The sequence below is a fragment of the Sphingomonas sp. G-3-2-10 genome (genome assembly GCF_012927115.1).
In the GTDB taxonomy this organism is placed as follows: Bacteria; Pseudomonadota; Alphaproteobacteria; order Sphingomonadales; family Sphingomonadaceae; genus Sphingomonas.
The window spans coordinates 1,859,736-1,915,759 of sequence record NZ_JABBFY010000001.1 but is presented as its reverse complement, the minus strand read 5'-3'; the positions used below and the strand labels follow the sequence as shown (position 1 = coordinate 1,915,759).

Here is a 56,024-nt window from a genome sequence, read left to right as displayed (position 1 = left end):
GGTCGACGAAGTTCGCCGTCGCGTAGTTCGAGTTGTTCTCGGGCGAGTCGCTGTAGCGCAGGCTCGTCTTCTGCTTGGGATTGTAGCGGCCCTGGATGTTGCCGCCGAGCAGCAGGCGGCCGCCGGCGAACTCGCCGCCATAGACCAGGCCGACGCTGGGCTTCAGTTCGCCATCGTCGAAGCGCAGACCGCCGAGGCGGACATAGCCGCCGTCGAGCTGGAAGCCGTCACGCAGGACGATGTTGAGCGTGCCCGCCATCGCATCGCCGGTGCGGCGCGCGGAGTTGGAGCGGACGATCTCGACGCGGCTGATCAGTTCGGCGGGGATGCGATCGAGGAAGAAGCTGCGATCGGCCTGCGAACCCGGAACGCGATCGCCGTTGATCAGGATCTGGGTATAGCCCGGATCCATGCCGCGCAGGCGGGCGCCGTCGCTCTCGATCACGTCCGAAAGGAAAGTGACCGAAGGTACGCGCTTGAGGGCGTCGCCTGCGGTCAGCGGTTCGAAGCGCTGGAAATAGTCGGTGTCATAGACAAGCGTCGGGACAGTCGTGTCCGAACGGTTGCGGAAGCCGATGCCGCCCTGGACGACGATGTCGCTGGAGGTCTGGATATCCTGATCGCCTTCGTCGGCGGCAGGCTGGTCGACCGGCGCCGGCTGCGCGGCGGCGGTGGTGGCAAGGCCCAGCGCGAGGCTGCCGATGCCGGCGGTGAGGAGAAGCTTCAAAGTCGTGGTCATAACGCCCCCGTTTCGTGGTTGAGGGGGCCTCTAGGAGCGGTTCCTGACAGTTGGATGCGAGTTCGATGACGTTATCGCGACACGAATATTACAGTTTTGCAGTGCGGCAAAAGTGTCGCGCCTTCACTGGGGCGATGCCTCTTCTTCCGGCGCCTGCGGATCGCTGTAAGCCTGCGCGAAACTGGCCTGGATGAAGCTGGAAATATCCATCGCCTGGCTGGAAACCAGGGCGGCTTCGCGTTCGACGGCGCTGGTGAAATCGTCGCCGGGTTCGATCGTGTCGGGCGATTCGGGGCCGGCGTCCGGTTCGGCGGCGGGCTCGGGCTGGGGATCGTCTTCGGTCATCATCGTCTCCACCGATCGTGTGAGGGACCATTTCATGCGGCAGCGGCCGGAGCGGGGCGGAACGCATGGAGCGAGATCGTGCCCGCCGCATCCACGGCGATCTGCGCGTCGCCGGTGTCAGATGTGATGTCGAACAGCGCCGATGCGCCATCCTGACCCAAGCGGCCGCTCCCGATATCGCCATTGCCGATGACGGCCTGGGCCTGCGCCATATAGGCGGCGATCAGCGCCGGGTCGTCCGCGCCGGGCTGCGCGCCGAAACCGGTGCTGGCGGCGATCTGCGCGGCGGCGAGAGACAGACGGGCGAAGCCGATCTGGCGGCCGCTCGCGTGCCATCCGCGGATCGCGGCGGTGATTTCCGCAGCCGGCTTGATGCCGCCGACGCTGGGACAATCGAGCGTGCCGAACAAATGCGGCAGGAGCCCGAGCAGCGCAGTGGCCAGCGCCTCGCCGGTCAGCGAAGGGGCGGCGGCACGGAGCGCGATGAAGGCGCGGAAATAGTCGGCGAATTCGAGCGGGGTCTTGGCCCATGAAAGCGCGAAGGCGCCGGCGTCCTTTGCCTCTGCTTCGCCGCCTGCCTCGTTTTCGAGCGCGACAAGCTCGATCCGGTCGGCCAGGGACAAGGCCTGGAAGAGCGGGGCATCCGCCACGCCGAGGCTGGCGAGCCAGGCATCGGCCGCTGCCAGATCGGCGGCGGTCGCGAGCTGCTGTGTGGCGAGCAGGGTCCGCAACTCGGCTTCGGGAGCATCGGCACCGCCTTCGGCAGCGGTAAGCAGGCTCAGATCGCTCGCGCTCAGCATGAACAGCCGCGCGGGGCTGGCAAGCAGGCCGAGTCCGGGCAGCAGCGTCAGCAGCGCGCCATGAAGCCCCTGCTGGACGCCGGTGAGCAGTGCAAGCTCGTCGGGAAAGGCATAGGGTGCGGGCGTGCTGACGGCATAGGCCAGCCATTCATTCCCGCCATCGATGAACCCCAGAACGAGTTGCGCCGTGGCGGACAAGTCCGCGGCGCCGGTCGTCTGCTTTCCGGCAATGGTGATCGTCATCCTGCTTCTCCTCGCGAGCCGGTCAGCCGGACGGGAATGCCTTGAGCGACTTTTCGGCGGCGGCGCAGATGGTGGCGTAATCCGCGGCAGCCTGGGTCACGATGGCCTGAGCATGGCGGAGCGCCTCGGCCGCGCCGGGTTCGCCGGCCAGCAATTGCGCCATCGCCGTGCCGACCGCAGTGGTGGCGATGCTCGACATGTTCCGCAGCATGTCGGTGGCGTCCTGCACCGCGAGCGCATTGGCCTGCGCGACCGCTTGATAGGCTTTGCCCGCGCCGCTGGTCAGCACCACCTGCGGGGCCATCGTGGCGAGCTGGGTCTGGTTGATCGTGTCGATGATCTGCGGATTGACCGTGGTGGGATCGGGCATCACGCGTCCTTCGCGGGCTGTTTCGCAGCCTTGGCCGGCGCGGACTTCGCGGCGGATTTCGTACGAGATTTCGCCGGGGCCTTCGCTGCGGGGCTCGCGTCCCGCGCGATGGTGGCCAGTGCGCTGACTGCTTCGGCCGCAGCCGGCGAGTCCGTCACGGCCTGCGCCTTGAGGATCGCGATCGCCGCTTCGGCCGCTGCCAGCGCACCACCGACGATGGTTGCGGACGGCTGGGGGATCGGTTCGATGCCGGGGATCGGCGGCAGGTGCGGAAGCGGATAGGCCGACGCAACCGCCGCGACCCGGGCGCAGGCCGCGGTGACCGCCGCCGACGCGATCGTCGCCGCCTGTTGCTGGCGATGGACCATGTCCTGCATCGCGGTGGCAAGCGTCTGGGTCAGCGCGAGATCGAGCATCGCGAACGATCCCGACGGCGCCTGAGCGGTCAGCAGGGTATTCAGGGTGGCGACCGCGTCGGTCGTCATGCTGTTGACGGTGCCCTCAGGCATGGTGTGCTCCTTCACATGCAGCGGGAAGCCGGCGGCCGAAGCCGCCGGACCCTGCGTCGACGAAGATCCGGACGGCGTCAGCTTTTCAGGGCGTCCGCCGAGCCGGAGGCGTCGACTGCGGTGTCGAGCGAATAGAGCGTGGTGACGCCCAGCGTCGTCGCGGCCTGCGTGATGACGTTGAGCTGCTGCTGGTTGCTGACCGCGTTCTGTGCGGCGATGGACAGCGCCTGTGCAGTCGCCTGATAGAGATTGCCCAGCGCGATCGCGGGGGCTTCGCCTAGCACCTTGGTATTGGCCTGACTGACGGCGTCGGTGATCTGGCTGTTTACTGCGGTAGGAAATGCCATGAGAGCCTCCTGTTCCTGAAACGGGCGTACGCTTCTCAGCGCTTGAGAAGGTCCGCGGCGTCGACCACGTCGACGGCGCCGATCAGCGAGTAGAGCGTCGAGACGCCGACCGTGGTCGCGGCCTGGGCGATGACGTAATTCTGCTGCTGGGCATTGGCGGCGTTGAGCGCGGCGTTGCTGAGCGCCTGCGACGTCGCCTGATAGAGATTGGCCAGGGCGAGCGCGGGCGCGCTGCCGGTGACCATCACGTTGGACTGGGTCACGCTGTCGGTGATCTGGTCGTTCACGGCTGTCGGAAATGCCATTCTATCCTCCCCAATGTATCGATTTCGCATTGGCAAAAAGGGCGGGCGGCCTCGGGCCACGACCGCAGTAATGCGGCAATGCAAAACCGGTGAAATATGGAAACCAGCTACGCTATTCTCGATAAATCAAGAACGCGACGAGAAGTATAGTTGGGCCGCTTATTTGCAAGATGGATTCAGGTTTGAGGCCATTATGGACCAGATAGTTTGGTTTTCGCCGAATGAACCTTGAGGACCTGTGTCGCGGACGGTGTCCGGGCAAAAGAAAAAGGGCGCCCGGATCGCTCCGGACGCCCCGTTCGGTTTCGGTGAGCCGGTGGCTCAGCCCGAATAGTACATGTCGTATTCGACCGGGCTCGGGGTCATCTCCCAGCGGGCGACGTCCTGATACTTGATCTCGATATAGCTCTCGATCTGGTCCTTGGTGAACACGTCGCCCTTGAGCAGGAAGTCCATGTCCTTCTCGAGCGATTCGAGAGCTTCGCGGAGCGAGGCGCAGACGGTGGGGACTTCGGCCAGCTCGGCCGGCGGCAGGTCGTACAGGTTCTTGTCCATCGGCTCGCCTGGATGGATGCGGTTCTGGATGCCGTCGAGGCCGGCCATCAGCAGCGCTGCATAGCAGAGATACGGATTGGCCAGCGCGTCCGGGAAACGGAACTCGACGCGCTTCGCCTTGGTGCCCGCGCCGTACGGAATGCGGCACGATGCCGAGCGGTTGCGCGCCGAATAGGCGAGCAGCACCGGCGCTTCGTAACCCGGGACCAGACGCTTGTAGCTGTTGGTCGACGGATTGGTGAAGGCGTTGAGCGCCTTGGCGTGCTTGATGACGCCGCCGATGAAGTAGAGGCACATGTCCGACAGGCCGGCATAGCCGTTGCCGGCGAAGAGCGGCGAACCCTTGTCCCAGATCGAGATGTGGGTGTGCATGCCCGAGCCGTTATCTTCCTTGATCGGCTTCGGCATGAAGGTCGCGGTCTTGCCATAGGCCTGTGCGACCTGATGCACGACATATTTGTAGATCTGCATGCGGTCGGCGGTCTGCACCAGCGTGCCGAAGGTCAGGCCCAGCTCGTGCTGCGCGGCGGCGACTTCGTGATGGTGCTTGTCGCAGGGCAGGCCCATTTCGAGCATGGTCGAGACCATCTCGCCGCGGATGTCGACGGCCGAGTCGACCGGCGCGACGGGGAAATAACCGCCCTTGGCGCGCGGACGATGGCCGAGGTTGCCGCCTTCATATTCCTTGCCGGTGTTGCCCGGCAGTTCGATGTCGTCGATCGCGTAATAGCTGGTCGAATAGCTGTTCTCGAAGCGGACGTCGTCGAACATGAAGAATTCGGCTTCGGGGCCGACATAGACGGTGTCGCCGATGCCGAGCGACTGGAGATAGGCTTCCGAGCGCTTTGCGGTCGAGCGCGGGTCGCGCGAATAGAGTTCGCCGGTCGAGGGCTCGACGATGTCGCACACCAGGATCAGCATCGGGGTGGCCGAGAACGGATCGATCCACACCGCGTCCAGATCCGGCTTCAGGATCATGTCGGACTCGTTGATCGCCTTCCAACCCTCGATCGACGAACCGTCGAACATCAGGCCGTCGGTGAGCTCATCCTCGCCCATCACCTTCGACACCATCGTGAGGTGCTGCCACTTGCCCTTGGGATCGGTGAAACGCAGATCGACCCACTCGATCTCGTTGTCCTTGATCATCTTGAGAATGTCGCTGGCCGAATTCGCCATTGGGAACCCCTTTCGCTCTCTTTCGTGAACCCGACGAATCGGGCAATAAAATTACGTTTGCGGCGCTACATCGTCGGGATGTTGCGCTGCGTCAATTGGATCAGATGGCGTTCTCGTTGCGCTCGCCGGTGCGGATGCGCAGGGCGGTTTCGACAGGCATGACGAAGATCTTGCCGTCGCCGATCCGGCCGGTCTGCGCGGCGGCGGCAACCGCCTCGACCACGCGTTCGGCAAGGGCGTCTTCGACCACCACTTCGAGCTTCACCTTGGGCAGGAAGTCGACGACATATTCGGCGCCGCGATAGAGTTCGGTATGGCCCTTCTGCCGGCCGAAGCCCTTCGCTTCGGTCACGGTGATCCCCGAAACGCCGACTTCGTGCAGCGCTTCCTTCACTTCATCGAGCTTGAACGGCTTGATGATCGCTTCGATCTTTTTCACGCCTGTTATCCTTCATGCGTTTCGGTGAGGATTCGCCTCATCTCCTGCCGCGCGTTTTGCATCAAGCGTGCCAATGCGGGTTTTACGGAAAAGCGTGGGTTGCGCGGGCTGCAATCGTTAAGAACTGCTTACTTATTGGGCAGTTGGTGGCAGTGTGCCCGATCGGGGGGCACGCCGCGCGCGAATCCGGCGCGCCGACGCCCGGCATATTTCAATCACGGACGGGGGAACGTGAATGCTTTCGATCAAGGACGGGGCGATCATGCTGGCGCTCGGCGGCGCGCCGCTCAAATTCGAGCCGGGGGACATCCTGGTCGGCGTCGTGCTGCCGCTGATCTTCTTCTGGGGGCAGGCGCGCGTGGCGCGGCGAACCGCGACCATCGAGTTGCTCAAGGATTTCCAGAGTTCCGACTTCTCGCAGGCACGCGGCGACGCGATGGATTTCATCCGGGCCCAGTTGCCCGACGAGAATGCAGCGCTGGATTCCAGTCCGAATCTGCCGCCGGAGATCAAGCAGGCGCGCCGGTCGGTCCATAGCGTGGCGCGCTTCTTCCTGCGGCTGAACGCGCTGCAAAGCGCCTGCCTGATCGATAATTTCAAGGCGTGGCAATTGTTCGGGCCGCACTTCGCCTATTGGTGGGGCTACACCTTCGAACATCAGAGCGTGGGACGCCGGGACTGGTCGTCGAAGAAGGAGATCGAGAAGCTTCACGACTGGTTCCTGCTCCGGCGCTGGCGCTGGTTCGGCCGCCGGAAACAATGGGACGAATGGCTGGAAGCCGGAAAGGCGCAGCGCCTCAAGGACGAGCGGGACTATGGCCAACGGCCCACCGCGGCGGTGGAATTGAACACCGATTAGCCTGAGCCCCGGTTCCGGTTGACCGGCCCGCACTCCGACGCTAACGCAGCTAATGCGAGTCACTCGCAATAATGCGAAGCCGGAGGCGTAACATGTATCGGTTCCTCGATCGGACCATCCTCGAACTCGCGCCCGGCGAGCAGATGATTGCATGGTCGATGCGCAGCTGGGTGGCGGCGATGGGGATGCAGCGTTGCCCCTGCGCGGCGCTGGGGCCGTCGTTCCAGCGCTGGCGGGTGCCCGAGCTGCTGCCCGATTTCAACATGGCGATGTTCCTGCTCAACAGCGAAGGCGAGGGGCCGTTGCGCTTCGGCTCGCCCGGTTGCGCGCGGATCCATGACGACGAGGCGATGCTGCTCGCCTTGTTCCACGCCGCCGCCGACAATGATTATCGCCTCGTCCAGCGCATGGCTTCGCAGATCGTGAAGCCCGATGCGCTTTCACCCTTCATCGTCGCGGTCGGCCAGTCGTCCGACGTGCTTCGCCGTACGCCCGTTCCGCGCGCGCCCAACTGAGAAGAGACAAATGACCCTCCACACGCGGCCGCCGGTGCTGCTTCCCGAACATGCGAGCTTCTTCACCAGCGGAGTGCGCTGGGTGAAGCATTGGAACGAGCATCTGTTCAGCTTCGCGATCGAGCGCCCCGCCAGTTTTCGCTTCCGCTCGGGCGAGTTCGTGATGATCGGGCTGATGGGCGACACCGGCAAGCCGTTGATGCGGGCCTATTCGATCGCAAGCCCGGCCTGGTCGGACGAGCTGGAATTCCTGTCGATCAAGGTGCCGGACGGTCCGCTCACGTCGAAGCTGCAGACGATCCGCGCGGACGACCAACTCTATCTGGGACGCAAGCCGACCGGCACTCTGGTGTCCGACGCGCTGCTGCCGGGCAAGCGGCTGTTCCTGCTGGGCACGGGCACGGGGCTGGCGCCTTTCCTGAGCGTGGCGCGCGATCCCGAAATCTATGACCGCTTCGCGCAGGTGGTGATGGTGCACAGCGTGCGCCGGGTGAGCGACCTGGCCTATGCCGACGAACTGACGGCGCAGCTGGCCAGCGATCCGCTGGTGCAGGAGCAGGCGCTGCTCCAGTTCCACTATGTCCCGACGGTCACGCGCGAGCCGTTCCGCACCTCGGGCCGGATCCAGGCGCTGGCGGAGGACGGGACGCTGTTCCGCTCGCCGGTGCTGGGTCCCGAGGATTTCGACGCCGAGCATGACCGGATCATGCTGTGCGGATCGATGGACATGATCCGCGACTTCGCCGCGCTGCTGGAAGGCAAGGGGTTCGTCGAGGGATCGAACGCCGCGCCCGGTCACTTCGTGATCGAGCGGGCCTTCGTCGGATAGCTCAGTAAGGGGGCTGGTGCAGGCCCTTGGGGCTGGCGGTGAAGATTTCGCAGCCATCTTCGGTAATGCCGATCGAATGTTCGAACTGCGCCGAGAGCGAGCGGTCCCGGGTGACCGCGGTCCAGCCGTCGTCGAGCAGCTTCACGTCGGGGCGGCCGATATTGATCATCGGCTCGATCGTGAAGAACATGCCGGGCTTGAGCATCGGGCCGGTCTTGGGGCGGCCGACATGGACGACTTCGGGCGCGTCGTGGAACACCTGGCCGAGGCCATGCCCGCAGAAATCGCGGACCACGCCGTAACGGTGCTTTTCGGCATGGACCTGGATCGCATGGCTGATGTCGCCGAGATAATTTCCGGGCCTGGCCTGCTCGATGCCCAGCATCAGGCATTCATAGGTCACGTCGACCAGACGGCGGGCCTTCAGGCCGACATCGCCGACCAGGAACATACGGCTGGTGTCGCCGTGCCAGCCGCCCAGCATCGGCGTCACGTCGATATTGACGATGTCGCCATCCTTCAGCGTGCGGTCCGACGGGATGCCGTGGCACACGACATGGTTGATCGAGATGCAGCAGCTATGGGTGTAGCCGCGATAGCCGAGCGTCGCGGGCACGCCGCCGGCGTCGAGCGTCATGCGGCGGACGATGTCGTCGATTTCGGCGGTCGTCACACCCGGCACGACGTGCGGCGGCAGCGCGTCGAGGATGGTCGCTGCAAGCTGGCCCGCGGCACGCATTCCCGCAAACCCCTCGGGTCCGTGGAGCTTGATCGCGCCCGTGCGGGCGGTGGGGGTGTCGGCGGTGACGCTTACATACTCGGTCATGGGCGGCGATATAGTCGTTTGCGCCACGGTTTGCGAGTGAGTACGGCCCCATTATGGTTGAGAGGATTTGGACAGCTGCGCTGGTGGTGATCGGGGACGAGATCCTTTCCGGCCGGACGCAGGACAAGAACATCGCGCAACTCGCCACCTGGCTGAACGCGCAGGGCATCCGGCTGGCCGAGGTGCGAGTCGTGGCCGATGTGCAGGCGTCGATCGTCGAGGCGGTGAACCAGCTGCGCGCGCGCAACGACTATCTGTTCACCACCGGCGGCATCGGGCCGACGCATGACGACATCACCGTCGATGCGATCGCCGCGGCGCTGGGCGTCGGCGTGGTGATCCATCCCCGGGCGCGCGCGGCGCTGGAAGCCTATTATGAGACGCGCGGCGGGCTGACCGAGGCGCGGCTGCGCATGGCGCGGGTGCCCGAAGGGGCGGACCTGATCCCCAACCGCATGTCCGGCGCACCGGGCATCCGCGTGGGCGACACTCTGTTCGTGCTGGCGGGCGTGCCGCATATCGCCGCGCAGATGCTCGATGCGCTGACGGGCGAGCTGAAGGGCGGCAAGCCCCTGGTGTCGCACACGGTGGGGTGCTGGGTGCCCGAGAGCGAGATCGCCGACCTGCTCAGCGCCGTCGAGCGCGCGCATGATGGCGTGACGATCGGCAGCTATCCCTTTTTCCGCGAAGGGCGCGTGGGGGCGAATTTCGTGATCCGCGCGACCGATCAGGCGGTCGTCGATGCCTGCGCGGTTGCGCTGATCGCCGGGCTGGGCGACGCCGGCCGCGAAGCGGTGGACGGCGGGATCTGAGGCCGCTTCCCCTCTCCTCCGAAGAGGAGAGGGTGCGCGACGATCAGAATTTGGTGCCGACGCGGATGCCGTAGGTCTGCGGGCGGATATAGATCGCATAGGGCCGCTGCGAGCAGCTGCCACAGGCCTGGAGGCGCGAGATCTGGCCGCGTTCGTCGAAGATGTTCGACAGGAACATCTCGACCGAGAAGTTATTATATTTCGCGCCGAGCGACAGGTCGCCGGTGGCATAGCCGGGGATGCGGCCGAGCAGGGCGGCAGGGTTCACGATATTGCCGGTGCCCGCCTGGACCACGGCGGTGCGGATATCCGACGAGGCGCCGCCCTGGAACGCAGCGACGCCCTGAACGAAGGCATCGAGCCCGCTGAAGTTGAAGTCGTACCGCATGGTCACGTTGCCCTTGTACCGGGGCGTGATCGGCAGGCGGGTTCCGGCCGGTGCGGCGATGAAGTTGCCGCCGCCGACGCAGCTATAGGTAGGATCGTCGGCCGCGCAGAGGTTCTGCGTGGTGCGGGCATCGGTATAGGCGCCCGCCGCGGTGAGGGTGAAGCCGTTCGCGGCGTAGGTCAGGTCGAGCTCGATGCCGCGGATGCGCGCGTTCGGGCCGTTATGGATTTCGGTAAAGCTGTTCTGGCCGAGGAACGAGAACTGGAACTTGTTCCATTCCTGCTGATAGACCGCGCCGTTGAAGCGGACGCCCGATCCCAGCGTGGCCTTCCAGCCCATTTCATAGTTGGTGAGGAAGTCGGCCTCATAGGGCGCGATGGTAGCGCGGCGATTGATGCCGCCCGGGCGATAGCCCTTCGACCAGGTGGCATAGACCATCACGTCTTCGCTGGGCTTCCAGCTGACGTTCAGCTTGTAGAGGAAGCCATCGCCTTCGGTGGACTTGGGGACGAGGCCGCCATTCACGAAGGTGGCCAGATTGGTGCAGGGGCTGCCGGGCACCGCGGCCGGGAGCAGCGTGCCGCCGGGATTGTCGCGCAGCTGCGCGCCGGTGGAGGTGTAGCAGCCGGCGACGCCGGTGCGCGAGCTGCCCGCGCCGTTATACGGCGGGCCCGCGGGGTTCCGGCCGAAGCCGAAGAAACCGATCAGCGAGTTGTCGTACTTGTAGAAACGGCCGCCCGCGGTGACCGTAAGGGTCGGCGCGATGTCGAAGCTCGCCTCGCCGAACGCGGCATAATCCTTGTCCACCCGCTTCTGCTCGGTCAGCCACAGCGTGCCCGGGAAGCCATTGACCGACAGCGCCGGGGCGAGACCCTGGACGATATAGTCCTGATGGATCTCGTTGCTCTGGCGCTGGTAGAACAGGCCGGCGACGACGCGGAACGGCGAATCCTGCGGCGAGGCGACGCGGACTTCGTGGCTCATCTTGCGGAAGTGATCGGTGCCCACGACACGCTGGCGCGGATCGATCGTCGCGCCGACCGAATTCTGCAGGTAGAAATAGCCCGCAAGGCCGCCGACCGACGAATAAAGCGAGTCATAGGCCTCGGAATAGTCGGTATAGTCGCTCGAGCTCTCGGTCTGGCGATCGAGATAGGCGCCCGCATAGGTGACGTCCCAATTGCCGATCCGCCCCTCGATGGTCATCGCCGCCTGGATGAAGCGATCGTCGCGATATTCGTCGAAGAAATGCTGGACCTGGAGATCGTCAAGCTTCGGATCGGCGCCGAAAAAGCCCTTCGACTTGGATTCCTGATAGAGAACCGTCGGCGTGACGGTCCAGTTCTCGTCGAGATCGACCTTCAGCGCGGCGCGGCCGCCATAGGTGTCGACCGTGTTGTAATCTTCTTTGACGAAGGCGTTGTTGTTGACGACGATCCCGCCCGGGATGGGGAGGAAGCGGCGCGTGCTGGCGACATTGTCGATATAGCCCGCATCGCGCTGGTAGAAGCCGACGACGCGCAGCGCCATCGACGCGTTGATCGGCGCATTGACCATGCCTTCGAGCCGGCCGCCGATGCCGCCCTTGGCGACCGAGTTCACTTCGCCATCGACGCGGCCGTAGAAATGGCTGGTTTCGGGCTTGTTGGTGATGATGCGGATCGTGCCGGCCTGCGACGAGGCGCCGTAGAGCGTGCCCTGCGGACCCGCGAGGCTTTCGATACGGGCGACGTCATAGACATGGACGTCGAGCGTGCCGCCGATCGTGGTGACCGGCTGTTCGTCGAGATAGACGCCGACCGAGGGAAGCGAACCCGAATGGTTGCCGTCGCCGCCCGATGCGACGCCGCGCATATAGACGGTGGTGATGCCCGGCTGCGACGTCTGGAACGACAGCGAGGGGAGGAGCTGCGAATAATCCTCGAAATTGGTGACGCCCAGATTTTCGAGGCGCGCGGGGGTGAGCGCCGTGATGCTGATCGGCACGTCCTGCAGATTCTGTTCGCGCTTCTGCGCGGTGACGACAATCTCTTCGTTGCCGTTCTCCTGCGCAGGAGCGTCCTGGGCATAGGCCGGCGCGGCGAGCGCAGCGGACGTAAGCAGGGCGATGAGGGTGGCGCGGCGCTTGTTGACGAACATGGGTCAATCTCCGGCAGAGGATGTCGCTGGCCGGAGAGTGTCACACCCGTAACAACCGTCAATATTGTACGATCGTGCAAATGTCTTTCGCAGGTGCAGCGTGACAGTTTTGCAACGTTTCCGGGTTGTTTCCGCTACGTCGCCGGTGACGAGATGGTGCGCGGCACTCGAGGATAGGCGGCCAACACGTCGCCGAGCGCCGCCTTGAGCGGGCCCAGATACGAATCGAAGGGCTGCCACGCCTCGGTGCCGTCGCGGAAAATGGGCTGGCGGACCTGTTCCGAACTGGCCGTGCGCACGGCGCGGTCGTTCTTGTGGAATTCGAGGCAGGCGGGTTCGAAATCGAGCCCCAGCGCGGCGAGCAGCGCGCGAACCTGCGCTTCGGTATCGTCGACCATGCTCTCGTAGAAGACGCGGTGGACCAGGCCGGGGCGGACCGCATCGACATGCGCCATCAGCCGCACATAGTCGCGATAGTAACGGCCCATATCGTCGAGGCCGTAGCTGAACGCCTGACCGCGCGCGAAATGCTGTTTGAAGTTGGAGAAGCAGCAGCCGAGCGGGTGGCGGCGCGCGTCGATGATCTTCGCGTTGGGCAGGATCAGGTGGATCAGCGGCACATGCGCCCAGTTGTTGGGCAGCTTGTCGATGAAGAAGGGCCGGTCGGTCTGGCGCTGGATCGCGGCGCGCTTCAGGTAATCCTCGCCCATCTCGCGGAATTTCTCCGGCGGGAGATGGCCGATGCCCTCCGGATAGTCCGCGATCTGGCGAACCAGCGCGGGAATGTCGGGCAGTTCGGTGGTGCCTTCGACTTGGCTGTGGCTGGACAGGATCTGCTCGATCAGAGTCGATCCGGCGCGGGGCATGCCGAGGATGAAGATCGGATCGGGCGCGTCGCAGCCCAGCCCCTTGCCCGCGTCGAGGAACTCGCCGGTGAAGGTGGCGATGCTGGTATCGACGAAGCGCTCGGTCTCGTCCGCGTCATATTTGATCTTCGTCTTCCGCAGGCGGTTGCCGGCTTCGTAATGGGCGAAGGCGACGACCGGCTGCTTGCGGTCCTCGAATGCCTTGCCGAGCGCGAAATCGAGGTGGAACCGGTCCTCGTCCGAAATGTCGCCGCGGCCCAGCGCGGCGCGCATCGCGGCGATGTCGGACTCGTCGAACTTCACCGTCTTGAGATTGGCGAGGCTCCACCAGACTTCGCCGAGGCCTGGCGCGAATTCGAGCGCCTTGCGATAGGCGGCTATACCCTCCGCCTGCCGCCCGACGGTCTTGAGCATATGGCCATAGCTCATCCACACCTTGGGCTGGTCGGGCGCGGCGTCGAGCACTTCGCGGTACAGCCCGATCGCTTCGTCGAACCCGCCGAGCCGGGCGAGGGCCGCGGCCTTCAGATTGGCGTGGCCGATATTGTCGGGATCCTCGCCCAGTACCTGATCGAGTTCTGCCAGCGCTTCGGTCGGGCGGTTGAGGCGATAGAGAACCAGCGCGAGATTGGCGCGCGCGGCAGTGAAGGCAGGCGAGAGCTCGATCGCGCGGCGCAGGAGGGACTCCGCATCCTTGTAGCGCCCGATCCGCCCGGCCAGTTCGGCGAGCATGCGGATCGCAGCGACATCGAACGGGTCTTCGCGCAGATGCGCCTTCAATCGCGGTTCGGCGTCGTGGAGGCGATTGTCGTGCAGCGCCAGCGCGGCTTCGAGAAGGCGGGGATGGTAGCGCGAGGCGGGCAGGGGCTGCATGGGCGAAATGTAGGCAGGTTCCAGGCCTGCCGTCACCCCCGCCCGGAGCACAATAACCGGCGCGGCGCGGTTGACACGGTTGACACCAATATCGCGAAAAACCGGCCTTCCCCAAAAACGCGCATGCGGACCAGCCGAACGTCGTCACGATATCAAAGAGCGGCCGGATGCGGGCGGGCATCGACGCATCGTTTGCAGCAGGCGGAATCCAACATTGCAAGGTGTCGAGACCCTAGGCGCGGGGGCGCTTCCGTGCTTCATTCCCTGCATCGGGGGGAAGCGATCATGACTGTCGACGTCAAGGCTACGGACAGGCGGCCGTTCGGATTCTGGACCGCGACCGCGATGGTGATCGGCGGGATGATCGGGGCGGGGATTTTCGTCCTGCCTGCGCAGCTTGCCCCCTATGGCGCGACCGGGGCGGTGGCATGGGTGGCGGCGATTGCAGGGGCGGTGGTGATCGCCTGGGTATTCTCGCGGTTGTTCGCGGCACGCCCCGAAACGACCGGGGCGATGGCGGCGGTTGCCGACGGGCTCGGCCCGCTGCCCGCCATGCTGGTCGCCTGGAGCTATTGGGTAAGCCTGTGGTGCGCCAATGCGGTGCTGGCGCTGACCGCGTCGCGCTATCTTGCCGAATTCTGGCCGTGGCTCGGATCCCGCACGATCGTTTCGGCCGGTGCCGCGCTGGCGATGCTCTGGGCGCTTACCTTGTTCAACCTGCTTGGCGCGCGCGATGCCGGGCGGCTGCAAGTGGTGACCGTGCTGCTCAAGCTGATGCCGCTGGTCGTCGTCGTCCTGATCCTTGCGGGGCTGGCGTTGACCGATCCCGGCCGGTTCTCCGCGAACGGGCATGCGCCGTTCGAACCGGTCCAGCTTACGCCGGCGCTGGGCCTCGCCTTTTTCGCATTGCTCGGGTTCGAATGCGCGGGTGTCTGCGCCGAGCGCGTGCGCGATCCGGGTCGCATCGTCCCGCTTGCGACGATGGCGGGCGTTGTGGTGACCGGTGCGCTGTATCTGCTGGTCTCGACCGGCATCGTCTATGCCATGCCGCAACAGGCGCTGGCGGATTCGGGCGCTCCCATCGCGCTGTTCGTTGGCGAATTCTGGGGGAGCAAGGCCGGGCTGCTCGCCGCGGCGTTCGCGATGATCTCGGCGCTGGGCTGCCTCAACGGCTATGTGCTGCTGGTCGGCGAAGTGCCGCTCGGCATGGCGCGCGCCGGGTTGCTGCCGCGCTGGATGGCGCGCACGAGCAGCCGGGACGTGCCGGTGGCGGTGATGCTCATCGCCAGTGCGCTCGCCAGCGTGCTGATCCTGAGCAACGCGTTCCGGACGCTCTCCGGGCTGATGACCTTCATGCTGAACATTACCGCCGCGGCGACCATCTGGCTCTATATCGGCGCGTGCGCCTCGGCCTGGGTGCAGCGCGTGGCGCGGCCGTGGGCGGCGGTCGGGTTCGCCTTTGCGATATGGGTGATGATCGGCACCGGGTGGGAAGCGCTGGCGTGGAGCGTGGTGCTGATGCTGACGGCGGTGCCGTTGTACTGGCTGCGGGGGCGGGGGGCCACCGTTGCGGACTGAAAGGCAGCCCGCCGTCTACATCATGGCGAGCGGACGAAACGGAACGCTCTACGCGGGCGTAACCTCCGATCTGATCGCACGCATCTATTTGCACCGCTCAGGAGACATCGAGGGGTTCACCTCGCGATATGACGTCAAGCGTCTCGTCTGGTTCGAGCCGCATGGCGTCATGGAGACGGCGATCATTCGCGAGAAGCGGATCAAGGCTTGGAAACGCGCTTGGAAGATCGACCTGATCGAAAAGGACAATCTCTTGTGGCGCGATCTGGCCGAGGATTTCGGATTCGATCCTTTGGGCGACGATCCACTCAAATAGCTTCCGTCATCCCAGCGAAGGCTGGGATCCAGAGTTAGATGGGGCGTCGCTCGTGACTCTGGATCCCAGCCTTCGCTGGGATGACGGAGAATTTGAACAGTCAGCCCAGCAGCCACCCGATAACGCTGCGATCCCGCAAAATCTCGTGCGCGGCATTGTGCCCAGGCGCGCCGGTGACGCCGCCGCCCGGATGGGTGCCCGCGCCGCACATGTAGAGGCCCTTGATCGGCCCGCGATAATCGCCGTGGCCGAGGACCGGGCGGGCGGCCCAGAGCTGATCGAGGGACATATGGCCGTGCATGATGTCGCCGTTCACCAGCCCGAACTTGCGCTCGAGGTCGAGCGGCGAGTGGATCTGGACGCCGAGGATCGACTTGCGGAAATTGGGGGCGTGCTTCGTCACCGTATCGATGATGAGGTCGGCGGCCTTGTCCTTCTCGTCGTCCCAGCTGCGGCCGTCGGGCAATTGCGGCGCGAATTGCTGGCAGAAGAGCGACGCGATGTGCATCCCCGGCGGCGCCAGCGTGTCGTCCACCGAAGTCGGCAGCTTCATCTCGACGATCGGCTCCTTCGACCAGCCATAGGCCCGCGCGTCGGTATAGGCCTTGTCCATATAGTCGAGCGTCGGCGAGATGATGATGCCCGCGGTGTGATGCTCGGCCTTTTCCTTGCCGGGCAGGACGGTGAAATCGGGCAGTTCGGAGAGGGCGACGTTCATCCGGAACGTGCCCGAACCGGCCTTGAAATTGTCCATGCGACGGGCAAAGTCGGGCGACATGTCGCTGCGGTCGACCAGCTGGCGATAGAGCAGGGCCGGGCCCACATTGGCGGCGACGATCTTCGCCGCGATCTCCTCGCCGCTCTCCAGCTTCACGCCGGTGACCTTGTTGCCGTCCACGAGCACCTTGGCGACCGGTGCTTCCAGGCTGATCTCGACGCCCATATCGGTGCAGGCTTCGGCCATATACTGGGTGATCGCGCCCATGCCGCCGACGCTGTGGCCCCACATGCCCTTCTTGCCATTGATCTCGCCGAAGACGTGGTGGAGCAGGACGTAGGCGCTGCCGGGCGTATCGACGCTGGCATAGTTGCCGACGACCGCGTCGAAGCCGAACGCGGCCTTGATATATTCATTCTCGTACCAGCTATCGAGGAAGTCGCGGGCGGACTTGACGAACAGGTCCATCACGTCGCGCTGCGCCTCGATGTCCATGCCCATCAGGCGGCGGCCCTGCGAGGCGGCGGCGAGGAGCGCGCGGACGCCGCTGCCGACGTTGGGCGGGGTCTTGAGCGCGAGATCGCGCAGCACTTCGGCGACGCGTTCGAGGGCTTCCTCATATTTGGGGAAGGTCTCGGCGTCCTTCTGGCTGAAGCGGGCGAATTCGGCCTGGGTGCGCGCGGTGCCGCCGCCTAACTTCAGGTAACCGTCCTCGTGCGGGAAGAAGTTGCTGATGGTGCGCTCGATGATCCGCCAGCCGCGCTCGTGCAGGCGCATGTCCCTGATGACCTTGGGGCGGAGCAGGCTGACCGTGTAGCTGGCGGTCGAATTGCGGAAGCCGGGGTGGAATTCCTCGGTCACCGCCGCGCCGCCGACCACGTCGCGGCGCTCGAGGACGCGGACCTTGAGGCCCGCCTTGGCGAGATAGAAGGCGCAGACGAGGCCGTTGTGGCCGCCGCCGATGATGAGTGCGTCGTAAGTCTGAGTCATTCTCGCCCCTTCGTCATCCCCGCGAACGCGGGGACCCATCTCGTGCAGTTCGGCTGGCTACTCCCGTCGCGACTGCGGCACGTCCGGGAGATGGGTCCCCGCGTTCGCGGGGATGACGGTTACTCGGTGACGGCCCGTGGCCGTCTCGACCACCCCGGGGCAGGCGGCTGGTGCAACCGCGCCTCGGGGATCAGCCCGCGGATCTTTCGCGCGAAGCTGCGCAGGCAGACTTCGCTCTTGCCCAGCGGGCCGACCGAATAGCTTTTCGAAGCCATGCCCTGCTGGATGCGGGTGATCAGCCAGGTGTCCTCGGCATTCACGTCGCGGTTGATCCGCCAGTTGGCGTAGCGGACCAGCTTCATCTCGCGGCGGTCGTCGGGCAGGGCGAAGGCCATTTCGCGCAGCACGCATTCGGTGGGGCTGATCGGCAGCCACTGCATGAAGTCGATCTGGTCCGAATAGATGTCGAACGCCTGATTGGGCCACAGCTTGAAATAGAGCCACAGCCGCTGGTTTTCGTCCGGCAGATGCGGGGCGTGAGGCAAATGCTTCTGGTAGAAATTTTCCCAGTGGTTCGTGCCCGGCCGGTCGCGAAGCTGGCCCGACATCTTGTCGACCCAGGGCTGGGCCTCGATCGCATAGCTCTTGCCGAACAGGCGGGTGAGGCCGGGATGGGCGACCGGAATGTGCAGGCCGTCCGAGTAATTGTCGCCGACATTCTTCCAGTTCACCGCGCGCTCGCGCAGGCGGACCGGGCTGATCGTGCGCATATCTTCGAAGCGATAGGGCGCGACTTCATGGTCGTAGGGCGCCATCATCTCGGCGACCGAAGGCCCGCCGCGATCTTCCAGCCGGACGAAGACGAAGCCGCGCCAGATCTCCACGTCAACCGGCGCGAGGCCATGCTTGCTGGTGTCGAGGGCGGGATAATCGGACTTCGCGGGCACGCCGGTCAGGCGGCCATCGGCGTCATAGGTCCATGCGTGATAGGGACAGACCAGCTTCTTCGCGCAGCCGACCGGCCCCTCGACCAGCCGCATCGCGCGATGGCGGCAGACATTGGTGAAGCCCCTGATCGACCCGTCCTGCTGGCGGATCGCGATCACGCTTTCGCCGATATAGTCGATCGTGTGATAGTCGCCGGGCTTCGGCATGTCGCTGATATGGCAGACGATCTGCCAGGACGGGCGGATGACGCGATCCATCTCGACGTGAAAATATTCCGGGTCGGTGTAGAGCCAGCCGGGCAGGCTCAGATTGGCGTCGGGATCCACATTGGCGTCGGCAAAGCTGTGCGCCATCGGCGTCCCTCACTGGTTGTTGTACGATCGTATAATGGAAAAGCCTGACTTCGGCAAGGCGACGGGTTAAGGTGCGCGCGATGGCGACCCGCAGCTATACCCGTTCGGAGCCCGATGCGCGGCGCCAGAGCCTGATCGAAGCGGCGGCGCGGGTGCTGGCGGAACGGGGCGCGTCGGGCGCGTCGGTGCGGACGATCTGCGCCGAGGCGGGTGTGTCGCCGGGGCTGCTGCGGCATTATTTCGACGGCATCGATGCGCTGATCGCCGAGACTTATGCATGGACCGACGCGCAGGTGGACGTGGCGCTGGCGGCCGCAGTGGCGGCAGCGGGGCCGGAGCCGCGCGCGCGGCTGATCGCCTACGTCACCGCCAGCTTCCGAGCGCCGATCGCCGATCCGCAACTGCTCGCGACATGGATCGCCTTCTGGAGCCTGGTGAAGGCGCGGCCTGAGATGGAGCGGCTGCACGGCGAGATCTATGCCGGGTATCGCGCCGGGCTGGAGACGCTGCTGAGCGAATGCGGGATGGCACCGGGCGAGGTGCGGCTGGCGGCGGTGGGAATCACCGCGCTGGTCGATGGGCTGTGGCTGGAACTGTGCCTCGCGCCCGGGACGTTCAGCGCGGAGGAAGCCAGCGGGATCGCGGAGAAGTGGATTAGCGGGCTGCTGGCCTAAATTCCTCCCCGGAACGGGGAGGAATTTGAAAGTTACTTCGCCAGTTCCATCAGCACGGTGCGGTAGAACACGATCGACGGCGCGATTTCGCTCAGGGGGGTGCGTTCGTTCAGGCCGTGGGCGAAGGCGTCGCTGCTCTTCATGAAGATCGGGCTGATGCCATAGCTCTGCACGCCGCGCGCGCGGAAATGCATCGAATCCGTCGCGCCGGCCGACATGCTCGGGACGATCGGCACGCCGGGGAAGCGGGCATGGACGGTCTTTGCGATCAGCTTCATCAGGTCCGGACGCAGCGGCGAGGCGTCGCTGGCCACCGCTCCGCTCTCGATCTCGCGGATCGACAGCTCGGGATCGTTCACCACTTCCTTGAGCTTGGCCTGCACGTCGGCGACCGGCGTGCCGGGGAAGATGCGGCAATTCACCGTCGCCACCGCGCGCTGGGGCAGGGCGTTGGGTGCGTGGCCCGCATTGACCATCGTCGCGACGCAGGTCGTGCCGGTCTGCCCGACATAGCCCGGATCGGCGCGCAGCGTGGCGAGCGCTTCCTTGTCGCCCGGATTGGCGGCGTAGCGGCGCATCGCGTCGGCGGTCTTCGGATCGGCATTGTCCGCCGCAGCGAGGAAGCTCGCCTTGGTGATCTCGTTGATCTGCGCGGGGAATTCATACGCGCCGATCCGCTCCAGCGCGCGGGCGAGCGAATAGATCGCATTGGCCTTGCGCGGGGCCGAGCTGTGCCCGCCGGGATTGGTGAAGGTCAGCTCGAAATCGGCATAGGTCTTTTCCGCGCCCTGCACGCCGAAGATCATCGGCTTGCCGCTTTCGTCATATTCGCCGCCGCCGCCGTCGATGTTCAGCAGCAGTTCGGCGTCGTGATAGCGTTCGGCGAGGATCGCGGTGGTCTTCATCGTCGTCTCCTCGTCGCCCGAGAGGAGCAGGAGGATGTCGCGGCCGGGCTTGAAGCCTTCGCGGCGCAGCTGGATCAGCGTGGCGACCATCGTCGAGAGGTCGTACTTCATGTCGCTGGCGCCGCGGCCCCAGATATAGCCATTCTCGATCACCGCAGTGAACGGATCGCGCTTCCAGTCGGCGGGCTTGGCCTCGACCACATCCATATGGCCCGAGATGTAGATCGGCTTGGCGCCGTTCTTGGCCTTGCCGGTGCCGCGATAGCGGGCGACGAGGAAGGCGGTGTCGCCGACGCGCTCGACGATGATGTCCTCGGCGGGGAAGCCGGCTTCGACCAGCACGCCCTTCAGATAGGTCGCATATTCGAAGGTCTGGTTGCCTTCGCCGATCACGGTGCGGAAGCCGATGCCGCGCTTGAGCAGTTCGACGGCCTGCGCCTCGGCCTGCGGATAGGCGCCGGTGGGGCTGGGGACGGCCGCGCCGGGCTTTGCGGCCGATTGGGCCTGTGCCGCGCCGGCGAAACCGGTGGCGAGCGCCACTGCGAGGAAAGCCTCAAACCCGCGACGCGCCATGCCTTGTCTCCTTGTTGAACGAGCGTAAAGTTAGGCGAGGCAGTGGGGGAATGGCAATGCGTGAAGTGTTTCGCTGGATCGCCTTTTGTGTCTGCCTGTCGCTGGCCGTGCCGGCCGCCGCGCAGGTCCGTTACGTGCGGGCGGGCAAGCTGATCGATGTGGTCGCGGGCCGGGTGCTGACCGACCAGCTCATCCGCATCGATGGCGAGCGGATTGCCGGGCTGGGGCCGTGGACCGGCGCGCCCGCCGACGGGCCGGTCGAGGACTGGTCGGGCTACACGGTGATGCCGGGCCTGATCGACATGCACACGCATCTGGCCGACTTCACAGGCTTCGACATGGGCGGCGTGTTGATGAAGACGCAGGCCGAATCGGCTTTGGTCGGCGTGTTCAACGCGCAGACGACGGTGCGCGCTGGCTTCACCACCGTGCATGACGTGGGCTGCTATCGCGGGCTGACCGATGTGGCGTTGCGCGATGCGATCAACATGGGCTGGGTGCAGGGGCCACGGATGAACGTGGTCGGCGCGTACATCACCGTGCCGGGCGGGGGCGGCGACATCACCGGCTTCTCGCCCGACGTGGCGATTCCGTTCGACATGCGCTTCGGCGTGATCCGTTCGCCGGAGGAGGCCCGCGAGCGAGTGCGCTTCCTGTTCCAGAAGCGCGTGGATTCGATCAAGCTGGTCGCGTCGGGCGCGGTGCTGGCGATGGGTGGCGAACCGGGGCGGCTGGAACTGTCCGAGCCCGAGATGCGCGCAGCGGTGGACGAAGCGCGCGAGAATGGCGGCTATGCCACCGCCCATGCGCATGGCGCGAAGGCGATCATCGCCGCGTTGCGCGCCGGCGTGCGCTCGATCGAGCATGCCTCGCTGATCGATGCCGAGGGGATCGCGCTGGCCAAGGCGAACGGCGCCTGGCTGGTGATGGACATCTATAATGGCGATTACATCGACAAGGAGGGCCGCGAGAAAGGCTGGCCGGCGGAGTATCTCCGCAAGAACCGCGAGACGACCGAGCTGCAGCGCCAGGGCTTCACCGCCGCGCACAAGGCAGGCGTGAAGATCGCCTATGGCACCGATGCCGGCGTCTATCCCCACGGCCAGAATGCGATGCAGTTCGCCTACATGGTCCGTTACGGCATGACGCCGATGCAGGCGATCCAGTCGGCAACGATCGTCGCGGCGCAGCTGCTGCGCTGGGAAGGCGATGTCGGTGCGGTGGCGGTGGGCCGCTATGCCGATCTGGTCGCGGTGAAGGGCGATCCGCTGAGCGACATCCGCGTGCTGGAGCGGGTCTCGTTCGTGATGAAGGGCGGGGTGGTCGTCCGCTAGTGTATTGCCGATATGATACACATGTGACATGATCCTTCCGGACAAGGGGAGGGCATCATGGCTTCGAATGCGACGACCGCGCGGATCGCGGGGCTGCTGTACCTGATCGTTGTGGCGGCGGGGATTTTCAGCCTCGCTTATGTGCCTTCGGTGATCGAGAAGAGCGACGATCCCGCAACGCTCGTCGCCGCGATCCGCGAGCATGAGACGCTGTTCCGCATCGGCATCGCGGCGGCGTTCGTCTGCTACACCGCCTTCCTGATCCTGCCGCTGGCGCTGTACCGGCTGCTGGCGCCCTATGGCCGGACTGCCGCGATGCTGATGGTCGCGCTGGCGGTGGCGAGCGTGCCGATGTCGTTCGGCAACCTGATCCACCGGGTGGACGTGCTGTCGCTGCTCGGCGAGGAGCCGTCGCTTCGCGGACTGGCGGCAGGGCAGATGGACCTGCAGGTCGCGCTCGCGCTGGAAAGCTATTGGAACGGCATCTTCGTCTCGAAGATATTGTGGGGCCTGTGGTTGCTGCCGTTCGGATGGCTGGTGTTCAGATCTGCGGTGATCCCGCGCGTGCTGGGCGTGATGCTGATGGCCGGATGCTTCGGCTATCTGATCGCCTTTTTGGGTAGGCTGCTGGTGCCGGGCTACGCCGAACTGCCGTTCATCGGCTATGTCTCGCTGCCCGCGACGATCGGCGAGATCGGGAGCTGTTTGTGGCTGCTGGTGATGGGCGCGCGGGAGCGTGAGGCTGACTCGAGCTGATCGAAGGCAGTTAGAACGCGACCATCGCGATGCCCAATGCAGCTACCAACCCGATCACGATGAAAATCAACGCGTCGGGCTGTTTTTTCTCTTCGGGCGGGCCGCCCAGGAAATCGAAACTTGATAGCAATGTCGGGCTTTCGAAGCAGTCCACGACCTTGTTGTCGCTGCTGTTGATGACCTGGAACTCCTCCAGAATCATCCCGTCGAACTCCTTCATCGTGCGACCCTCGACGTTCACCCGGGTTGCCTCTCCTGGTAAGAGTTTCTGGGATCGGTAGCTGAAGCGCTGAGAGAGAATTCGCTCCTCGACGGACTCGTACTCCGCGAACTGCATCCAATATGCCCGCGGTTCGCTCTCCAGATTGCGGATTTCAACATAGGCCTGCGGATAGCTATAGTTGGCGTAGCCGGTTCCGCCGCCCTGAACGCGGCCATCCGACGAAGTGTAGATGGGAATCTGATAGGGATTGCTGCCGGTTTTCTTCACGATCAACAGCTTGACGTCTGCAAGTGTAGTCAACGGCATGGCATATTGGCCGTAGCGCATCATCATCATCCCCCCAGCGACGAGAAGGATAGCTCGGCTCGAATCTCGCGCAAGGTGTCAGATATGCGGACGAGTTTCGACGCGCATCGGGAGAGGTTCGAAGGAAAAGGAAATTAGGCTGGAGCGGGTGAAGGGAATCGAACCCTCGTCGTAAGCTTGGGAATTGCCCCAATCGCCTCTGTAAAGTATTGAAAATCCTTGTTGTTTCAATTGACACAAGGACTTCGAGTTTGATGGAAACGCCGTGGGAACGGATGGCATTCGATGAAATGTGCCGTGCGGTTACCCTGTGGTTTCCCCCGATTCGGCCCCTTGCGTTGACCAAGGGATGACAAAATGTCTGTGGCAAAATTTCTTACGCCGACGGCGATCGACCGCCTGAAACCCGGTGAAGTTCTGCGGGACATCTCCTCTCCGGGACTGTCCATCGAGGCAAACCTAAGCGGCTCTCGATCCTGGCGCTACCACCGAAAGGCGAAAGCTGGGAAGCCGGTGAGAAAGACGCTCGGCTCATGGCCCGCACATAGCATCATCGATGCGCGGGAATGGGCGCGAGAGTTGAATGCGTTGATCGAGCGCGGCCAGCACCCTAGCGACGCGGAGAAGCGTGACGCAGCCGCTGCGGCCGCTGAAGCAAAGCGTCTCGCGACAACGGTTCGTGTGGTGTGGGAACAGTATATCTCCGCGATCGAGCCTCAGCAGGCGCCGAAGACTATCGAGATGAAGCGCTGCCGCATGGAGCGGGATATTCTTCCTGCTATCGGCAAGATACCGATCAGTGACATTACCTTGGATCACTTGTGGGACATCGCCCAGGCAAAGCTTGAAGCTGGCTATGGGGTCGCCTCCAATCATCTCGTTGCCGACATGAAAAGCTTCTTCAACTGGTGTCAGTCCCACGGCAGGCATGTTGCAGGGCTTAACGGTGCAAATCCGGGAACTCACCTCAAGAAGCTTGGCGAAGAAGGTGTTCGCACGCGTTTCTTGGACGTCTGGGAGTTACCGCTCTTGCTCCGGGCGATGGCGGAACTCGACAGTGTCTCACGCCGACTGTTAACCTTGCTTCTCCTTACCGGGCAACGGCTCGATAATGTCGTCAGCGCCCAGTATGACCAGTGGGAACCCGCAGTCGGGTCCTGGGTCATCATGAAGATGAAGGGGAAAAAGCGAGAGCGCGTCCCGAATGTGCTTCCGCTTGCACTGTGGGGCCGGTCGCTATTTGTCCGCCCAGACCCTGACAAGTCGCAGTGCGACCGGGTGCGAGCACGGACAGTCAAGTGGCTGTTTCCGAGTGTGCGGGGCGACGGACCGCGGATCGGTCACATGCGTAGCTTGTGCGACGATCTCGTCGCGCGGATGCAGAAGCATGCGCCTGAAGGCAGGACGGTTGAGCGCATCATCCCGCACGATTTTCGTCGTACGCTCAAGTCTCATCTGGCGCGTTTGAGAGTGCCGAAGGAGCATCGCCATGCAGTGGCGGGACACCGCGAGAGTGGGATCGACAAGCACTATCTGATGTACGAGTTCATGGATGAGAAGGCTGCGGCGCTTGAGAAATGGGAGCGGGAACTGATCCGTATTGCGCAGGCCGAAAGCGTAGCGGAAGAGCTTAGTATTCCCATGACCCCGCCCTCCTCAATCCAGTTTTCGCGACATAGAGGGTATGCGATGGTGGGCCTTCAGGACTCCAACCTGTGAGCCCCGCATTACGAAGGCTACTCAAAGGTGGGGCAAGAACGTTGGTTTTCTGTCAATTTCGTCCGGAAGTTGCGTACGGGATAATGGCGATCCAAACCCTGCCCAAACACAGCCCCCCCGTTCGTGATTTCCTCGTGAAAGTGCTTTCACTCGGTCGATTGCCAGAACCGGACCTACGCCCGACCTACATTTGCCGCCGGTCCTGTTTGCGTGGCGCAAGGGTCAGGCCGGCGCGCTTCCATATCGACCAACCATTCATGCAATCCCGCCGGCCTTCCGCCACACTCGACCAGCGCCAGTCCGCCGCATTCGCAACCAGCCGCGCACGAACCGGGCTTGGAGCGACACAGCGTAGTTCCGCGACGAGAGGCACCCCGTCCATCGCGGCCGAGTTGAAGCGCCGTGTCAAAAACGCCCGGTCACCCGCAACCGCGCGTTGATACAGGCGGTGTAGCGGCAGTAAACATAACGGTACGTGCGCCGCAGTCCGTCCTAGTCACTGGGCACCGTGATGATGTGAGAATTTTCGGCGTCAGGCAGTAAGATAAGATCGCCACCCGCACGACGGAAGCGGCATCAGAGAGCAGATCCTAATAGAATTCTCAGTCCCAACCCTCGAGGAAGGTCCGTCCACGCCGATCATCCCCGTTGCGTGACACAATTAGTAATGCCCGGAACATGATGCGCGGGCTTGACCATTGACGCAGATAAAAACGCGTGCGTGAGGAAACAGAGGGGTATCGCACGTGACGCTGTAACCAACTGTGCAGGGCCCTAGTTGTGCACGCAGATTAACCAAATATACCATTGGCAACGACGCCGACATTAGTATTACTTATCTAGAAGTATATTCACATCTCATCAAAAGTAATCCAAACTAACAATTATTCATAATACTACTTTTTACATCGTCTATTATTGTATCCTTAGAAAAATCGCAAATCCCTAGCCATACATCAAATTTTGTTCCATCTTGGAGGTAAAATGACAATTTACTTCCCATTGCCTCTTCAGATAAAGTTGTTCTTTGTATATCAATATCAGATATTCTGCATTTTTTTCTATACAAAACCATTAGAATACCATTTCTTTTCCAAATGTATTTGCCGGATAGAAAAATGCAACTCATAATTACATAAGTATTAAACAATATATACAACACTACGATGAGTAATGAAAATATCGGAAACGGCCTAACAAATGAAGCTTTAAAAATATTATCCGATGAAATAACTTCGGAAAAACTTAAATCAGACAAAAGCATCCATAGGATAAATATCAAAACGAACGGACCGACCGTTGCGTATAACATTTTTGACCAATTGATGTTTATTATACTATGATGCTTCGTCTTCATAACTATCATTCATCCGGGATGGTGAGATCGGGAACTGTGCACATGCCACAGGGCTCCTGTGGGGGGGCAAACATCATTTGCGCCAAATCCCCTGCGCCCCGTGTGATGCCAAGGCCGTCGGATAATGACGCGAGTGCGACAGCTCCACCCATTCCACCGAACGGGCCTGCAATCGCATTTCCACCAGCAAATCCCACTGTGCCAACAAGTACGCTGACTCCGGTCTGCCCAGCAGTATTCGCGAATGCCTCACCATTCGTCTTTCCTTGCTCTTTTTGATCGTAAAAAACAAATCCAGCTTGGGCAACCTGAGAAACGGCTGAAGATCTATTGAAAAATTGAGGAAAACTTCCAGAACCCTGATCAAAGGCATAATACATTGCCTTGTTTCCTTCGCCAATGATGCCAGCCACTGTACCCGAAACTTGAGCCGAAGAACTTCCTTTGCCCTTTTGCTTCCCACTCCGCGAAGGTTGAGAATTTGATGCACCGGGCCGATTTCGTCCTCGGCGGGACGAGGCACCGCCGCTGACAATTTCCGAGAATCTCCTATGCCCTTGAATCACCCTCGGATTGCAGCCGTCCGTCAGAATGAAGATACACTCTGCTAGCCCAGTTGGGTCCGTCTTAGTAACTGGGTCGTTGCCAACATAGGAATATAGATTGGTATTGTCGCTGTATCCGATTCGATCTACTTGTAAAAATCGCCCCAAGGTCGACGAATAGATGCGAGCCTTGTAATAGTACATTCCCAACTCAGGTAGCCAGACTTGGCCAGTGTACTGGAAGCGGCCCGCGTTGCTGGCACCCGGGATGCCATATTCGTCGTAGCTATTGATAGTGATCGCCGTACCCGAGCTATCCGCTGCAGCGACGATCGAGCCGCGCCGGTCGGAATAAAGGAAACGCTGCGTTACCGAGGAAATCGCTGATCCCTCATACCACAGCACCGGATCGTCGTCGCCCAGCCCGTGGACGTAACGTCGCAGCAACGTGCCCGAACTGTTGTATTCGGCGACCAACTCATCGCCGTCATAGAGAAACTGCGTTGTCCCCGCCGATCCGCCGCTGGTCTCGAACAGACGCCCCATCGGATCATAGACTAAGGACGCCTGCAGCGTCCCGCTATAGCCCGCCACCGGACATGCGCTGGAGACGCTCGCCCGCGCCTCGACCAGCCGGTTCTCCCGGTCGTAGCGGAAGACCGTTGCCCCTTCCGAGGTGAGGTTGCCATTGGCGTCGTAGCAGAAGGACGCGGCTCCGGCGGCGGTGTACTGGTTCAAGCCGTTGGCGGTATAGGTGCGCCCGACATTGACATGCCCGCCATAGGCGTAGTTGTCGTTGTCGCGGGTTTGCCGCAGCATCTGTCCCGCCGGATTATAAGCCGGGAAGCCGTAGATCACGTCGTTCGCGGTTCCGGCCATATTGTGCTGGATGCCCGCGAGACGAAGGTCCGCGCTGTAGGTGAGTGTAGTCAGTGAGTTCGGGACGCTCGCGCGATTGATATATTGCGGCATTCCTGCATTGTTGAACGCAAAGCCCACCCGCCTCGTCGATGCGCCCTCCCGGATCCATTTCAGGCGATCGACACCATCATATTCGAAGGTGAAATACTCGCTGTCCGGGAAGCTCAGCTTGAGCCGGTTACCGTTGGCGTCGCGACACACAGTGATGGCGTCGGCACAGCCGATCGTCCGGCTTACCCCGCCCATCGCCGTCGTGCTGGTCGTGATCCGCCCGAACCCGTCATAGGCATTGAACACGCCGTCGCTGCCCGACGCGCTGTCGAACCGCGCCGCGATCTGAAGATTGCGCAGGTCATAGGCGTAATAGACGTCGCGAGTCATCGATGACGGCAGGTCCGCGCCATCGGGCACGGTCTTCACCGTCATCCGGTTCAGCGCGTCATAGCTGTAGGTCAGTGTCTGGCCGTCGCGCTTCCTGAGGCTCGTTCGGTTGCCATTGGCGTCGTAGCCATATTCCTCATAGTCGGTGGTCGAGACTGTCCCCGCTGTCGTCGGCGAGGGGAAGCGCCACTTTACCTGCCGATCGAACCCGTCATATTCGAACGACGCCGTGTTCCCGTTGGCGTCGATCATGCTCGTCTGCTTGCCGTTCAGGCTATAGGTATAGGTTGCATAGTCCGCCTGCAGCGTCTCGGGGAAGCCGTTTGCGGTGGTGATCCCGTAGGCCTGCTGGACCTTCAGCAACTGGTTTGCCGCGTCGTAGCTGTTGCGGGTGATGCGATCGGGGCCATAGGCCCCCGACGTCCCCAGCGTGCATGCGCTCGACGGCAGTGACCCGTAAGCTGCCGTGTTCATCCGGACGGCAGTACATTCAAGTCGTCCGCTTGCGTCGTAACTATATTGAGTCAGGGAGATGGGAGTAGGAGTGGGAGTGTTGCCAGTCGATCGCTTCTCGGTCAGCTTTCGGTCTGACGAGTCATAGGTCAGGTCTATGGTCTCGAGGATCGTGAACCCCGTCCATCCTGAGGGCGCGATTGCCTCGGATTGCCATGCGGCAAGCTCACCCTTCTCGACTTTGATCAGGCGCCCCGCCTGGTCATAGGTGTTTCGAACCGCCGCGTGCTTCAGCGGGCTCGCCGCATCTGGATCCGGCCTGATCGTGCCCGTCACCCGATCCATCGCATCATAACGCGTGGCGAAGGTGTGGTCCGATGCGGAACTTTGCGCACGGGCAGCGCCGCCGGCCAGCATGGCGACCGCGATTGCACCCACGCTCACCATCCCGCGCAACAGCGCACGCTTCTTGACGTCCCCCATCACGGGCACACCGTCAAGCCCGCCGCCGGCTTGGTCTCGCTGATCTTGCGCCCCCGGTCATCGTAGCGATAGCAGGTTCGGAGCGTCTGGCCGTCCGCCGTCACCGTCATGCCCTTCAGCAGCAAATTGCTCGGCGCCGTCGCGTTGCCGGCCTGATATTCGTAAGCGGTCACGACCTCGTCCGCCGATCCGCCCGCGCAGGCGTTGCTGACTGTCGCGGTCGTCCTGCAGGTCCTCGTTGCCGATATGAGCCAGATCGGTTCGGCAGCCTGGACATAGCCACCCGAGCCATTGCTGATCCACGCGTAGAACTGCGCATATTCATTGCGCGTCACCGCCTGAATGCCATTGGCGTCGACCGGTTTGGTCTCGGTCAGCAAGTCGCCGGTTTCAGCCTTGTAGGTGTAGGTGGTGACCTGTCCCTTAGCGTCGGTCTGGGTCAGCGGCTTGCCGCAAATTCTCGGATTTGTGCAACTATAGGTGGCGGAGGTAACGATATCGGGCAAACCACTGCCCGGCTTGGCCTTGCGCCGCACCTGCGTGATGTTGCGCGCGCCATCATATGTAAACTCGGTCTTCACGCCTTCCGGATCGGTGAAGCTGACTAGCGGCACCACCATACAACGATTGACATAATAATATGGCAGGCCCGCAGCGGCTATCGGATCGCAATATTCAAATGTGGTTGTGCGGCCAACCCCATCGGTGATCGAGACAGGCCCTGGCGTCTGCTGATAAACGTAAGTGAAATCTTCGGGCATGGGAAATTGACACGGGCGCGTTTGGCATATGTAGTCTTCGGAACCTGTTCCAGGTGTTACCGGAAAGTCGTACGGCACAGCGACTTCAGTGCCGAGAACATTGTCTACGTAGCTGCCGCCTGCGATTGCAGTACCGATGGGATTTGCGGTATAGATATATCCATAGGAGCGGCCGTCAGCGAAATATTGCCCCCTGACGACCTCGATCGGCGTATCTTCCTCATTGAGAATCGCGGTGGTAGCGGTCACGTTGGTCAGCCAAGGTGTGGGCTGGCCGGCTTTAGTGAATTGCATGTGCTCGCCATCGCCCCCCGCAAAGTAGCTGAAGCTGTCAGTCGCTCCGTCGGGCTTGGTGACACCGGTGAGGCGCGTGCCGCTGTAGGCGTAGGTCGCAGTGGCCAGTGCATTGGACGGACAGAAACTGGGCAGCGCCATGAGCGTGAGATTGACCACACATGCCTTGGTGATGCGACTGCCTAGGCCGCCGGTGCCCGTGGCCCCCTCGAAGATCAGCGCGTAGCCTCGCGAACTGACCACGCTGGACAGCCGTACATAATTTCCGCCCGTCTCTCCCGTCGCATCATAGCTGAGCGTATATTTGGTGCCGTCGGGCTCAGTGATCGAGGATGCGAAAGCGCAGGTCCAGATCACCTCGGCCGAGCAGTCCTTGCCGCCAATCGGCCGGAAAACGATTACCGTCCCATCGCTTGCTGTGTAGGTATAGATGGTTGACGCCGCTGTACGCGCACCGCCGGTGTAGGTCAGATATTCGATTTTCCCGTCCGACCTGAAGCCATAACCGGTGTGATAGGACGCGGAATCGAACGTCTTCGTAAGTCCTCGCGAATGAATCGTGGCGCGGTAGTCCATCCCTCCAAGGCCATCGGTCTCCCACGGATAGACCGTCAGCATGATATCCCAGTTGCTGGAAAAATTGCCGAACGAGTTGTTATGGCTCCGGATGGCCTCGGGCATCGTCCGCTTCAGCGAGAGGGTGCCGCCCGACAGATCAGTGTCTTCATACACATAGCGGCCGGTGCGCAGATCGACCCCGCCGGGGGAAATGATGAAATGCTCGGCCGGATTGTTCACCATACGCGCGCCCTGCGCCGACGCAGGCTGAAAGCAGCACATGCTCAACCAGAGCAAGACGACGAATTTTCGGATGTTCATGCTTCCCCCGAAGGAAGAGTGGGATTCAGATGTTCAGATTTTCCGCACTTCTGATTGGCCGCGCTTGATGCGCCTCAGGGCGCGCCGGTGACGTTGACGGTCACGCGGTTGTCGGCCTTGTCGTAGCTGTAATTGGCCTGGACGTTGTTGTTCACAGTGCCGCCATGCTCGACCTTCACCAGTCTACCGCGCGCATCATAGGTATAGTTGATTGTCTCGTTCATCGGCGGAGCGGACGCAGACGCGAGCGAAAGCCCAGCCACACCCAGTGCGCTCAACGCGACCGGGACAAGCCATTGCACGATACGCCGCATACCACCCCCCACAAGCGGCGAATCTGTTTCGCGGCGCTCCCTAGGTATAGTCACGTAGTTCCCGCGAACCCGCAATGCGAAAATCGGTTCGGTATCGCAATGATTGCTTCAGGGCCTGCGAAGGCTGGCGCCCGCGTAGGGATCGTTCTGAACCTGAACCGGCGGGATGACCACCGGCGGCGACATATCCGCAACTGGCGGCATCGCATTTTCATCACCGGATATCGTATTCCGGATACCCGCAACGATGCTGGTAGCGCCGAACAGGATGAAGCAACCGAGGATCGTCGTGGCTCCGCTGCGGACGTTTACCCGCCCGGTCAGCATCATGACCCCGATCCACGCCACCGCGATCACTGCCGCGGTTGTGGCGATGGTGCCGAGCAACGTCCCTTCGAGCCACTGAACAGCTGCGACGATAGCACTTGATGCGGGCGGGTCGCTCAGCAACATCGGGTTTGCACCTCACAACCGAAATTCCAAACTGCTCCGCTACTCGGTCAATGCGGCCGTTGGATCAAGCTTCCGCTCTGATCAGGACCGGGGACGTCCCAGGCGCCGTATGTCACGACCGAGGTCAGTGCCGGCGTCGGGCTCGCCGAAGCACATGGGACTGCGCAGCCAGGCATCGATCGTGGTTTCGCGCCAGCCGACACAGCGCTCGCTGATCTGGACGTTCCTGGGGAAGGCGCCTGCCTTCATACGGCGGTAGAGGGTCGATCGGCTGAGCCCGGTCCGCGCGAGTACCGTCTTGAGGCGAAGAATCGGGTCGGAAGGTTGCGTCTGCATCTGGCATCACCTTGCATCTGTTGCGGTTCGATGGTGCCCCCTGCGGCAAGGCTGTGCGGTGTGCTTGAAGGTTTCAACGCCAAAAGCTTGGTGGCGAAACATGGCGTGCAGAAACTGGCGATGGCGTAGCCCGGTTTTCGGAAAACTCTGCGCCTCCCGCCTCCAGCGGGACCGCGCTCTACGCCGCGTGCGCGGCGCCGAGCCGCTCTGCGGCGTCTCGGTCCATCCGGATGACGATCGCTGGCGTGTGGCCGGCGCTGCCGGCAGAGTGAACGCGGTCTCGATTGAGCGTGCTCTGACGGACTTCTGCGAAGCCGTCAGGGTCCGCAGCGCCTTTGCTTTCCGCGTGGCGCGCTCGATCCGGCCAGAGGCGCGGCGGCGGCTGGCGCACGGAAGGCGCGCGCACGCCGCCGCGACGGCCGGCCTTATTCGAGAGAGCTGCTTTGCTTAGCGCCGTTGGCGCGTGGCGCTTCGCGCTGAAGATCTGCGGACGGCGCTCGCGCGCCGGCGTTGCCTGCGGCCTCGGCCAAGGGGGTGGGCGTCGCTACCCTCTAGTCCCGCCGCGACGTGCTGCAACCGAGGCTGCGCCTCAGTCCTCCACTGCGTTGCGGCCCTTCGGGTGCAGCCCGTCTCATGTCGGCGGGACTGCCGGTTCGCTCCTTGCCGCCCACCCCCTTTTCCGGGGCCGGTGCGCTTTGAAGGAGAAGAAGGATGTGGAGGTTTCTGGCTACGTTTCAGCGCCGCCGCCGCGACGAAACTCCGTTGCAGCGGATCGAGCGGGTAGTGTCACGGCTTGATCGGACGACCCGCGAGATATTCCTCGCGCACCGTCTGGACGATATGAGCTACACCGAAATCGCGGAACGGACGGGACTGTCGGTGAAGCAAGTCGAAAGCCGGATGGCGAAAGCAATGCGCCGTTTGGCGGAAGCCGAGCTGCGTGATTGAGCCGACATTTTCGCGAATGACCTTGCCACTTTTGGCGCACTGACCCAGGGTTATCGCGCCATGCGGACCTCGCTCGATCATCTCCCGGAAGGCAAGCGCCGCGAGCTGGCGCACATCGTCCAGGCGCTGCGCGACGGCTTTGCTTGGGCGACCGAGCGCCGGTCGCAGCCGCATCTCCGGCGCGGCAAGCTGCTCAAGGTCATCCTGTTCGGCAGCTACGCGCGCGGCGATTGGGTCGAAGATCCGGTCGGCCGTTACTACTCCGATTATGACCTGCTCGTCGTCGTCGATCACGAGGATTTGACCGACGTTTCGGAGTTCTGGGAGAAGACCGAAACGCGGTTTCTCGAGGAGCTTTCGGCGGGCGAAGTGCTGCGCACGCCGGTCGGTTTGATCTACCACAGCCTAGCCGATGTGAACGAGAAGCTGAGCCTCGGGCGCTACTTCTTCATGGACATTCTTCGCGACGGGATCGTGCTGTTCGAGGAGCCCGGATACCCCTTTGTCGAGCCGACGCCGCTGTCGCCGGAGCAGGCGCTGGCGGAGACCCGAGACTATTTCGAGGAATGGTTTGAGAGCGCAGATGACTTCCTCGAAAGTGCCACAGACGCGCTCGCCAAAGGCAAGTTGAAGCTTGCCGCGTTCCTGCTCCATCAGGCAACGGAGCGTTATTATCACTGCCTGTTCCTCGTCCGGACATTGTACAGCCCCAAGACCCACAATCTGAACCGGCTGCGCGACATCACCGAAGCGCTTGAGCCATCGCTCAAGCAGGTCTGGCCACGCGATACCCGGTTCCAGAAGCGCTGCTTTTCGCTGCTCCGCGATGCCTACGTGAAGGCTCGCTATTCACGGTCGTACGTCATCACCGGCGAGCAGCTTGAATGGATTTCGGAGCGCGTTGCAATGCTCCAGACGCTAGTTCGTGAAGCCTGCGAGCAGCGGATCGACACGCTCGCAAAGGCGGCTTGACCCCTTCGAAAGCAGCGTTTCGCGGCGCTCGATTGCATCCTCCAACCCTAAAAATCGCCGCTTCGCGGAGATCATTCTGGCGTGGCTAAGCGACTGACCCGGGTTCGCGCCTACCAGCCCCGGCGCATACGATCATCGAACGCTATGCTGGGAAGTGAGCGGATTACGCGTGCCTTTGGCTCGGCATTAGGAAGCAGCTAGGATTGTCCCGGCAGGTCTCAGAGCAGGATGCTGGTGGAGGGCGAGATAAAAGCGCCGCCGTCGATCGGGGCGCATGTGGTTGTGAGAATGAACGAATTTGCGCCGTCGCTCAGTAGAGCTTGCCGTCGTCTCAGCGATATTTTGCAGGAATTTCAACGGCCGAGACGCTGGCACGCACGCCGACCTTACGCCAAGCTACCCGCCCGTGTGCGGCCACTTAGCGCCCTTAGTCAGCCATTTGAAAATCGAATGTCGCACACCAAAGCGGACATTCTTTCATGGGCAGCAAGAGCCAACGCAAGTGACTGTTTGGTGGCGCGGCGGCACTCCATTATTGCGCGATGAAGGGGAAGAGCTCGCCGCCCCGCACCGAGGCTTTGCGTCACGGACGCCATCGTCTACCGCTTCCGATCACACTTGTTCGCAAGCGGCCCTTGCGCATTCTCGTCACCCTACAGCGAACGCCTCGGGTTTGGTTACGATCAGGGTGCGATCTTCCAAGATCTGGTGACTTCACGCGCGCCGGCGCCTAGCCTGAATGGCTGGAAGGAGCGGACCGTTCGATGGGCATCGTCAAGGCGTACATGATGGAATTGGAAGAGCGCGGGTACGGCGAATCCGACGACCATGTCTGTGCCGCTTGCGTGACCGATCCCTATCTGGCCGAGTGGATTGCCGGCCATGCCGAGAGCAAGGCCTGCAGCTTTTGCGATGCGGGATCCGACCAGCCGATCGCGGCGCCGTTCGAGGCTTTCACCGAGATCGTTCTCGGCGGCCTTGGCTTCGATTGGAACGAGCCGACCAACGAAGGGATCATGTACATTTCGCGCGAAGGCGGCTGGCAGGCACCGCTCTCGACGACAGCCGACGTCCTTTACGATGCCAGCTTCTCCGAAAATGACGACCTGATCGCCGCGCTCGACGAGATGATCGAATGTGACGCTTGGGTCGAACGCGAGTTCTATCGCGGCACGGACAGTCAGCGCCTGACCTGGGGATGGGACAGCTTCAAGGCGTACACCAAGAATCACACGCGCTATTTCTTCCTGCAGGCCGAGGACGAAGGCTATGACGAGCTGACTCCGGGCCAAGTGCTCGCCACCGTCTCTGACATGATAGGCACCAAGCTCAATGGCGAGGGCCTGATCAAGCCGATCGGGACCGGCACCGACCTGATCCGCATCCGCGTCGACGATCAGCCGCAGACCACCGCGACCGAGATAGGTACGCCCAAGCCCGAACATGCCCGGCAATCCAACCGGATGAGCCCGGCCGGAATTCCGATGTTCTATGGCGCGTTCGATACGGCGACCGCGCATGCCGAGACCTTTGATCCCGCCGCCCATGCGGGCAAGATCCTATCGATCGGAACGTTCCGCGCGCTGCGTGACCTGACAGTGCTCGATCTCGCCGAGCTGCCACCGGTGCCGAGCGTGTTCGACGTCGAACGCCAAGGCCTGATCCACACGCTGCGGTTCCTCCACGCCTTTGCCGAGGACATCTCGCAGCCAGTCGACCGCGATGGCCGCGAGCATATCGGCTATGTCCCAACCCAGATCGTCACCGAATATTTCCGGCGGATGTTCCGGCTTGCCGGTGGCCAGCGGCTCGACGGCATCATCTATCGCAGCGCCAAGCACGTCGGCGAGAAGGCGTTCGTGCTGTTCTGCGAGAACGAGCAGTGCATCGATACGGCCGACGAGCCCGGCGCGGAGACACTGCTCCGCCTGGTCGCCGTCGCGCACCAATAGGCGGCGGCAGGATGGGGGCACGCCGGAAGCCGAGTATGGCCGAATTCCTGACGGCGCATCCCTCGTGCTGCTTTTGCGGCGGACGGCGCGCCGCGGTCGAGCGCGACCATGCCCCCGCGCGGATAGTGTTTCGCGGCAAGCACGGCCCGGACGATTTCGAGTTCCCGGCCTGCGCCGAATGCAACCGCGCCGCGGCGCTCAGCGAGCAGGTCACCGCTTTCTACATCCGCAGCATCGATCAGGGCTATCAGCAGCTCGACGCCGAGGAATATCAAAAGCTGATCGACGGCATCGCCAACAACGAACCCGACGCTCTGCCCTACGTGGACCGCTCGCGACCTCCTGAGCCTTATACCCGCTTTATAGCGCCCGATGCCCACGAGCGGGCCGTGACGATCCCCGAGATCGCAAAGCAGCATATCGAGCTGTTCGGCACCAAGCTCCTCTACGCGATGTATTACCGGGTGACGGGCACGCCGGCCTCGTCGACGCTGCGGCGGCTGGTCTGGTGGGCGCAGGCCGGAACGCCCGCCGCTGATCAAGTGCGCCACAATGCGAGCCAGTGGTTCGACGATCTTACCATCGCGCGGCGTCCCAATGTCGATCTGGGGGACCAGTTCCGCTACCAGACGGGTTATCATCCAGCACATGGCGTGTTCGGCCTGCACATGTCGTTCGGCGAGGCGCTTGTTTATTTCTGCGTGCTCGGGCCGGCACGCGACATGCTGCGACTTAAGCCAAAACCGCCGCTCTACCAGACCATCAAAAGCCTCGGCGACCGCATCAGCGTGCGCAAGCCCTAGAACCAGGTTAAAGCGTCGATCGCCGGCTTCACAGAAAGCCGCGCATTCGCCGGACATTGTCTTCGATTTGGTGAATGGTCAGCGTGTAGCTGTCACGCACCGCGCCCAATTCCTCAATCGTGAAATCCGGGCGCGCTTTGCGTAGCGCAAGCGCCTTCTCGACCAAAGCCTCGGGCACGCGCGCGCCCAGGATCACGCCAGCGATGAGTTCGGGGTCTACCGTATGAAACAGCGCACCCTTCCCCGGCGGCCCCGTCAGCACGACGCGGTGCTCGGCTTCATAGGCCCAGTCCAACGACTTGGTCAGCAGCACCGGCCGCACGATGTCTTCGGGTGGCTCTGAGAACCAGCGTAGGTCCGGCACCGCTTCCCCATAGACGACATCGCCGCACATCTCGAAATCGGGCAGCGCCGCGAGCGCGGTCACGATCTCGGGTTTGTAGCGGATCGCAAAGCCATGATGCGCGCTGGCATAATGCGACCAAATCAGGTGAATGTCCCAGCGCCGCGCGAGGCACAGCACATAAAGGCGCTCCAGCATCGTCACGCGCGGTACGAGCCCGCTGTTCCAGTCGGCCTGCTTGCCGGTCAGCGCTTCCCAGCCATGTTCGCGCTGCTCGGCGGTCACCTCTGGCCGATAGGTGCGGTGCCAAGCCTCATAGGCCTCGCGTTCGGGTACGACCGACCTGAACGCGAACTCGAACGGGTCGTTGAAGCTGGCCGCGGACGTGAATTTGACCGAGCCTTTGACGACGGCATTATCAAAAACCTCGATCAGGTCCTCATCGCTGCCGCCCATAAACTTGTAGAACATGCCCATTCCCCCGCCGATCGTAGCTCCGGTCACCGATAGCTGAAGTGTCGATTTCTCCGTGACCCGCAAATGGTTACGTGTTGGAATAGTAGAGAAGGGTCCCCGCAAATTTGAGATAACGACGTAGCCCAGAGTTTCCACCCGGGATGACGCCGAGTTACTTTCTCGGCTAGTCTTTTGCGAAGTCCGCAGGGCGTCTACGCTGCTGCACCCCGCCGATAAATCGGGGCTGGTAAAAATTCTTTTCCTTATTGCCGTTCCCAATCCGATCAGGTGCGCAGTCGATGACCGATGAACGAGGAAACAGCATCGTGCAGTCGCTTGCGAAGGTCAGCAAGAAGCAAAAACTCTACAAGCGCCCGCCTGCGGTCGAGGAGGAAATAGCGGCAACGCTTGCCCTGCCCCTGCATGACGCTTTTCGTCTCGCGGCGGCGGGCTGTACGCGGCCACAGACCCTCGTATATCTCATCCGCAACTTCAGGCCGAACCGGCCCACCCCGCAATATGATGCGATGGTTGTCGCATTCTTCTCCCGGCTGGAACGGGCCGGTGACCGGATTCTGCGCGATCTACCGGAGAACTTTCGCGAGCGTGCGCATACGATCGTCCAGTCCAAGGCGCTGGAGCTCTTGGCTGATAACGACCTCGACATGTTCGAATGCGGTTTCTCCCGCGGAGCGGAATGCCTCTATTTGACCGCGCGATCGAAGATGCGGCTGCGTATGCGGACAGAGATTTCCCGCGAGGAAATGACGGTGCCAGATAGCGACGTTAGCGCCGAAGAGATCGCTGATGCCCTCGCTGCCCGCGCAGGCCGCGCCGGAACACCGCTCGCCGAAATCAAGGCCGAGCTGAACAAGATTTCGGCCCTGCTCACTGAAGAAGAACGGATCGCGGTGGGGCACCACCTCCTGATGGGACGGACCTTCAAAGAGACGGCGGCCGCGATGGGCTGTTCGGATACGAAGGTCAAATATCTCATCAAAAACGTGCGCGACAAGGCGCGCGAGACAAGGGCCTGAACCATGACCAACCAACCTCAGGGCACGGAAACGCTCGATGACGTCCTGTCGACGCTCCACTATATCTTGGAGGAAGGCGCCACCCGAGACGATGTCTTACGGTTTGCGGCAATGCATGTGGCGTTCCGCGAAGAGATCTTCGCGTTCGTGGCCGAGTGGTTCGCCACGGAAGGCAGCGATCTTGGCGACGAAGATCCGGCAGGCGAACGCACGGCCCGCAACCACCACTCGATTCTCGAGCGGTTTTGGACATCCGCATCGCAAGGCGGAACAGACCCGTTCGATGTTGTGGATGCCGACAACATCGACCGCATCGCTGCCAATTGCAGGGTTGATACCGGCATTATCAGCAAATTGTGCAAATGCCTGATTGATGCCACCACCATACCCGGGCAGCTGATGGTGTGGCTCGCGGACGAACTCAGAACATCCCCGTCGGCGGTCTATGCATTTCTAGACGGCGTGCCGGCAACGGGTGGCGCGGACTATTTCGCGCCAAGCGGTCGGTCGGCACCGGGTAAAGTGACCTTCGAGGCAGCGGTCAAGTCCTCGACGCTCGACCTTGCACAAAAGCGCTTCTGGCTCCCGGATCTGGCGGCCTGACATGGACGGATTCGCCGCGGTCCGAAACGCCGCCAACCGATTGCGGAGTGAGATCGGAGCAACAGATCTTACCATCGCGGCGGACGCGGTGCGAGATGCCGCGGGCAAGCGAAAACTGACCCTGCGCCCGCTCGCGACGGACGATCCTGAGCTGGAAGGCGCGCATGGTCTGCTCGCGCGCAAGTTCAGGCAGGTGCTTTTCAGAAGTGACCTAGCGCCCGATCAGTCCGCCGAGGTCGTGGCGCATGAGATCGGGCATTTCGAACTGCACGACGGACCCGAGGCTGGCTTTTATCCGCGAGCGGAAACCAATGGCGGCGATCCTAACCAGCGGATCGAGACCTATGGTATCAAGGAGCGGCGCGAGGCGCAGGCCAACACCTTCGCGCGCGAGTTCATTCTGCCGCGCGCGACGGCGAAACGCCTTTTTCTAGCAGGGAACAACGCCAGTGCGATCGCCAAGATGCTCGGCGTCCCATATGAGACAACCCTGCAGCAGCTGGCCGACGGAATGCTGCTGCCAGAAATGCCGGATGTGCCGGAGCGACCACGGTCCGCGGAAACCCCGTGCAATGACGCGCAGCAGCGCGCCGTCGATCATCGCGGTGTTCCCTATTTGCTGAGCGCAGGGCCCGGAACGGGCAAGACCAAAACGCTCGTCTCCCGGATCGCCGACCTTCTCGCCAAAGGCGTCCCGGCTCAGAATATTCTCGCTCTGACCTTCTCGAACAAGGCGGCGCTCGAACTGGCCGAGCGCGTCGAGGCGGTTGCCGGGGGCCATATCATCAACATCTGGACCGGCACGTTCCACGCCTTCGGCCTCGACACACTACGCAAGCATCACGGGCTGTTCGGCTTGCCGGCAGATCCCAAGGTTGTCGATACCAGTGAAAGCGTGGCGATGCTGGAGGAAGCGCTGCCCGCGCTCGGCCTTACCCACTATCTCAATCTCTACGAGCCGGCGCTCGCACTGCGCGATATTCTGCGCGCCATTTCGCGTGCCAAGGACGAACTTTGCACACCCGAGCAATATGCGGTGCTTGCGCAGGCCATGAGCCACAACGCGGTTACGGACGAGGAGCGGCTGGCGGCGGCGAAGGCCGCCGAGGTTGCGACGGTATACGCCCATTACCAGCGCCGGCTCGAGGAAGAAAACGCCGTCGATTATGGCGACATCATCATGCGCCCGATCGTGATGATGCGTGAGGACAAGGATTTCGGTGCATTGATGCGTGGGCGTTTCACGCATGTCCATGTGGATGAGTATCAGGATATCAATCTCGCGAGCGCGATGTTGGTGCGCGAACTCGTCGGTGAAGACGGCGAGAATCTCTGGGTCGTCGGCGATGCGCGCCAGTCGATCTACCGGTTTCGCGGAGCATCGGCATCAAACATCGCGCGGTTCGAGCACGATTACTCACGCGGGAAGCGCGACGGCCTGACCGAGAATTACCGATCGACAGCGGAGATCGTCAGCACATATTCGAGGTTCGCTGCAACGATGAGCGTTTCGCGCTATGCCGGCGCTGCGGCACTCACTGCAGCGCGCGGGACCGATCAGATCACGCCGAGCTTGCTGACAGCGTCCGATGAGGCAGCGGAGATGGACGCACTCGCCGGCACCATCCGCGAGCTGCAACGATCCGGCACTGATCTTCGCAACCAGACCGTTCTGTCGCGCAGCAACGGCAATCTCGCGCGTTATGCCGAGGAGCTTGAAGCCCGCGATATACCGGTTCTGTACCTTGGCCCCTTGTTCGAGCGGCGGGAGGTCCGCGATCTGCTGTGCGTTCTCGCGCTCATCGCGGACGACAGCGGCACAAGCCTTATTCGCGTGGCCGAATTTCCCGAATATGCCATCCCGCAAGCGGATGCGCTCGCGCTCATCTCGCATGCCCGAAGGACCGAGCAGCACCTGTTCGATCTTCTCACGCGGCTTGAAGGGGTCAACGACTTGTCATCGGCGGGGCGTGCTGGCCTGCTGAAGCTCGCGCAACATCTGCACGGCGCGACACAGGGGACCACGCCCTGGCTCCTGATCAGCCAATTTCTGTTCGAGACCAGCGATTATGTCCGCACGGTCCTGTCAGGCCAGGCAGCGTCGGATGATATGCGGCGAGTTGCCGTCCGCCAGCTGATCGACTGCCTGCGCAATATGCCCGTCAGGGGCAATCGGACGCCGATCCGACGTGCGCTCGACCGCATCCGCCACATGATCCTGCTCGCCGACGAACGCGACCTGCGGCAGCTTCCGCCCGAGCTGGATGCGCTCGAAGGCGTACGCCTGATGACGGTCCATGCCAGCAAGGGCTTGGAATTCGACGCGGTGCACCTGCCCGGGCTTTATGCGGGCGCGATCCCATCGGCGAACCGGCCGCCAGTCTGCCCGCCCCCAGCTGGCATGATCGTGCAAATCCAAGACGAGGATGCGCACGAAGCCGAGGAAGAGTGCATATTGTTCGTCGCGCTGTCGCGAGCCAAGAGCCAACTGCGGCTGTATCGTCCAGCGCGTCGCGGAACGCGTAACGCGAATCCATCGCGTTTCCTCGATAGAGTGACGACAACCGTCGCCATTTGCGAGAACCCGGTGCAACGCACGACGCCGGTGGCAGAGCTGAACCCAATCCTGCTGCCGCCGCCGCCAGCCGAACTTTCGGCCAGCGACATCGACAATTTCACATCCTGCCCGCGCCGCTTCTATTATGAGCGGGTCCTCAATCTGCGGCGAAAAGCACGCGCGGGCGCCTATCTCGATGCTCATGGCTGTGTACAGGCGGTGATGCGCTACGCACGCGAACTCGATGAAGCTCAGACATATGATCCGGCGGAAGCCGAACGGATTTTCGAAGAGGCATGGGCCGCGAGCGGGCTCGCCGACCATGCTTTTGGCGAGGCCTATCGCCGCTTGGTAATGACGATGCTGGCGCGCCTCCACGTCGCCGCGGCCGGCACCGCAACACGCCCAGGCGCCCTCGCAACCACGATCGGCGGTAGCACGATCGGCGCACTGGCCGATCGCATCTTCGAAATCGACGGCACGCTGGTCATTCGTAATTTGCGCTCGGGCAAACCCTCGAGTGGCGACCCCGATCGCCTGTCGGCGACGATCCTGCTCAAAGCCGCTAGCGAGACATTCGGCGCGAACGCGCGCGTCGAAAACCATTACCTCCTAGGCGAGCCCGTGCTGCCGATCGGTCAGACGACCGCCAAATACAATAAGCGGATCGCCGACTGCGAAACAGCGATCGGGGATATCGCGACCGGTCGTTATCCGGCGGTCACGAGCGACTTCCGGTGCCCGCGCTGCCCATATCTGTTCGTTTGCCCGTCGCCGGAAGGCCTGTCACTGAGCTAATGCCCGTTCCGATCGGCGCAGCTTCATAGAATAGGACTGCGGCCAGATTGCAGTAGCCGCAAGGACGCCGGTGACCTGCCAGATCCGTTTGCCAGCCCGTCAAAATTTCTGCGCCTGATTTTTCCTTTTTCGCCCCGCTCATCCGATCAGCTGGGGGAGGCAGCCCAGGCGCTGCCCGTCAGCGAAAAGGAAAAGCACACAATGGCTACGGTTATTTTTGCCGCCATCGAGGACGAACCGATCGAGCGTTTCGAGCTGGCGGAAGCCGCGCTCGTCAAGACGCTCATCGCGAGTCTCGCTGGCCGCCACCCCGAAATCGCCGAAATGCTCGTCTTCAAGGAAGATGATGATGAGCCGCTGGGTCATGATCATCCGCTCAAGGGTCACGACAAGGCGATCTTCCACCTCCACCGTTGCCGGCAGATCAAGGTTGCGGTCAACTACAAGGCCGAGACCTTCAACCACAAGTTCGCGCCCGGGACGACCATCAAGCGCGTGACGAAGTGGGCGACCAAGAAGGCGGGCCTCGATGACGCCGAGGCGCAGGAGCACGTGCTGCAGATCAGCGGTACGCGCACCCAGCCGTCGCTGAACGCTCACCTCGGCAGCCTCAAGATCCGCGGCTGCGAGATCGAGTTCGACCTCGTGCGTAAGCAGCTGGTCCAGGGCTGATGGAGCCGGCGATCGGTGCCGATGAACGGGCGTTCCGTGGTCACGCGGAACGCCCCGACTTTCAGATCGGCGAGGCAAAGGAGCAGTGGCAGCTGGTCGGCGGCGACTGGCCGCACCCGATCATCACCGTGCGCGCTCATGACGGGACCGACTGGGCGTTCCGGTTCGACCTGAACGGCTATCCGGCGACGCTCCCCAATGCGCGGCCGTGGGATCTGGCCAGCAATACGCCACTTCCCAACCACCGGTGGCCGCAGGGCACGGGCCGGGTCGCGGCGGCCTTCAACCCCGGCTGGAACGCGAATGCGCTGTACCTGCCATGCGACCGGTTGGCGCTCGCTGGCCACGACCAATGGTTGGTGCAGCATCCCGAGAAAGCTTGGCAGCCGACGCGCGGCATCATTCATTATCTGGAGATCATCCATGACCTTCTGGCCTCTCACCAGCATCTGCCGGCTGTTCGTTCGGCAGCCTGAGCTTTCGATCCCAGCATCGATCTGGTCTGAACTGCTTAATGGTCTGCGCGCACGCGGCCGCAATGTCCGCGAAAGCGGGGCGTTCCTACTTGGGCCGCCCGGTGATCATCGCCAGGTTTTGTCGATCGTGTTCTACGATCAGATCGACCCCAACGCCTTCGATACGGGGATTATCGTGATTGATGGCGCCTGCATGGCGGACCTTTGGGCGATTTGCCGCCGCACGGGACTGGCGGTTGTCGCGGATGTTCACACCCACCCCGGCGGCGCCGGTCAGAGCGAGTCCGACCGGCGTCACCCGATGATCGCCGAACCGGGGCATATCGCAATGATCATCCCGAATTTTGCCGCAGAGCCGGTGCAGCTGAACGCCATCGGCCTCTACCGTTATCGCGGGAAATTTAGCTGGGATTCCCTGACATCCCGATTTCTCCGGCCCGCGCTGAAAATCGAGGGAAACAGGCCATGAGCGAAGCAATCATCGACGACCTGAACCGCACGGCCAAGCTGTTCATCGACTCCGGCGCCGCGGCTAGCGTCGACGAAGCTGTGGCGAAGCTCGGCACCTTCACGATGCATTTGACCATCGATGCCGGATCCGCCGCAAGCCCGACCTACCAGGCGGCCTTGCTCACCGCCCTCAATTGCGGGTTGCGCAGCCTGTTGGGCGGGGTGACCGTCGATGGCGCACTCGATGCGCCGCTGGTCATCCCTGTAACCGGCGGCGCAACGCTGGGGGATGCAGTGATCGAGTTGGGTGGCGTGATCGCCCCCTGCCCGCTGAACGCGCCGCTGGTGGTGATCGGCGGCGAGGCCACAGCCGATCCGGCTAAGTTCGCCATTCGTACGACCTGCGATGGGTGGCGTGGCGGCATTGTCCCGCTGACCGATGTTGGATTGACCATGCGCACCGAGTTCACGGTCAGCGGCGCGCTCGCGGGCGCGCTCGCTGTCGCCGAGGTGTTCGCGCATTTGAACGGCGAGGCGATGGCCGGCCATCGCAGCGTCGGCCTGTCGCTCTGGCAGCTCGATCCCGATTCGAGTTGGCTGCTGCCGCATGATGACGAACCCATGATCGTCGATTTGCCGTCGGACTTCTGGCTGATCGGGCTGGGGCATTTGGGGCAGGCCTATCTGTGGGCGATCGGACTGTTGCCCTACGCCGATCCTGGCGATGTGCGGCTGTTCCTCCAAGACGTCGACCGTGCCGGCAAATCCACCAAGAGCACGTCGCTGCTGACGCGCGCCACTGACGAGCGGCGCCTGAAGACGCGGATTTGTTCTGACTGGGCCGAGCAGCGCGGGTTCGACACTGCCATTATCGAACGGCGATTCGACGACGATTTCCGCCGATCGGCTAACGAACCCGGCTTAGCGCTGTGTGGCGTCGACAATCCGGATGCACGTCGCATTCTCGACGAAGCGGGCTTCGCGATGGTGCTCGAAGCAGGCCTCGGCAATGGTGCCGAGGACTTTAGGCTCATCCGGGTCCACAGCTTCCCGGCCGTCAAGCGGTCCGCGGAGATCTGGCCGGCAGTCGCGCAGGCCGGCAATGCGGACGACAGAATCGATCGCGCGGCAACGCTCAAGGGTCGGCCCGCATACGTCGATTTGCGCGACAAGGGCGATATCGACGAATGTGGGCTGACGAGACTCGCAGATGTTGCGGTCGGCGCGCCATTTGTCGGGGTGACGGCGGCGGCGATCGTCGTCGCGCAAGCGGTACGCGCGGTGACCGGCGGGCCACGGGTCACGGTCGCCAATGTCGATCTGCGGTCGATTGACTATCGGAGCGCGCTCACCGCGCCTGAACCGGATTTGATCACCTTCGCGACAGCCAAAGCGCGCATGCCCTAACCCTCGATCGTCTAGTCACGGACCATAGGGCAGCTCGCCAAGGAGACCCAACATCGCGTCAGCCTGGAGCCTGGTAAATGCGATGCCCTCAACCTGCCATGACCGATCACGCATCAAGGACCCGAAAAAATGATCGCTACGACCTTATGTGCGGGTGTGATCGACGCTTTGATCATTCGTGCGACCCGACGTCCGTTTTTGTGAAGTCCGCCTGCCGGCCGGAATGACGGATATTGGGGCGCAAATCGGTCGTTGGATCCCATAGCAATCCACCGCATCTCTGATCCGATGTGGGGAAAAGTGTGGGGTAAGCAATGCCGGTTCGTACAATTTCGCAATAATTTCAGATTGCTAGATCGAATCCGGAGATTCCTCCCGCAGAACCGCACTTGTCCGCAATCGGACGCAAACGAAGCTTCGAAAAATCGGGACGACACCACTTGGGACGCGAGGAGACGGCAGATTCATCCGTTACCGTGCAGTTACCCTCACACCCGCGTTGACAGCTATTCGCGGTGTTCGTATCCTCAAAAAATCAAGGATTTCGGTGCTTTAGCTGGAGCGGGTGAAGGGAATCGAACCCTCGTCGTAAGCTTGGGAAGCTTCTGCTCTACCATTGAGCTACACCCGCCCGGGCGGAGGCTCCCCTGCCACGGCGACCGCCAGCCGGTCAACCGGGTTCACCAGTTGAACACCGTCCCGTCCTCCAGCCGGTTCACCGGCAGATAGGCGCGGTTATATTCGTGGCCTCCGGCCAGCGCTTCGTCGATGTCGACGCCCAGGCCGGGCTTTTCGCCCGGGTGCATCAGGCCGTCCTTGAACGAATAGGCATGGGGGAAGACTTCGTCGGTCGCCTCGGTGTGGCGCATATATTCCTGCACGCCGAAATTGGGCACCGAGAGACCGAAATGGAGCGCGGCGGCCATCGAGACGGGCGAGAGGTCGGTCGCGCCGTGGCAGCCGGTGCGGACCTGATAGAGATCGGCCAGGGCGGCGATGCGGCGGAGGTGGGTGATGCCGCCGGCATGGACCACGGTGGCGCGGATATAATCGATCAGCTGTTCCTCGATCAGCTGCTTGCAGTCCCAGATGGTGTTGAAGATCTCTCCCACCGCGAGCGGGGTGGTGGTGTGCTGGCGGATCAGGCGGAACGCGGCCTGATTCTCGGCGGGCGTCGTGTCTTCCAGCCAGAACAGGCGATAGGGTTCGAGATCCTTGCCCAGCCGCCCGGCTTCGATCGGCGTGCAGCGGTGATGGACGTCGTGGAGCAGATGCAGGTCCCAGCCGAGCGAGTCGCGCGCCTTGTCGAACAGTTCGGGGACCGAACGGAGATATTTGGAAGTCGACCAGAGCGTCTCGTCGGGCAGGTTGCCCTTGGCCGGCTCGTAATAGAAACGCTCGCCCGAGACGCCATAGGTGGCCTTGAGGCCCGGTACGCCCGACTGGAGGCGGACGGCCTTGTAGCCATGTTCGAGATATTCGTGCGCGCGTTCCAGCGTCTCGGAAATGTCGCTGCCGTTGGCATGGCCATAGACCATGCACCCCTCGCGGCTGGCCCCGCCGAGCAGCTGATAGACCGGCAGCCCCGCGACCTTGCCCTTGATATCCCACAGCGCCATGTCGACCGCGGCGATCGCGGACATGGTGACGGGACCGCGGCGCCAGTACGCGCCCTTGTAGAGATACTGCCAGATATCCTCGATCCGGTGCGCATCGCGCCCGATCAGGCAGGGGATGACGTGATCGGTCAGATAGCTCGCCACCGACAATTCGCGCCCGTTGAGAGTCGCGTCGCCGATCCCGTACACGCCCTGGTCGGTCTCGATCTTCAGCGTCACGAAGTTGCGGCCGGGGCAGGTGACGATGACGCGAGCGGCAGTGATGATAGGCAAGGCGCTGTCCTTGGGAAAAATTGGTAAGGCCAATATCTGATGATTGGTCTGGTTGTGTCAATCGCCGAGTTATGAGAAATGGCGTTTCATGAAGATAACCGGCACCAAATTGTACCAGAAGGTTGCGGCGTCGATCGTCGAGGCGATCGAGGCGGGGCGCTGGGCGGCGGGTGCGCGCCTGCCCGGCGAGCGCGACCTGGCAGAGGAATATGAAGTCAGCCGCCCGACGATCCGCGAAGCGATGATCGCGCTGGAGATGCGCGGCTGGATCGAGGCGCGGCACGGCTCCGGCCTGTATGTGAAACGGCGCGATTCCGAGCCGGAGCGTCCGGAGGGGGTGCTGGAATATGATGTCGGTGCATTCGACCTGACCGAAGCGCGCATCCTGTTCGAAGGCGAGGCGATCGCGCTGGCGGCGGTGACGATCGACGACGACCAACTGGCAGATCTGGAAAAGATTCTGGTCGAGATGGAGCAGGACGACGAAGCGGCGGTGATGGATGCCGATCGCCGCTTTCACCTGGCGATCGCCGCGGCGACCGAGAATGCCGCGATCCGTGGCGTGGTGGAATATCTGTGGGAGTTGCGCGCCCGGTCGCCGCTGAGTGCGAACATCTTTGCGCGGGCGAAGCGCGAGGGGGTGACGCCGCGCGTGGACGAGCATCGGCCGATGCTGGATGCGCTGCGCGCGCGCGATCCCGAAGCGGCGCGCAACGCGATGCGCGCGCATCTGCGCACCGTGATCGACGACCTGCTGGAAGCGACCGAAGTCGAGGTCATGGAGCGGGCCCGCAACGAACTGGAAGTCCGCCGCAGCAACGTTTCGCGGCGGCTGGGGATCGGCGCGGCGTGATCCCGGCCTGACCAATCGCGCGTCCCGCCGGCCGCAAATGCCAGCTTTACCCGCACCGACAATCGGCTGGCTTGCCGCGCCCGCTCCGGCGGACTAGCTGCGAAGGCAGACAAGCGGGAGAGACGGGATGAGCGAAGCGCCATCGGTGTTGTTCGAGAGGGATGGCGAGGTTGCCGTCATCCGGCTGAACCGTCCCGACCGGCTGAACGCTGTTACGCCCGAGATGCTCGACCGGATCGCCGCGACGATCCGCCGCGCCGCCGACGAAGGGGCGCGATCGATCCTGGTGACGGGCGAGGGGCGCGCATTCTGCTCGGGCGCCGATCTGGCCGCGCCGCGCGGCGAGAGCTCGCGCGATCTCGGCGACTCGCTGCGCAACCACTATAACCCGATGACCGAAGCCTTCGCCGCCTCGCCGATCCCGATCGTCAACGCGATCAATGGTCCTGCGGCCGGCGCGGGCGCGGCGATCGCGCTGGCGGGCGACATCATCGTGATGGCGAAGTCCTCGTATCTGCTGCTGGCCTTCGCCAATATCGGGCTGGTCCCCGATGCCGGATCGACCTGGCTGATCGCCAAGGCGGCGGGCCGCGCCAAGGTGCTGGAGATGGCGCTGCTGGGCGAGCGGCTGAAGGCCGAAGAAGCGCTGGAAGCGGGCCTCGCGACCGCCGTGGTCGAGGATGACGCGCTGTTCGACGCGGCGATGGCCTATGCCCGGCGGCTGGCGGGGATGCCCACCGTGTCGCTGGGGCTGATCCGCAAGCAGGTGGCCGCGGCGCTGACCGGCACGCTGAGCGAAACGCTGGAGATCGAGGCCGTGCACCAGCGGATCGCGTCGCAGACCGAGGATTTCCGCGAGGGCGTCACTGCCTTCCTTCAGAAGCGCAAGCCGGAGTTCAAAGGCAAATGAGTCACTATGACGTTCTGATCGTAGGTGCGGGCCATGCGGGCGCGCAGGCCGGGATCGCGCTGCGCCAGAACAAGTTCGAAGGCACGGTGGCGATGATCGGCGACGAGCCGGAACTGCCGTACGAGCGGCCGCCGCTGTCGAAGGAATATTTCTCGGGCGAGAAGGCGTTCGAACGCATCCAGATCCGCCCCGCGGCCTTCTGGGAAGAGCGCAAGATCGAGATGCTGCTGGGCAAGCGCGTCGTGACCGTCGATCCGGTGGCGAAGACCGTGACGACCAATGGCGGCGAGACGATCGGATACGGATCGCTGATCTGGGCGACCGGGGGAAGCCCGCGCGAACTGCCGTGCGGCGGGCATCATCTGACCGGGATCCACACCGTGCGCACGCGGGCTGACGCCGATCTGATGCTGTCCGAACTGGATGGTGTCGAGCGCGTCGTGGTGATCGGCGGCGGCTATATCGGGCTGGAAGCGGCGGCGGTGCTGTCGAAGTTCGGCAAGCATGTGACCGTGCTCGAAGCGCTCGACCGCGTGCTGGCGCGCGTCGCGGGCGAGCCGCTGTCGCGCTTCTACGAAGCCGAACATCGCGCGCATGGCGTCGAAGTGCGACTGGGCGTGCAGGTCGAGTGCATCGAGGGCGAGGACAAGGTGACCGGCGTGCGGCTCGCGAATGGCGAAGTCGTTCCGGCCGACATGGTGATCGTGGGCATCGGCATCATCCCGGCGGTGCAGCCGCTGATCGATGCCGGTGCTACCGGCGGAAACGGCGTGACGGTGGACGGCCAGTGCCGCACCTCGCTGCCCCATATCTATGCCGTAGGCGATTGCGCGCATCATTCGAACCGCTTTGCCGATGGTGCCGCGATCCGGCTGGAATCGGTGCAGAACGCCAACGATCAGGCGACCGTCGCGGTGAAGACGATCCTGGGTCTGGAAGCCGAATATGAAGCGGTGCCGTGGTTCTGGTCGAACCAGTATGACCTCAAGCTCCAGACGGTGGGCCTGTCGATCGGCTATGACGATCTGGTGGTGCGCGGCGATCCGGCGACGCGCAGCTTCTCGGTGATCTACCTCAAGGGCGGGCGCGTGATCGCGCTCGACTGCGTCAACATGGCCAAGGACTATGTGCAGGGACGCAAGCTGGTGGTCGAGGGGCTGTCGTTCGATCCCGCCAAGCTGGCCGATGCGAGCGTGCCGCTGAAGGAACTGGCGGCGTAAATGCGGGTAAGCCCCGTCGCTTTCGCGGCGGGGCTCCCGTAGAGGCTCGTTTCCGAGCCTCCAAACCAACATTCTCGCTTGCTGATGCGGGTATAACTCGCTGGAACCGGAGTGGTTTCGCGGGTCTCGGTGAAGCGTGCGGGGGCGACGATGTTGCGCTGATGTAACGCTGGTTGCTCAGGGCAGGGGCCGACGTGCGGGGACTGGCAGGCTTTCGAGAGCACCGATCATCTGGCGATTATCATCGGCGTTGCGCTCGGGATCGCATCCCAGATCGGCGATATAGAGCCGCTCCAGATTTGGTCCCCGCCAACGAACCGAGATTGTGCCCTGATCGGTCACATAGGGCCGTCCTTGGGGACAATTGGTGTTTATGAAGTCCTGTGCGGTGGGGTGGGTCTCACCCGATTTCTGCCGCAGGCGAGCGAGTCGATTCAGCAGTCGGCCAAATTCCGCGGGCGTAATTCGAAAAGCCGCGGGCGGCGCGGGGAGTGTGGCACCATCGTCGATCACTTCATATCGGCCCGTGCCATCGCTGTTCACGTTGACCAGCAGGCCGCTCGCCAAAATCTCGATACTGTCGATTCTGGACGGCGGATCTGGCGCCGGGCGACCGCATGCCGTGAGACACAGCAGGAATATCAGGACGCTTCGCATTCGCGGAATATATCCGGGGCGAGGGCGGCTGCAATCAGGGGGAGGCGAACGAGTGGTTGTGCGGTTCCGCTACCCCAACCGGGGCTTTTGACGATGCGGCTTCTCACTACGGTCAGATCTCAAAACTCAAATTGTAGAGGCCGCTGAAAATGATCGCCCTGATCGCAGCCCTATTCCTGTACCCGTCGCCGCAGATGGCGGTGTGCAGGTTCGACCCCGCCCGACGCCTGATCGCGAACTCCGGGAGGGCGACGCCGCAATATGAGGCAGGCGGGAAGCCGTGGTTCAAGGCCGGGGAGCCGTTGACGGTGGACGGCGTGACCTATGCGCCGCGCGGCAAGATCGTGATGCAGTTCAACGTGAATTTCACGGCGGTCGCGGAGCGGGATGGCGTGCCGATTTTCGTCAAGGATCTCCCGCGCGATCGGCCGGATGATCTCTATCTGCTCGTCAATTCGCGGGATTGCCGGTTTCAGCCCTATGTGAAAGTGCGAAGTTAGCGGAAGCCGTAGGGCACCGCGCCGCGCGCGTCGGCATCGATGCGGATTTCGCTGCCGGCGGGCGGGAACGCGCGCTGGTCGCAATCGGTGCGGGGGCAGATGCGGCAGGACGTGCCGATCGGCGTGGCGATGCCATCGGTGCGCAGACCGTCGGCGTAGATGAAATCGGGCGCGTGGCTTTCCTCGCAGCCCAGCGCCACCGCGTAGCGGCGGGGCGGGCGGGTATAGCTGCCCGAGGGTTTCACCAGCCCCTTCGCCATCGAGACGTAGCGGACGCCATCGGGCGTCTCTGCGAGCTGGACGAGGATACGATCGGGGATCGCCACCGCCTCATGCACCACCCAGAGCGGGCAAGCGCCGCCGAAACGGGCGAATTGCAGGCGGGTGGCGGAATGCCGCTTGGTGATGTTGCCCGCCATATCGACCCGGCAGAAGAAGAAGGGGATGCCCGCCGCGCCGGGGCGCTGAAGGGTGGAGAGGCGGTGGCAGGCCTGTTCGAAGCTGGCCCCGAAGCGCTGACGCAGCCGATCGATGTCGTGGCGGACTTCGCGCGCGGCGGTCCGGAAGCGGCCATAGGGCATGACGAGCGCGCTGGCGGCATAGTTGGCGAGGCCGGCGGAGAGGAGCTCGCGGCCCGCCGGGGAGCCGATGCCGCGATGGGCGATGTCGCGAATCAGGTCGGCGAATTCGAGCCGCGCAAGCTGGTGCGCAAGGCTGAACAGGTTCGTCTCGGGCGCCTGCGACGGATCGAGGCGGAGGATGCGGGTTTCGGGATCATAGGCGCGAAGCCGGTCGCCCGCGGCCTCGACGGTGACGCCGTGGCGGTCGCGCAGCCGCAACTCGATCCCGCGCGGCCCTTCGGGCAGTTCGCCCGCGATGCGCTCGGCTTCGCGGTCGATCGGATCGACATAGTTGCGCTCGGCATGGAACCAGTCGCGGACCTCGTCCCAGGGCAAGCGGACTTCGCCGGCCTCGAACCTGTCGTCGAGCACGCGGAGCTGGTCCTGCGAGCGGCGGAAGGCGTTGTGGAGCGCGACCATGCGGCGGACGAGCAGCGGCTGTTGCTTGACCCCGCGCCGGACGGCTTCCTGTGCGAGCGCGCCGTCGGGGACGCTGGGGTCCGAGGCAGCGTCCATGCCCTCGATCAGCAGCGAGGTATCTTCCTCGGGATCGATTGTCGCCCAGTCGGTGGGGAAGGCTTCGCCGAGCGCGGTGAGTACCGCGGGCGTGATCGGGCGGTCGCCATTCTCGATCTGCGAGAGATAGCTGACCGAGATGCGCAGGCGCGACGCCATATCGGCTTGCGCAAGACCGATGCGGGCGCGAAGCTCGCGGACGAGGTGACCGGCGAAGATACGGCGCGACATGAGTCTCGCCTTACTTTGCAAACTACCCGGCTGCAACTTTGCAACATCACAGTTGCGCCGCATTGCAACATATGGAACGGGACCCGTTCCCTCAGTGGAGAGATGCTCTTGTCCTCGACGATTCAGGAACTCGAACGGCGCCGTGAAGCGGCTCGCGCAGGCGGGGGCGAGAAACGCGTCGCGGCCCAGCATGGCAAAGGCAAGCTGACCGCGCGCGAGCGGATCGAAGTGTTTCTCGACGAAGGATCGTTCGAGGAGCTCGATATGTATGTCGAGCATAACTGCGTCGATTTCGGGATGCCCGATCAAGTGGTGCCGGGCGACGGCGTGGTGACCGGCAGCGGCACCGTCAACGGCCGGCTGGTGTTCGTGTTCAGCCAGGACTTCACCGTGTTCGGCGGGTCGCTGTCCGAGCGGCATGCGCAGAAGATCTGCAAGATCATGGACATGGCGATGAAGGTCGGCGCGCCGGTGATCGGCATGAACGACTCCGGCGGCGCGCGCATCCAGGAGGGCGTGGCTTCGCTCGCAGGCTATGCCGAAGTGTTCCAGCGCAACGTGCTGGCGTCGGGCGTGGTGCCGCAGCTCAGCCTCATCATGGGCCCCTGCGCGGGCGGCGCGGTCTATTCGCCGGCGATGACCGACTTCATCTTCATGGTGAAGGACTCGTCCTACATGTTCGTCACCGGGCCGGACGTGGTGAAGACCGTCACCAACGAAGTGGTGACGCAGGAGGAACTGGGCGGGGCGGTGACGCACACCACCAAATCCTCGGTCGCCGATCTGGCGCTGGAGAACGATATCGAGGCGCTGCTCGCGGCGCGCGATTTCGTCGATTTCCTGCCCGCGTCGAACAAGGCCGAAGCGCCGGTGCGGCCGTGCAACGATCCGTGGGATCGCATCGAGGACAGCCTCGACACGCTGATCCCGCCGAGCGCCAACCAGCCGTACGACATGCACGAGCTGATCCGGAAGACGCTGGACGAAGGCGATTTCTTCGAGCTTCAGCCGGCGCATGCGGCGAATATCATCATCGGCTTCGGCCGGATCGAGGGGCGCACCGTCGGCGTCGTCGCCAACCAGCCGATGGTGCTGGCGGGCTGCCTCGACATCAATTCGTCGAAGAAGGCGGCGCGGTTCGTGCGCTTCTGCGATGCGTTCGAGATTCCGATCGTGACCTTCGTCGACGTGCCGGGCTTCCTGCCGGGCGTGGGGCAGGAGCATAGCGGCATCATCAAGCACGGCGCCAAGCTGCTGTTCGCCTATGCCGAGGCGACCGTGCCGAAGATCACCGTCATCACGCGCAAGGCCTATGGCGGCGCGTACGACGTGATGAGCTCGAAGCATCTGCGCGGCGATCTCAACTATGCGTGGCCGACCGCGGAGATCGCAGTGATGGGCGCGAAGGGCGCGGTGGAGATCATCTTCCGCGGCAAGACACCCGAAGAGATCGCCGAGCGCACTGCCGAGTATGAAGCGCGCTTCGCCAATCCGTTCGTGGCGGCGAGCAAGGGCTTTGTCGACGAAGTGATCATGCCGCACTCGACCCGCCGCCGGATCGCGCTGGGGCTTCGCAAGCTTCGCAACAAGAAGCTCGAGAATCCGTGGAAGAAGCATGACAATATTCCGCTCTAGCGCGCTGATCGCGGCGCTGCTCCTCGGATGCGGGGCGGCGCAGCCGGTCAAGCAGCCGCGCGAGGCGGCCGCAATGCCTGCGGCCGCTGGCGTCGAGGCGCTTGACGGGATGGCGCAACGGGCCCGCGCGTTCGAGGCGGTCTTCGGCGCGTCGGCTCCGTTGGTGCGCCGGGTCGATCGGGACGAGGAGACGACCAGCCCGGTGCAACTGATCCGGCAGGGCGACCGCGCCATCCTCATCACCAAGACCGAACTTGCCCAGGGCTGCCATTATTGCGGCGGCTCGCTGGGAATCTATTATCTGAAGGCGGCTGGAGACGCGTTCACCGTGGTCGGCAGGTTCCCGCGCGCCACGCTCCGCGGCAGTTTCGGGCGGGCGCCCGAATGGACGGTGTCGAACGCGTTCGGACCGGTGCCGACCCTCGTCGCCCGAAACGGCACGGGCGGGCAGGGCTATTCCTGCGACTCGATCGAACTGACCGAATTGGCTGCGGATCGCCCGCGCACGCTGGTGAAGGTGACGGCGGACTATGACGGCACCGGCGGTGGGCCCCGGCCAAATCCCGGCAGCTTTCAGCTTGCGGGCGAGATGGGCAAGATCGTGCCCGGCACGTCCTTCACCATGACCTATACCGGCATCAGGGTCGGCACCGCTGGCCCGCAGAGTTTTTCCGAGACCTATGTGCGAACCGCCACGGGTTACGCGCTGCCCGGCAAGAGCCGGCTGCAGCCGTGCCCCGACGATATCCTTTGAATCGAAGCGAGTAATGTCATGACCGATCCCGTCGTTATCCTCTCCTACGCCCGCACCCCGATGGGCAGTTTCCAGGGCAGCCTGTCGGGCGCGACCGCGACCGAACTGGGCGCGGCGGCGGTGAAGGCTGCGGTCGAGCGCGCGGGCGTGGACGGCGCCGATGTCGAGCGCTGCTATATGGGCTGCGTGCTGCCCGCAGGGCTCGGGCAGGCGCCGGCGCGTCAGGCGGCGCGCTATGCCGGTCTGGGCGACCA

53 protein-coding genes and 1 tRNA gene (2 of these 54 cut by a window edge) are annotated in these 56,024 nt (G+C 63.3%); 28 read left to right on the top strand and 26 right to left on the bottom strand.

Features of this window, described 5'->3' with window-relative positions; translation table 11 throughout:
- From HHL13_RS09435 to HHL13_RS09395, 9 genes are all read right to left on the bottom strand, one after another.
- Positions 1–739, bottom strand: partial view of a TonB-dependent receptor gene (locus tag HHL13_RS09435; RefSeq protein ID WP_169555423.1) — the 5' portion only. 1,598 nt of this gene lie to the left of the window's left edge; only the first 739 of its 2,337 coding nucleotides appear in the window; its start codon is at positions 737–739; the stop codon falls past the left edge of the window.
- A gap of 123 nt (positions 740–862) precedes the next feature.
- On the bottom strand, positions 863–1,120 hold the full coding sequence (locus HHL13_RS09430; protein WP_169555422.1) for a hypothetical protein: 258 nt from the start codon (positions 1,118–1,120) through the stop codon (positions 863–865).
- Complete coding sequence (locus HHL13_RS09425; protein WP_169555421.1) at positions 1,117–2,127, bottom strand: hypothetical protein; 1,011 nt, start codon at positions 2,125–2,127, stop codon at positions 1,117–1,119. The genes HHL13_RS09430 and HHL13_RS09425 overlap by 4 nt, the downstream gene beginning before the upstream one ends.
- A gap of 22 nt (positions 2,128–2,149) precedes the next feature.
- Entirely contained in the window at positions 2,150–2,497 is a 348-nt protein-coding gene (locus tag HHL13_RS09420) for a hypothetical protein (protein WP_169555420.1), read from the bottom strand.
- Complete coding sequence (locus HHL13_RS09415; RefSeq protein ID WP_169555419.1) at positions 2,497–3,006, bottom strand: RebB family R body protein; 510 nt, start codon at positions 3,004–3,006, stop codon at positions 2,497–2,499. The genes HHL13_RS09420 and HHL13_RS09415 overlap by 1 nt, the downstream gene beginning before the upstream one ends.
- 77 nt (positions 3,007–3,083) lie before the next feature.
- A complete protein-coding gene (locus tag HHL13_RS09410; protein WP_169555418.1) occupies positions 3,084–3,353 on the bottom strand; it encodes a RebB family R body protein in 270 nt (89 codons plus the stop codon).
- A gap of 35 nt (positions 3,354–3,388) precedes the next feature.
- Entirely contained in the window at positions 3,389–3,658 is a 270-nt protein-coding gene (locus tag HHL13_RS09405; RefSeq protein WP_169555417.1) for a RebB family R body protein, read from the bottom strand.
- 321 nt (positions 3,659–3,979) lie between these two features.
- Positions 3,980–5,392 carry a type I glutamate--ammonia ligase gene (glnA, locus tag HHL13_RS09400; RefSeq protein ID WP_169555416.1) on the bottom strand — a complete coding sequence of 471 codons (1,413 nt, stop codon included), beginning with the start codon at positions 5,390–5,392 and terminating at the stop codon, positions 3,980–3,982.
- Between the two features lie 100 nt (positions 5,393–5,492).
- Positions 5,493–5,831, bottom strand: a complete 339-nt coding sequence (locus tag HHL13_RS09395; protein ID WP_169555415.1) for a P-II family nitrogen regulator — start codon at positions 5,829–5,831, stop codon at positions 5,493–5,495.
- Positions 5,832–6,066: 235 nt separating this feature from the next.
- Between HHL13_RS09395 and HHL13_RS09390 the strand changes: the two genes are divergently transcribed.
- The 3 genes from HHL13_RS09390 (at position 6,067) to HHL13_RS09380 (ending at position 8,034) form a co-directional block, all read left to right on the top strand.
- Entirely contained in the window at positions 6,067–6,690 is a 624-nt protein-coding gene (locus HHL13_RS09390) for a hypothetical protein (RefSeq protein WP_169555414.1), read from the top strand.
- 92 nt (positions 6,691–6,782) lie between these two features.
- Positions 6,783–7,205 (top strand): hypothetical protein, encoded by a 423-nt coding sequence (locus HHL13_RS09385; RefSeq protein ID WP_169555413.1) that lies wholly within the window; start codon positions 6,783–6,785, stop codon positions 7,203–7,205.
- A gap of 10 nt (positions 7,206–7,215) precedes the next feature.
- Positions 7,216–8,034: a ferredoxin--NADP reductase gene (locus HHL13_RS09380; protein WP_169555412.1), complete on the top strand. Its 819-nt coding sequence runs from the start codon at positions 7,216–7,218 to the stop codon at positions 8,032–8,034.
- Position 8,035: 1 nt separating this feature from the next.
- On the opposite strand, the gene map is transcribed toward HHL13_RS09380, so the two are convergent.
- A complete protein-coding gene (gene map / locus HHL13_RS09375) occupies positions 8,036–8,860 on the bottom strand; it encodes a type I methionyl aminopeptidase (protein ID WP_169555411.1) in 825 nt (274 codons plus the stop codon).
- 53 nt (positions 8,861–8,913) lie between these two features.
- Between map and HHL13_RS09370 the strand changes: the two genes are divergently transcribed.
- On the top strand, positions 8,914–9,672 hold the full coding sequence (locus HHL13_RS09370) for a molybdopterin-binding protein (RefSeq protein ID WP_169555410.1): 759 nt from the start codon (positions 8,914–8,916) through the stop codon (positions 9,670–9,672).
- A gap of 43 nt (positions 9,673–9,715) precedes the next feature.
- On the opposite strand, the gene HHL13_RS09365 is transcribed toward HHL13_RS09370, so the two are convergent.
- Positions 9,716–12,199 (bottom strand): TonB-dependent receptor, encoded by a 2,484-nt coding sequence (locus tag HHL13_RS09365; RefSeq protein ID WP_169555409.1) that lies wholly within the window; start codon positions 12,197–12,199, stop codon positions 9,716–9,718.
- A gap of 134 nt (positions 12,200–12,333) precedes the next feature.
- On the bottom strand, positions 12,334–13,938 hold the full coding sequence (locus tag HHL13_RS09360) for a sulfotransferase (RefSeq protein WP_169555408.1): 1,605 nt from the start codon (positions 13,936–13,938) through the stop codon (positions 12,334–12,336).
- Between the two features lie 285 nt (positions 13,939–14,223).
- On the opposite strand from HHL13_RS09360, the gene HHL13_RS09355 reads away from it, so the two are divergent.
- Both HHL13_RS09355 and HHL13_RS09350 read left to right on the top strand, forming a co-directional pair.
- Positions 14,224–15,516: an amino acid permease gene (locus HHL13_RS09355; RefSeq protein ID WP_169555407.1), complete on the top strand. Its 1,293-nt coding sequence runs from the start codon at positions 14,224–14,226 to the stop codon at positions 15,514–15,516.
- Between the two features lie 22 nt (positions 15,517–15,538).
- A complete protein-coding gene (locus tag HHL13_RS09350) occupies positions 15,539–15,832 on the top strand; it encodes a GIY-YIG nuclease family protein (protein ID WP_169555406.1) in 294 nt (97 codons plus the stop codon).
- Positions 15,833–15,932: 100 nt separating this feature from the next.
- Here the strand turns inward: HHL13_RS09350 and HHL13_RS09345 are convergent, their stop codons facing one another.
- The gene (locus HHL13_RS09345) at positions 15,933–17,540 is read right to left on the bottom strand and encodes an NAD(P)/FAD-dependent oxidoreductase (protein ID WP_169555405.1); all 1,608 of its coding nucleotides are present in this window, start codon (positions 17,538–17,540) and stop codon (positions 15,933–15,935) included.
- Between the two features lie 119 nt (positions 17,541–17,659).
- Positions 17,660–18,841, bottom strand: a complete 1,182-nt coding sequence (locus tag HHL13_RS09340; protein WP_169555404.1) for an aromatic ring-hydroxylating dioxygenase subunit alpha — start codon at positions 18,839–18,841, stop codon at positions 17,660–17,662.
- 80 nt (positions 18,842–18,921) lie between these two features.
- Here HHL13_RS09340 and HHL13_RS09335 point away from each other — a divergent pair, with 80 nt between their 5' ends.
- A complete protein-coding gene (locus tag HHL13_RS09335) occupies positions 18,922–19,515 on the top strand; it encodes a TetR family transcriptional regulator C-terminal domain-containing protein (protein WP_169555403.1) in 594 nt (197 codons plus the stop codon).
- A gap of 32 nt (positions 19,516–19,547) precedes the next feature.
- On the opposite strand, the gene HHL13_RS09330 is transcribed toward HHL13_RS09335, so the two are convergent.
- Positions 19,548–20,993 carry a M20/M25/M40 family metallo-hydrolase gene (locus HHL13_RS09330; protein WP_169555402.1) on the bottom strand — a complete coding sequence of 482 codons (1,446 nt, stop codon included), beginning with the start codon at positions 20,991–20,993 and terminating at the stop codon, positions 19,548–19,550.
- Between the two features lie 56 nt (positions 20,994–21,049).
- Here HHL13_RS09330 and HHL13_RS09325 point away from each other — a divergent pair, with 56 nt between their 5' ends.
- Together HHL13_RS09325 and HHL13_RS09320 are read left to right on the top strand one after the other, a co-directional pair.
- Positions 21,050–22,327, top strand: a complete 1,278-nt coding sequence (locus HHL13_RS09325) for an amidohydrolase family protein (protein WP_346775531.1) — start codon at positions 21,050–21,052, stop codon at positions 22,325–22,327.
- A gap of 57 nt (positions 22,328–22,384) precedes the next feature.
- Entirely contained in the window at positions 22,385–23,083 is a 699-nt protein-coding gene (locus HHL13_RS09320) for a DUF4386 domain-containing protein (RefSeq protein WP_169555400.1), read from the top strand.
- 10 nt (positions 23,084–23,093) lie between these two features.
- On the opposite strand, the gene HHL13_RS09315 is transcribed toward HHL13_RS09320, so the two are convergent.
- Positions 23,094–23,639: a hypothetical protein gene (locus HHL13_RS09315; protein ID WP_169555399.1), complete on the bottom strand. Its 546-nt coding sequence runs from the start codon at positions 23,637–23,639 to the stop codon at positions 23,094–23,096.
- A gap of 330 nt (positions 23,640–23,969) precedes the next feature.
- On the opposite strand from HHL13_RS09315, the gene HHL13_RS09310 reads away from it, so the two are divergent.
- The gene (locus HHL13_RS09310; protein WP_169555398.1) at positions 23,970–25,331 is read left to right on the top strand and encodes an integrase arm-type DNA-binding domain-containing protein; all 1,362 of its coding nucleotides are present in this window, start codon (positions 23,970–23,972) and stop codon (positions 25,329–25,331) included.
- A 1,362-nt stretch (positions 25,332–26,693) separates the two neighbouring features.
- Here HHL13_RS09310 and HHL13_RS09305 read toward each other — a convergent pair.
- The 5 genes from HHL13_RS09305 to HHL13_RS09285 form a co-directional block, all read right to left on the bottom strand.
- On the bottom strand, positions 26,694–29,471 hold the full coding sequence (locus HHL13_RS09305; RefSeq protein WP_169555397.1) for an RHS repeat-associated core domain-containing protein: 2,778 nt from the start codon (positions 29,469–29,471) through the stop codon (positions 26,694–26,696).
- Entirely contained in the window at positions 29,471–31,405 is a 1,935-nt protein-coding gene (locus tag HHL13_RS09300) for a hypothetical protein (RefSeq protein WP_169555396.1), read from the bottom strand. The genes HHL13_RS09305 and HHL13_RS09300 overlap by 1 nt, the downstream gene beginning before the upstream one ends.
- Before the next feature lie 74 nt (positions 31,406–31,479).
- Entirely contained in the window at positions 31,480–31,629 is a 150-nt protein-coding gene (locus HHL13_RS09295; protein ID WP_169555395.1) for a hypothetical protein, read from the bottom strand.
- Positions 31,630–31,827: 198 nt separating this feature from the next.
- A complete protein-coding gene (locus HHL13_RS09290) occupies positions 31,828–32,172 on the bottom strand; it encodes a TrbC/VirB2 family protein (RefSeq protein ID WP_169555394.1) in 345 nt (114 codons plus the stop codon).
- A gap of 81 nt (positions 32,173–32,253) precedes the next feature.
- A complete protein-coding gene (locus HHL13_RS09285) occupies positions 32,254–32,508 on the bottom strand; it encodes an AlpA family phage regulatory protein (RefSeq protein WP_169555393.1) in 255 nt (84 codons plus the stop codon).
- A gap of 711 nt (positions 32,509–33,219) precedes the next feature.
- Here HHL13_RS09285 and HHL13_RS09280 point away from each other — a divergent pair.
- From HHL13_RS09280 to HHL13_RS09265, 4 genes are all read left to right on the top strand, one after another.
- Positions 33,220–33,456, top strand: coding sequence for a sigma factor-like helix-turn-helix DNA-binding protein (locus HHL13_RS09280; RefSeq protein ID WP_169555392.1), 237 nt, complete (start codon positions 33,220–33,222; stop codon positions 33,454–33,456).
- Between the two features lie 60 nt (positions 33,457–33,516).
- Positions 33,517–34,428: a HEPN domain-containing protein gene (locus HHL13_RS09275; RefSeq protein WP_169555391.1), complete on the top strand. Its 912-nt coding sequence runs from the start codon at positions 33,517–33,519 to the stop codon at positions 34,426–34,428.
- Between the two features lie 764 nt (positions 34,429–35,192).
- On the top strand, positions 35,193–36,380 hold the full coding sequence (locus tag HHL13_RS09270) for a HEPN-associated N-terminal domain-containing protein (RefSeq protein ID WP_169555390.1): 1,188 nt from the start codon (positions 35,193–35,195) through the stop codon (positions 36,378–36,380).
- 35 nt (positions 36,381–36,415) lie between these two features.
- Positions 36,416–37,183, top strand: coding sequence for a hypothetical protein (locus HHL13_RS09265; RefSeq protein WP_169555389.1), 768 nt, complete (start codon positions 36,416–36,418; stop codon positions 37,181–37,183).
- A gap of 28 nt (positions 37,184–37,211) precedes the next feature.
- On the opposite strand, the gene HHL13_RS09260 is transcribed toward HHL13_RS09265, so the two are convergent.
- Entirely contained in the window at positions 37,212–38,003 is a 792-nt protein-coding gene (locus HHL13_RS09260) for a DUF2971 domain-containing protein (RefSeq protein ID WP_169555388.1), read from the bottom strand.
- Positions 38,004–38,281: 278 nt separating this feature from the next.
- On the opposite strand from HHL13_RS09260, the gene HHL13_RS09255 reads away from it, so the two are divergent.
- The 7 genes from HHL13_RS09255 to HHL13_RS09225 all read left to right on the top strand — a co-directional run bounded on the left by HHL13_RS09255 (position 38,282) and on the right by HHL13_RS09225 (position 45,982).
- Positions 38,282–39,019 (top strand): sigma-70 family RNA polymerase sigma factor, encoded by a 738-nt coding sequence (locus tag HHL13_RS09255; protein ID WP_169555387.1) that lies wholly within the window; start codon positions 38,282–38,284, stop codon positions 39,017–39,019.
- Positions 39,020–39,022: 3 nt separating this feature from the next.
- The gene (locus tag HHL13_RS09250; protein ID WP_169555386.1) at positions 39,023–39,622 is read left to right on the top strand and encodes a hypothetical protein; all 600 of its coding nucleotides are present in this window, start codon (positions 39,023–39,025) and stop codon (positions 39,620–39,622) included.
- A 1-nt stretch (position 39,623) separates the two neighbouring features.
- Positions 39,624–42,977, top strand: coding sequence for a UvrD-helicase domain-containing protein (locus tag HHL13_RS09245; protein WP_169555385.1), 3,354 nt, complete (start codon positions 39,624–39,626; stop codon positions 42,975–42,977).
- 201 nt (positions 42,978–43,178) lie between these two features.
- Positions 43,179–43,649 (top strand): MoaD/ThiS family protein, encoded by a 471-nt coding sequence (locus tag HHL13_RS09240; RefSeq protein ID WP_169555384.1) that lies wholly within the window; start codon positions 43,179–43,181, stop codon positions 43,647–43,649.
- Entirely contained in the window at positions 43,649–44,125 is a 477-nt protein-coding gene (locus HHL13_RS09235; RefSeq protein WP_169555383.1) for a hypothetical protein, read from the top strand. Before HHL13_RS09240 ends, HHL13_RS09235 begins: the two co-directional genes overlap by 1 nt.
- A complete protein-coding gene (locus tag HHL13_RS09230) occupies positions 44,073–44,594 on the top strand; it encodes a Mov34/MPN/PAD-1 family protein (protein WP_169555382.1) in 522 nt (173 codons plus the stop codon). The genes HHL13_RS09235 and HHL13_RS09230 overlap by 53 nt, the downstream gene beginning before the upstream one ends.
- Positions 44,591–45,982 carry a hypothetical protein gene (locus HHL13_RS09225; RefSeq protein ID WP_169555381.1) on the top strand — a complete coding sequence of 464 codons (1,392 nt, stop codon included), beginning with the start codon at positions 44,591–44,593 and terminating at the stop codon, positions 45,980–45,982. The genes HHL13_RS09230 and HHL13_RS09225 overlap by 4 nt, the downstream gene beginning before the upstream one ends.
- 557 nt (positions 45,983–46,539) lie before the next feature.
- Here the strand turns inward: HHL13_RS09225 and HHL13_RS09220 are convergent.
- Both HHL13_RS09220 and manD read right to left on the bottom strand, forming a co-directional pair.
- Positions 46,540–46,613: transfer RNA gene (locus HHL13_RS09220), tRNA-Gly, on the bottom strand.
- A 49-nt stretch (positions 46,614–46,662) separates the two neighbouring features.
- On the bottom strand, positions 46,663–47,874 hold the full coding sequence (gene manD, locus HHL13_RS09215) for a D-mannonate dehydratase ManD (RefSeq protein ID WP_169555380.1): 1,212 nt from the start codon (positions 47,872–47,874) through the stop codon (positions 46,663–46,665).
- Between the two features lie 88 nt (positions 47,875–47,962).
- Here manD and HHL13_RS09210 point away from each other — a divergent pair, with 88 nt between their 5' ends.
- The 3 genes from HHL13_RS09210 (at position 47,963) to HHL13_RS09200 (ending at position 50,857) form a co-directional block, all read left to right on the top strand.
- Positions 47,963–48,727, top strand: coding sequence for a FadR/GntR family transcriptional regulator (locus HHL13_RS09210; RefSeq protein WP_169555379.1), 765 nt, complete (start codon positions 47,963–47,965; stop codon positions 48,725–48,727).
- Positions 48,728–48,854: 127 nt separating this feature from the next.
- On the top strand, positions 48,855–49,637 hold the full coding sequence (locus HHL13_RS09205) for an enoyl-CoA hydratase-related protein (protein WP_169555378.1): 783 nt from the start codon (positions 48,855–48,857) through the stop codon (positions 49,635–49,637).
- Complete coding sequence (locus tag HHL13_RS09200; RefSeq protein ID WP_169555377.1) at positions 49,634–50,857, top strand: FAD-dependent oxidoreductase; 1,224 nt, start codon at positions 49,634–49,636, stop codon at positions 50,855–50,857. Before HHL13_RS09205 ends, HHL13_RS09200 begins: the two co-directional genes overlap by 4 nt.
- Positions 50,858–51,034: 177 nt before the next feature.
- Here the strand turns inward: HHL13_RS09200 and HHL13_RS09195 are convergent, their stop codons facing one another.
- Positions 51,035–51,514: a hypothetical protein gene (locus HHL13_RS09195; RefSeq protein ID WP_169555376.1), complete on the bottom strand. Its 480-nt coding sequence runs from the start codon at positions 51,512–51,514 to the stop codon at positions 51,035–51,037.
- Between the two features lie 149 nt (positions 51,515–51,663).
- Here HHL13_RS09195 and HHL13_RS09190 point away from each other — a divergent pair, with 149 nt between their 5' ends.
- Positions 51,664–52,014 (top strand): hypothetical protein, encoded by a 351-nt coding sequence (locus HHL13_RS09190; RefSeq protein ID WP_169555375.1) that lies wholly within the window; start codon positions 51,664–51,666, stop codon positions 52,012–52,014.
- On the opposite strand, the gene HHL13_RS09185 is transcribed toward HHL13_RS09190, so the two are convergent.
- Positions 52,011–53,381: an XRE family transcriptional regulator gene (locus tag HHL13_RS09185; RefSeq protein WP_169555374.1), complete on the bottom strand. Its 1,371-nt coding sequence runs from the start codon at positions 53,379–53,381 to the stop codon at positions 52,011–52,013. The genes HHL13_RS09190 and HHL13_RS09185 overlap by 4 nt on opposite strands.
- 108 nt (positions 53,382–53,489) lie before the next feature.
- Here HHL13_RS09185 and HHL13_RS09180 point away from each other — a divergent pair, with 108 nt between their 5' ends.
- The 3 genes in view from HHL13_RS09180 to HHL13_RS09170 are tightly spaced (at most 18 nt apart) and all read left to right on the top strand, a layout consistent with a single transcriptional unit that may run on beyond the window.
- The gene (locus HHL13_RS09180; protein ID WP_169555373.1) at positions 53,490–55,016 is read left to right on the top strand and encodes an acyl-CoA carboxylase subunit beta; all 1,527 of its coding nucleotides are present in this window, start codon (positions 53,490–53,492) and stop codon (positions 55,014–55,016) included.
- Positions 54,997–55,770 (top strand): hypothetical protein, encoded by a 774-nt coding sequence (locus tag HHL13_RS09175; protein WP_169555372.1) that lies wholly within the window; start codon positions 54,997–54,999, stop codon positions 55,768–55,770. Before HHL13_RS09180 ends, HHL13_RS09175 begins: the two co-directional genes overlap by 20 nt.
- A gap of 18 nt (positions 55,771–55,788) precedes the next feature.
- Positions 55,789–56,024, top strand: partial view of an acetyl-CoA C-acyltransferase gene (locus tag HHL13_RS09170; RefSeq protein WP_169555371.1) — the 5' end (the start) only. It continues 946 nt past the right edge of the window; only the first 236 of its 1,182 coding nucleotides appear in the window; the start codon lies at positions 55,789–55,791; its stop codon lies beyond the right edge, outside the window.

Excerpts from the sequence above, each read along its gene's own strand:
- HHL13_RS09205 (WP_169555378.1), top strand. The coding sequence starts at position 48,855 with ATGAGCGAAGCGCCATCGGTGTTGTTCGAGAGGGATGGCGAGGTTGCC.
- HHL13_RS09265 (WP_169555389.1), top strand. The coding sequence starts at position 36,416 with ATGGCCGAATTCCTGACGGCGCATCCCTCGTGCTGCTTTTGCGGCGGA.
- HHL13_RS09310 (WP_169555398.1), top strand. The coding sequence starts at position 23,970 with ATGTCTGTGGCAAAATTTCTTACGCCGACGGCGATCGACCGCCTGAAA.
- HHL13_RS09285 (WP_169555393.1), bottom strand. The coding sequence starts at position 32,508 with ATGCAGACGCAACCTTCCGACCCGATTCTTCGCCTCAAGACGGTACTC.
- HHL13_RS09325 (WP_346775531.1), top strand. The coding sequence starts at position 21,050 with ATGCGTGAAGTGTTTCGCTGGATCGCCTTTTGTGTCTGCCTGTCGCTG.
- HHL13_RS09370 (WP_169555410.1), top strand. The coding sequence starts at position 8,914 with ATGGTTGAGAGGATTTGGACAGCTGCGCTGGTGGTGATCGGGGACGAG.
- HHL13_RS09350 (WP_169555406.1), top strand. The coding sequence starts at position 15,539 with ATGGCGAGCGGACGAAACGGAACGCTCTACGCGGGCGTAACCTCCGAT.
- HHL13_RS09175 (WP_169555372.1), top strand. The coding sequence starts at position 54,997 with ATGACAATATTCCGCTCTAGCGCGCTGATCGCGGCGCTGCTCCTCGGA.
- HHL13_RS09250 (WP_169555386.1), top strand. The coding sequence starts at position 39,023 with ATGACCAACCAACCTCAGGGCACGGAAACGCTCGATGACGTCCTGTCG.
- HHL13_RS09305 (WP_169555397.1), bottom strand. The coding sequence starts at position 29,471 with ATGGGGGACGTCAAGAAGCGTGCGCTGTTGCGCGGGATGGTGAGCGTG.
- HHL13_RS09355 (WP_169555407.1), top strand. The coding sequence starts at position 14,224 with ATGACTGTCGACGTCAAGGCTACGGACAGGCGGCCGTTCGGATTCTGG.
- map (WP_169555411.1), bottom strand. The coding sequence starts at position 8,860 with ATGACCGAGTATGTAAGCGTCACCGCCGACACCCCCACCGCCCGCACG.
- HHL13_RS09200 (WP_169555377.1), top strand. The coding sequence starts at position 49,634 with ATGAGTCACTATGACGTTCTGATCGTAGGTGCGGGCCATGCGGGCGCG.
- HHL13_RS09380 (WP_169555412.1), top strand. The coding sequence starts at position 7,216 with ATGACCCTCCACACGCGGCCGCCGGTGCTGCTTCCCGAACATGCGAGC.
- HHL13_RS09245 (WP_169555385.1), top strand. The coding sequence starts at position 39,624 with ATGGACGGATTCGCCGCGGTCCGAAACGCCGCCAACCGATTGCGGAGT.
- HHL13_RS09270 (WP_169555390.1), top strand. The coding sequence starts at position 35,193 with ATGGGCATCGTCAAGGCGTACATGATGGAATTGGAAGAGCGCGGGTAC.
- HHL13_RS09335 (WP_169555403.1), top strand. The coding sequence starts at position 18,922 with ATGGCGACCCGCAGCTATACCCGTTCGGAGCCCGATGCGCGGCGCCAG.
- HHL13_RS09330 (WP_169555402.1), bottom strand. The coding sequence starts at position 20,993 with ATGGCGCGTCGCGGGTTTGAGGCTTTCCTCGCAGTGGCGCTCGCCACC.
- HHL13_RS09430 (WP_169555422.1), bottom strand. The coding sequence starts at position 1,120 with ATGAAATGGTCCCTCACACGATCGGTGGAGACGATGATGACCGAAGAC.
- HHL13_RS09320 (WP_169555400.1), top strand. The coding sequence starts at position 22,385 with ATGGCTTCGAATGCGACGACCGCGCGGATCGCGGGGCTGCTGTACCTG.
- HHL13_RS09230 (WP_169555382.1), top strand. The coding sequence starts at position 44,073 with ATGACCTTCTGGCCTCTCACCAGCATCTGCCGGCTGTTCGTTCGGCAG.
- HHL13_RS09225 (WP_169555381.1), top strand. The coding sequence starts at position 44,591 with ATGAGCGAAGCAATCATCGACGACCTGAACCGCACGGCCAAGCTGTTC.
- HHL13_RS09410 (WP_169555418.1), bottom strand. The coding sequence starts at position 3,353 with ATGGCATTTCCTACCGCAGTAAACAGCCAGATCACCGACGCCGTCAGT.
- HHL13_RS09360 (WP_169555408.1), bottom strand. The coding sequence starts at position 13,938 with ATGCAGCCCCTGCCCGCCTCGCGCTACCATCCCCGCCTTCTCGAAGCC.
- HHL13_RS09365 (WP_169555409.1), bottom strand. The coding sequence starts at position 12,199 with ATGTTCGTCAACAAGCGCCGCGCCACCCTCATCGCCCTGCTTACGTCC.
- HHL13_RS09195 (WP_169555376.1), bottom strand. The coding sequence starts at position 51,514 with ATGCGAAGCGTCCTGATATTCCTGCTGTGTCTCACGGCATGCGGTCGC.
- glnA (WP_169555416.1), bottom strand. The coding sequence starts at position 5,392 with ATGGCGAATTCGGCCAGCGACATTCTCAAGATGATCAAGGACAACGAG.
- HHL13_RS09275 (WP_169555391.1), top strand. The coding sequence starts at position 33,517 with ATGCGGACCTCGCTCGATCATCTCCCGGAAGGCAAGCGCCGCGAGCTG.
- HHL13_RS09255 (WP_169555387.1), top strand. The coding sequence starts at position 38,282 with ATGACCGATGAACGAGGAAACAGCATCGTGCAGTCGCTTGCGAAGGTC.
- HHL13_RS09315 (WP_169555399.1), bottom strand. The coding sequence starts at position 23,639 with ATGATGATGCGCTACGGCCAATATGCCATGCCGTTGACTACACTTGCA.
- HHL13_RS09290 (WP_169555394.1), bottom strand. The coding sequence starts at position 32,172 with ATGTTGCTGAGCGACCCGCCCGCATCAAGTGCTATCGTCGCAGCTGTT.
- HHL13_RS09240 (WP_169555384.1), top strand. The coding sequence starts at position 43,179 with ATGGCTACGGTTATTTTTGCCGCCATCGAGGACGAACCGATCGAGCGT.
- HHL13_RS09260 (WP_169555388.1), bottom strand. The coding sequence starts at position 38,003 with ATGGGCATGTTCTACAAGTTTATGGGCGGCAGCGATGAGGACCTGATC.
- HHL13_RS09425 (WP_169555421.1), bottom strand. The coding sequence starts at position 2,127 with ATGACGATCACCATTGCCGGAAAGCAGACGACCGGCGCCGCGGACTTG.
- HHL13_RS09295 (WP_169555395.1), bottom strand. The coding sequence starts at position 31,629 with ATGAACGAGACAATCAACTATACCTATGATGCGCGCGGTAGACTGGTG.
- HHL13_RS09385 (WP_169555413.1), top strand. The coding sequence starts at position 6,783 with ATGTATCGGTTCCTCGATCGGACCATCCTCGAACTCGCGCCCGGCGAG.
- HHL13_RS09340 (WP_169555404.1), bottom strand. The coding sequence starts at position 18,841 with ATGGCGCACAGCTTTGCCGACGCCAATGTGGATCCCGACGCCAATCTG.
- HHL13_RS09280 (WP_169555392.1), top strand. The coding sequence starts at position 33,220 with ATGTGGAGGTTTCTGGCTACGTTTCAGCGCCGCCGCCGCGACGAAACT.
- HHL13_RS09210 (WP_169555379.1), top strand. The coding sequence starts at position 47,963 with ATGAAGATAACCGGCACCAAATTGTACCAGAAGGTTGCGGCGTCGATC.
- HHL13_RS09300 (WP_169555396.1), bottom strand. The coding sequence starts at position 31,405 with ATGAACATCCGAAAATTCGTCGTCTTGCTCTGGTTGAGCATGTGCTGC.
- HHL13_RS09405 (WP_169555417.1), bottom strand. The coding sequence starts at position 3,658 with ATGGCATTTCCGACAGCCGTGAACGACCAGATCACCGACAGCGTGACC.
- HHL13_RS09190 (WP_169555375.1), top strand. The coding sequence starts at position 51,664 with ATGATCGCCCTGATCGCAGCCCTATTCCTGTACCCGTCGCCGCAGATG.
- HHL13_RS09390 (WP_169555414.1), top strand. The coding sequence starts at position 6,067 with ATGCTTTCGATCAAGGACGGGGCGATCATGCTGGCGCTCGGCGGCGCG.
- HHL13_RS09185 (WP_169555374.1), bottom strand. The coding sequence starts at position 53,381 with ATGTCGCGCCGTATCTTCGCCGGTCACCTCGTCCGCGAGCTTCGCGCC.
- HHL13_RS09420 (WP_169555420.1), bottom strand. The coding sequence starts at position 2,497 with ATGCCCGATCCCACCACGGTCAATCCGCAGATCATCGACACGATCAAC.
- HHL13_RS09415 (WP_169555419.1), bottom strand. The coding sequence starts at position 3,006 with ATGCCTGAGGGCACCGTCAACAGCATGACGACCGACGCGGTCGCCACC.
- HHL13_RS09235 (WP_169555383.1), top strand. The coding sequence starts at position 43,649 with ATGGAGCCGGCGATCGGTGCCGATGAACGGGCGTTCCGTGGTCACGCG.
- HHL13_RS09345 (WP_169555405.1), bottom strand. The coding sequence starts at position 17,540 with ATGACTCAGACTTACGACGCACTCATCATCGGCGGCGGCCACAACGGC.